Origin of the sequence: Lentzea sp. NEAU-D7 (genome assembly GCF_026242055.1) — a bacterium.
GTDB lineage: Bacteria > Actinomycetota > Actinomycetes > Mycobacteriales > Pseudonocardiaceae > Lentzea.
Genome location: NZ_JAPJDL010000010.1, coordinates 167,810 through 223,658, shown reverse-complemented (window position 1 = coordinate 223,658; position 55,849 = coordinate 167,810). Strand labels below are relative to the sequence as shown.

Here is a 55,849-nt window from a genome sequence, read left to right as displayed (position 1 = left end):
CCCCCACCCTGAGCCTGCTCGAAACCGCCGTCCACGCCGTCGGTGGCGCGGAGCGTCCTGGTCAGGTGGAGATGGCCGAGGCCGTCGACCACTCGATCCGCACGGGCGAGCACCTCGCGGTGCAGGCGGGCACGGGTACCGGCAAGTCGCTGGCGTACCTGGTGCCGTCGATCCGGCACGCGGTGGCCGAGGACGAGACGGTGGTGGTCTCGACGGCCACGATCGCGTTGCAGCGGCAGCTGGTGGACAGGGATCTGCCGCGGCTCGCCAAGGCGCTCAAGAAGGACCTGGGGCGTGAGCCCACGTTCGCGATCCTCAAGGGCCGCAGGAACTACCTGTGCATGCACCGCGTGCACAACGGCGCGCCGGACGAGCCGGAGGAGGACGCGCTGTTCGACCCGTTCGCGGTGTCGAAGCTCGGGCGCGAGGTGAAGCGGCTGCACGAGTGGTCGTCGGACACCGAGACCGGTGACCGCGACGAGCTCGTGCCCGGTGTCAGCGAGCAGGCGTGGCGGCAGGTCAGCGTCACGGCCCGGGAGTGCCTCGGGGTGTCGAAGTGCCCGATCGGGTCCGACTGCTTCGCGGAACGGGCCCGGGCCGAGGCGGGCAAGGCGGACGTGGTGGTCACGAACCACGCGATGCTCGCCATCGACGCGCTGGAGGGCTACCAGGTCCTGCCCGACCACGACGTGGTGGTGATCGACGAAGCGCACGACCTGGTCGACCGCATCACGTCGGTGGCCACGGAGGAGCTGAGCGGGGCGTCCGTGGGCATGGCCGCGCGGCGGTGCGGGCGGCTCATCGACCAGGACATCGCGGACCGGCTGGCCGAGGCGAGCGACGGGCTGGCGATGATCCTCGAGGACATGCCGTCCGGCCGGCTGGACGCGCTGCCCAGGGCTCTCGCGGGTGCGCTGGCGGCGACGCGCGACGCGGCGCACAACTGCATGTCGGCCATGGGGTCCGAGCGCAAGGAGGACCCGGACGGGGCGACGGCGCGCAAGCTCGCGCTCGCGTTGCTGGAGGAGGTCCACGACTGCGCGGTGCGGGTGCTGGAGGCCTTCGACGAGGAACGTGACGTCGTGTGGGTCTCGGGCGACTTCAACCAGAAGGCGCCCTCGCTGCGGGTGGCGCCGCTCGGTGTCGGCGGGCTGCTGCGCGAGCGGCTGTTCGCCAAGCGCACCACCGTTCTGACGTCCGCGACGCTGACCCTGGGCGGTGCCTTCGACGCGATGGCGCGCCAGTGGGGCCTGCCGCCGTCGGAGAAGGTCCGCAAGATCGAGGGCGCGGCGACCGACAAGGACATCGACGGTCCCAAGTGGAGCGGCCTCGACGTGGGCTCGCCGTTCCAGCACGGCACCAGCGGAATCCTCTACGTGGCAAGACATCTGCCGGCTCCGGGCCGTGACGGCCTGCCGCCGGAGTACCTCGACGAGATCGAGGGCCTGGTGAACGCGGCGGGCGGGCGCGCGCTCGGCCTGTTCTCCTCGACGCGGGCGGCCAAGGCCGCCACCGAGGCGCTGCGGGACAAGCTCGAGTACCCGATCCTGTGCCAGGGCGACGACGCGACGGGCCTGCTGGTCAAGAAGTTCTCCGAGGACGAGCGCTCGTGCCTGTTCGGCACGCTGTCGCTGTGGCAGGGCGTCGACGTGCCGGGGCCCAGCCTCCAGCTCGTGATCATGGACCGCATCCCGTTCCCGCGCCCGGACGACCCGCTGGCCTCCGCCCGTCAGAAGGCGGTGAGCTCACGCGGCGGCAACGGCTTCCTGACCGTCGCCGCCACGCACGCAGCCCTGCTGATGGCCCAGGGCGCCGGCCGGTTGCTGCGCTCGATGTCGGACAAGGGCGTGGTGGCCGTCCTCGATCCGCGCATCGCCACCGCCCGCTACGGCGGTTTCATCAGGGCCTCACTCCCCCCGTTCTGGACGACCTACGACCCGGAGGTCGTCCGCGGCGCCCTCAAGCGCCTGGACGAGGCCCAGACCCGCTGATCCGCTCGACGAGCTCGTCGCGGTAGGCCTGGGCCTCCGCCAGTTCCGGTTCGGAACCGTCGGCCTTCTTCAGCGCGCCCTCGAGGATCTTCAACCCCTGGCGCTCGTCCCCGTGCGCGTCCGCCTGCCGTGCCGCGTTCTCCATGGCACGAGCCAGTTTCGTGCGCGCCTCGGGTTCCTGCGTGGCCTTGTTGATCCGGATCCAGTTGCCACCCGGATCGACGACGGCGAACCCGGTGTAGCGGTCGTTGCGCAGCCGCGGCCGGGTCATCCGCGGAATTCCGGAGATCAGCACTTTCCCGTGCACGGCGCGCATTCCCGCCGCGAAAGCCTCGAACAACGGTCCGGTGTCCTCGACGATGATCACGCACGTGCTGTGCGACTGCTCCGGAACGTGCCCCTCCAACCCGTAGAAGTGCAGGTTGATGTCTTCACGCCGCACGCAGACGTACGGGTTGGGGCGCGTCTGCCGATAAGTGGTGGAAAAGCCGAGCATCTCGTAGAAGGCCGACATTTCATCGATGTCGACGCAAGGAAGGAGCGGGATTGTCAGTTCGTTTGCCACCGCCCGAAGCTAAGCCCGGTTCCGCCGAAACGACACGGAGCTATTTGCTCATGCGAACAGCAGCGCGAGTCCGCCGAGCAGGAACAACGCCGAAACCACGGCGATGGCGAGCACTCGCCCCCGCGACGTCCCCGCGTGCTTGAGGGCGATCCCCAACGGTCCGATACCAGCCACGACAGCCCCTTTCGAAGGTATGGCAACAGCGGCGCGCACGGCCCCGAACGCCACCCCGAACGGTGACATGCCGAGTTCGCGCGCCCCGACGACATCCGCTTCCCACTGCTCGCGACAGCGCTCGTCCCCCACCACCGCCGCCGCGAACCGCACCACCAGCAACGCGACTCTCATTGCGCCGCCCGCGGCACGAACCTCGGCGCCGGAGCAGCCCGCGCGACGACCTTGCGGGCCTCCGCGGCCCCGTCGGCGGTCAGCCGGTACATCCGCCGGCGCGGCCCACGCCGTTCCGCGTCGTCGTCCCAGGCAGAGGTGACCCACCCGGCCCGTTCCAGCCTGTCCAGCAACGGGTAGACGCTGCCGGACGGCCTGCCGGTGAGCTTGATGATCTCCAGGCCCCAGCGCGGCTCGTCGGCGCCGAGCAGCACTTCGAGAACGTCGACGGTGGCCTTGCCGATGCGCTGCAGTGGCTCCACGCCACTAAGACTACCTATGTAGATTAAGCCGTTCAAGCAGCTCTTCGCGGAACTTCAGCGCGGAGGCCCGCTCCTCCTCCGAAGCGTGCACCTCACGCTCCAGCGCCCCTTCGAGGATCCTCAGCGCCCGCCGCTCGGCCGCGTGCGAACTGGCCAGCGTCACCGCGCTGCTCAACGCCCGCGACAGCCCGTTCCGGCCGTTCTCCCGTTCGCGCACCGCGGGCACCACCCGGATCCAGTTGCCGCCGGGGTCGACGAGCAGGAACCCGTCCCGCCGGGGCCGCGTCATCCGCGGAATGCCCGTGATCAGCACCTGCCCGTACACCTCGCGCATCCCGGCCGCGAACGCGTCGTGCAGCTCACGCGGGTCCTCGACCTGGATCAGGCACGAGCTGTACGACTGGTCGGCCTGGTAGCCGGGGATGCCGAAGAAGTGGAGGTTGATTTCCTCCCGACGTACCGACAGGTACGCGTTCGGCCGGTACTGCCGGTACGTGACCGCGAAGCCGAGCATCACGTAGAACTCGGCCACCTCGTCGATGGAGGCGCACGGCAGCAGCGGGATCGTCACCTCGTTGGCCACGTCGCCAAACTAGACCCGGAGATCAGCCGTCGACCAGCAATCCGCGTAACGGTCCTTGCAGTCTTCCGGCACGGCGGGACACGCCGGGCAGCGACGTCACCCGCGCCGGACGTTCCAGGGCCGGCCGCCACATCGAGTCCACGACCTCGTGCACGGGACCGGACACGTCACCCTCGAGGCCGTCCAGGTGCTCCGCCCACAACTTCAGCCGAGTCGCCCGCACGACCTCGGCGTCGTCGGTCACCACGTTGACCTCGGTGTCGTTGAACAAGGAGTGCTCGTTGAGGTTCGCCGACCCGACGGACATCCACTTGTCGTCCACAATGCACAGTTTGGCGTGCACGTAGACCGGCGCGTCCCCGTGCGAGACGAGGGTTGCGGCGAGAACCCGCTTGCCGGGGTCGGCGTCGAGCATCCGGCCGAGCTGGCCGCGGGTGGTGTCGGCGCCGTTGCTGGGCTTCTGCGGCAGCAGCAGCACCAGCCGGAAGTCCGGTGACGGCGGGGTCTTCAGCTTCTCCAGCAGCACCTCGGTGATCTCCGGCGACCACAGGAACTGGTTCTCCACGTACACGAACGACTCCGCCGCCCGCAGCGCCCGCAGGTACGAGTCGAGCAGGCTGAAGTCGCCGTGCGGCGAGAAGTCGTAGGTCTTCTCCGGGACCGTGCGGACGAGCTGCACCGAAGACGACCCGGCCTCCGGCGGCACCTCGGGCGAGGGCAGGGTCTCCCCCGCGATCTCCAGCCAGCGCGCGGCGAAGTGCGCGGCCACCTCCGCGACGACCGGGCCCTCGAGCTTCGCGATGTGGTCGTGCCAGCCGAGGTCGCGCGGCGGGTGGTCCGGCGAGTCGTGGCGGTCGCCCTCCACCGCCGTCATGTCGAGGCCGCCGACGAACGCCACGTCGTCGACGATCACGATCTTCTCGTGGTGGCAGTGCAGGGTGCGTTCGCGCGCGTCGAGCTCGCAGCGGACCGCTCCGCACTCCAGGAAGGCCTTCTGCGCCGCGGCGGCCCGCTTCCGCGTCGGTTCGAAGAACGGCACGGGCGGGCCCGCCCACAGCAGGACGCGCACCGGCACCCGTTCCGCCGCCGCCGACAGCAGCTCGCGCAACTGCGGCGCGCCCGGTTCCCGGGTCAGCTGGAAGTCGGGTGACGCGTGCCAGTTCGCGATGTGGACGTACTTCTGCGCACCCTCGATCGCCTTCGCGATGACGGGGAACGCGTTGGCCCCGTCGACCAGGACCTCGATCTTGTTGCCGCGCTGCACGGGGCGGCGCGGGGTGAACCACCCCGCGCCGTCGCCTTCGAGCACGTCACCCCATCCCAGCTTCCGCAGTCTTCGCGTGTGATGGGAGCACAGCAGGTTCTCCAGCCCGTCTCCGAGCCGGGCGTCAAGAACGTCGAGTAAGCCCACGAAAGGCGGATTTACCCGTTTCACGCGCTTCTAAACGGCGAGCACCGTGGTCGTGCCCGGTTCGACCTCCGTGAAGCCCGCGTCCCGCACCGCCACGACGTCGCCGCGGTGGATCAGCGAGTCCCACTCCGCCACGGACGGCGTCCGCACGGCACACCGGTAGTCGAGCTCCGCCCACGCCTTCAGCTCGACCGCGGAGAGGTGCGGCGCCAGCAGCATCGACGCGTGGCCGACCTGGGCCGCGAGCTTGCCGGCGGACATCTCGACGCGCGGGTTCACGTACAGCAGCCGAGCGCCCTCCGGCACGGGGCCAGGCTCGTCGGCAGGCAGGTCGGAGCCGGAGATCTGCAGCTTGGCGACCTCCCGCGGCGTCTCCGACACCAGCACAGGCAGCAGCGAGCGGACCGACGCGCCGTCGACCGTCACGGTCACCCCCGGCAGCTCCTGCACGGCGTCCCACTGCACGCCGCGGGCCCGCCGCGACACCTTGCGGATCCGGCCGGCCACCCACGCCCGCACGGGCTCGTGCCACTCGCCGCCGACGTCGGCACGCGGGTCGAGGCACACCGCGACCGCCGAAGCGGCCGCGGCCTCCAGCAGCGCCGTCCGGGACGGCGGGTCGACGCGTTCGATGCGCAACACCATCGGCATCGCGCGCACCTCGCTCTCCTCGGCGTAGTTCCGGGAGGCGATGAGGTCGAGGATCATCACAGCCGGGTCAGCTCCAGGCCGTCCGCGGCGTCCGCGGCCTCCACCTCGGCCCGCGTCACGCCGAGGATGAACAGCACCGCGTCCAGGAACGGGTGCGACAGCGCCGTGTCGGCCACCTCGCGCAGCGCGGGCTTGGCGTTGAACGCGATGCCGAGGCCCGCCGCGTTCAGCATGTCGATGTCGTTCGCGCCGTCACCGACCGCCACGCACTGCGCCAGCGACACCCCGACCTCCTCGGCGAACCGGCGCAGCGCCACGGCCTTGCCAGGCCGGTCGACGATCTCCCCGACGACCCGCCCGGTCAGCTTGCCGTCCACGACCTCCAGCGTGTTCGCCGCGCAGAAGTCCAGCTGAAGCTCGTCCGCGAGTCCCGTGATCACCGAGGTGAACCCGCCGGACACCACACCGCAGTAGAAGCCGAGGCGCTTCAGCGTCCGGATCGTCGTGCGCGCGCCGGCCGTGAGCTCCAGCGTGGACCCGACCTCCCCCAGCACCTTCTCGTCGAGGCCCTCCAGCAACGCCACCCGGCGCCGCAGCGACTCCGCGAAGTCGAGTTCGCCGCGCATCGCGGCCTCGGTGATCTCGCGCACCTGCTCCTCGCACCCGACGTGCGCGGCCAGCATCTCGATCACCTCGCCCTGGATGAGCGTGGAGTCGACGTCGAACACCACCAGGCGCTTGGCCCTGCGGGTCAGCCCGGCGCGTTCGACCGCGATGTCGAGGCCCACCCGGACCGACACGTCCGCGAGCGCCGACCGCAGCGCCGCGTCGTTCTCCATCGTGTCGTCCGCGACCGAAACGCGCAGCTCAAGGCCCGTGACGGGGTAGTCGGCGACACCGCGGATCGCGTCGATGTTCACGCCGAGCGACGCCAGCCGGCGCGCGACCTCGGTGAACGCCTTCGCGGTGACCGGCCGGCCGAGCACGATCAGCACGTGCGAGGACTCCAGGCGGGCGGTGCGCTTCGAGTCCGCGCCGATCTCGATCTCCACGTGCATCGAGACGGTGGCCATGGCCTGCTCGACGGACTCCTGCAGGCCCTCGGGGTCGTGGTCGGTCGAGACCAGCGCGCCGAGCACCAGCCTGCCCCTGATCACGACCTGTTCCACGTCGAGCACCTCGACGCCGTGCCGGGTCAGCACGGCGAAGAGCACCGAGGAGACGCCAGGCTTGTCGGGTCCGGTCACGGTGATGAGCACGGGCGTTTTCACGTCGTCGTCTCCTCGTAGACGCGAAGAGCCCCGACCGCGTGGAAGCAGCCGGGGCTCGTCGTTGAACCTGTTACTCGCAGGTTACTTGTGGTCGTCGTCGTCCTTCTCGGAGGCCGTACCCGACTTGATCGCGGACGCCGCCATCTCGGACAGCGCCGGCTTGGCGTCCTTGTGCTGGATCGTCTTGCCGGTGAAGGTCACGTGACCCTCGTTCCGGATCCGCTCGATCATGTGCGGGTAGTGCAGCTCGAACGCCGGGCGCTCCGAACGGATCCGGGGCAGTTCGGTGAAGTTGTGCCGCGGCGGCGGGGACGAGGTGGCCCACTCGAGCGAGTTGCCGTAGCCCCACGGGTCGTCCACCGTGACGACCTCGCCGAAGCGGTAGCTCCGGAAGACGTTCCAGATGAACGGCAGCGTCGACGCGCCCAGGATGTAGGCGCCGATCGTCGAGATCATGTTCAGCGTCGTGAAGCCGTCGGACGCGAGGTAGTCGGCGTACCGGCGCGGCATGCCCTCGTTGCCCAGCCAGTGCTGGACGAGGAACGTCGCGTGGAAGCCGAGGAACGTCGTCCAGAAGTGCAGCTTGCCGAGCGGCTCGTCCATGAAGCGGCCGGTGATCTTCGGGAACCAGAAGTAGATGCCCGCGAAGGTCGCGAACACGATCGTGCCGTAGAGCACGTAGTGGAAGTGCGCGACGACGAAGTACGTGTCGGACACGTGGAAGTCGATCGCGGGCGCGGCCAGCAGGATGCCGGACAGACCACCGAAGAGGAACGTCACGATGAAGCCGATGCTGAACAGCATGGGCGTCTCGAACGTCAGCTGGCCCTTCCACATCGTGCCGATCCAGTTGAAGAACTTCACACCGGTCGGGACCGCGATGAGGAACGTCATGAAGGCGAAGAACGGCAGCAGCACGGCGCCGGTCGCGTACATGTGGTGCGCCCACACGGCGACGGACAGGGCCGCGATGCCGAGCGTCGCGTAGACCAGGCCGTTGTAGCCGAAGATCGGCTTGCGGCTGAACACCGGGAAGATCTCCGACACGATGCCGAAGAACGGCAAGGCGACGATGTAGACCTCCGGGTGCCCGAAGAACCAGAAGAGGTGCTGCCACAGGATCACGCCGCCGTTGGCGGGGTCGAACACGTGGGCACCGAGGTGGCGGTCGGCCAGCAGGCCGAGCAGCGCGGCGGTGAGGATCGGGAACGCGAGCAGCACCAGCACCGACGTCACCAGGATGTTCCAGGTGAAGATCGGCATCCGGAACATCGTCATGCCGGGCGCGCGCAGGCAGACCACGGTGGTGATCATGTTCACCGCGCCGAGGATGGTGCCGAGACCACCGACCACCAGGCCGGAGATCCACAGGTCGGCACCCGCGCCGGGCGAGTGGATGGCGCTCGACAGCGGCGTGTACGCGAACCAGCCGAAGTCAGCCGCGCCACCGGGGGTGACGAAGCCCGCCATCACGATCAGGCCACCGAAGAGGTACAGCCAGTACGAGAAGGCGTTGAGCCGCGGGAACGCCACGTCGGGCGAGCCGATCTGCAGCGGGAGCACGAAGTTCGCGAAGCCGAAGACGATCGGCGTCGCGTAGAGCAGCAGCATCACGGTGCCGTGCATCGTGAAGAGCTGGTTGAACTGCTCCTGGCTCAGGAACTGCATGCCGGGACGGGCCAGCTCGGTCCGCATCAGCATGGCCATCGCGCCGCCGACCATGAAGAAGGCGAACGAGGTGACCAGGTACATGATGCCGATTTGCTTGTGGTCCGTGGTGCGGAACATCCGCAGCAGGAAGGACCCCTTGACCGCAGTGCGCGTCGGGTAAGGACGCGTTGCGATCGGCTGCGGGGCTACGGCCGTCACGGTACCTCCAGGCCTTGGTGGGACCAGTAGTTCGGGAAACTCCCCGGATATTAGACGGAGCCGATCAGCTCCATTCGGGTGGGCCATGGCCGGTGGCCAGCGGCGTAGCGCACGTCACACGTATCCTGCCGCCGTGCTCCGATTGCTCGCTGTCGCTTCTGTCCTGTTGCTGGCCGCCTGTGGCTCCCCGGCCACGCACAACTCCGCAGACGTCGCGTTCGCCCAGGGAATGGTGCCGCACCACGAGCAGGCGCTGGAGATGTCCGGCCTCGTCGCGTCCCGCACGGAGAACCCCAGGGTGATCGACCTGGCCAAGCGCATCGCGGACGCCCAGAAGCCCGAGATCGACCGCATGAACGGCTGGCTGCGCGCCTGGAACGCACCGGTGCAGGCGTCGTCGCACACGTCACACGGCCACGCGGAGAACCACGGCATGGTCGAGCTGGGCAACCTCGCCGACCTCAACGACACCGAGTTCGACCGCCAGTGGCTGTCGCTGATGATCCAGCACCACCGCGGCGCCGTGGACATGGCGCAGAAGCACCTCTCGGCCGGCACCGACCCGGAGACGCGCAAGCTCGCCCAGGAGGTCGTGAACCACCAGGAGAAGGAGATCGCGGAAATGGAGTCGCTCCTCCCGCAGGGCTGATGCCAGCCTTCTCCGCGTGAGTGCAGCTGAGGCCGTGCGCGTCGCCGTGTCCGTCGCGGCCTCTCATGGCGTGACGTGCGCCGACCCCGTCGTGCTGAAGACCGGCAGCAACGTCCTCGTACACCTGAGCCCGGCCCCGGTCGTCGCCCGGATCGCCGCGCGCACCGCCCTGGTGCGGCCCTCGGTCGAGGACCACTTCGCCCGCGACCTGTCGGTGTCGTCGTTCCTGGCGGGACGCGGTGTGCCGGTCGTGACACCTTCGGCCGAACTCCCCGCCGGACCCCACGCCGTCGACGGCTTCGTGCTCTCGTTCAGCACGTACGTCCCCCACGAGCACGGCGCGCGGCTGCCCCGCGAGGACGTCCTGAAGCTCCTGCCGGACCTCCACGCCGAACTGAGGCACTACGAGGGCCCGTTGCCCACCCGCGGCCCGCTGGACGACGTGGACAACGTCCTGGCCCACCTGGACGGCCTGGGCGTGCCGGACCTGGACAGGTTCCGCACCTGGCGCGACTGCGCGTCGGCACAGTGGACCGAGCACCACAACGACGTCCAGCCCCTGCACGGCGACGCCCACCCGGCAAACCTGCTGCTCACGCCGTCCGGCCCGGTCTGGAACGACTTCGAGGACACCTGGCTCGGCCCGGTCGCCTGGGACATGGCCTGCTCCGCAGACGAAGGAGCCGCCCAACGCGCCGTGGAGATCTACGGCGGCGGGGCGGCTCCTTCGGACGTGGAGTTCCACGTGGAGACACGACGCATGTTCAGCACGCTCTGGGGCGTGCTCACGCAGTGGACTTAGGCGCGACGCCTGCGCATCACGAGCACCATCGCGGCACCAGCGGCCACGAGCGCGGCACCGAGGCCGAGCATCCACGCGGACCCGAAGCCGGTGGCGGCCAGGTCGTGCACCTCGGCGACCGGCACGGGCGCGGCGGTGGTCGTCGTGGTGGGCACGGCTTCAGCGGAAGAAGACGACGAGGCCGGTTCGGAGGTCGACGTGGAGGTCGGCGTCGACGAGTGGGTCACGGTCGACTCGGACGTGGTGGTGGTCGTCGTCGTAGTGGTGGTGGTCGTGGTGCTGGTGGGCGGCTGTTCGACAGCGACACCACATCCGAACCACTGACCGATCTCCGGGAGGTTTCCGCCGTCGACGACCGGGGCGCGCAGCTCGTTCCACGGCAGCGCGTCGCCGAGCTTGTCGGCCAGGTAGACGTTGAACACGTCCCCCGCCTTCACGAGCATGCCCGTGACCTGCACGTTCTTGGGCAACCCGGTGATGTTCAGGTGCTGCTGGTTGTCGCCGCCGGTGTAGCCGAACTCGCCGGGCAGGACCACGTTCCCGCTGAGCCCGCCCACGGTGCAGGCATCGGGGTGGTTGACGTCGACGAACTGGAAGAACGGCTGCGCGCGCGGGTCGTCCGTGGTCACCTCGTCGGCGAACGCACTGGTCGCCAGCACGAGCGAGGCCACAGCGGCCAGGGCGGCCGAGGCGAGCAGGCCGGAACGTCTCAGGGGCGTCGAACGCATCGGGTCACTCCGTGGGGGTCGGCGGATGCCGCGATCTAAGACGATCGACGTCCCCCGAACGGGTTAGGTGACGATCAACAGTGCACCTCGTGGCCGAGTTGTTATTGCTCCGTGAGGTGTAACCCCAAACGAAAAAGCCGCCCGGCACGCCGTGGAGATCGCGGCGGCGGGCGGCTTCTTCAAACGGAGCTGTCTTAGGCGCGACGCCTGCGCAGCACGAACAGCACAGCGGCACCACCGGCGACGAGCGCGGCACCGAGGCCGAGCAGCCAGGCGGACCCGAACCCGGTGGAGGCCAGGTCGTCCTCGTCGGCGACAGGCACGGGCGCGACCGTCGTGGTCGTGGTCGGCGCGACCTCACCAGAGGTGGTGGTCGTCGTCGTGGTGCTCGTGGTGGAGCTCGGGGACGACGAGTGCGTGATCGTCGTCGGGGAAGTCGTGGTGGTCGTCGTCGTGGTGGTGGTCGTGGTGGTCGTGCTCTTGACGCCGCAGGCATACCAGTGACTGATGTCCGCGACGTTGCCACCGTTGTTGACCGGCGCCTTCAGGTCGTTCCACGGCAGCGTGCCGAGGTCGTCCGCGAGGTAGACGTGGTAGGCGTTGCTGCCCTTGACGACCACTCCGGTGATCGTCACACCGGCCGGCTTGATGCCGGTGATGTCGAGGTCCTGCGTGTCCTTGCCGCCGGTGAACTCGAACTGGTCCTGCGTGTACGAGGTACCGGTGAGACCACCCACCGAGCAGGCGTTGTCCCAGTTCCACTCGATGTTGCCGTCGAATTTCTCCGGCTCACCCGCGAACGCGGTGGTCGCGAAGGCGAAGGTGACCGCAGCGGTGACGGACGCCACCGCGAGCAGACGGCTGGGTCTCGGGGAGGTCAGGCGCATCGGGTTTACTCCGTGAGGGTTGGCGGATGCGGCGATCTAAGACGATCGACGTCCCCCGAACGGTCTAGATGACGATCAACTACGTCCTTGTGGCCGAGTTGTTACACGTCCGTGAGGCGCACCGCCCAAACGACCAAACGCCGAAGGGGGCCTGCCCAAAGGCAGACCCCCTTGAAAGGCACACAGACGCGGAACGACTCTCAGTCGTTCTGCGTCACCTCGGCGGGCTTGAGGAACACCGTGCCACCGTTCGGCATGCGCCTGAACCAGTCAACGGGGGTGACGGGCTGGCCGAGCACCGGACCCACCCCAGTGGGGAGGTGGGGAACAGGAACGCCGGCACCAAGGGGGAGCTGGGGCCGACCGGGAGGCTGGTTCGGGGTGGTCATGGTTCCTTCTCGACGGATGGGTCGGGGCCTGCGCGTGAGGAACTCCGGATACCCGGGAAGCCCTGAACCACGACTTGTTCACAAGACGCGTCGAGCTGGTGATACCCGGTTCGCCTGAGTGTGACCTCGCGCGATATTCATCGCCTATCGTCGGATCGCGCACCGGAAAACGACTGGTGACGGCGTCGAACGCGTAGCGATTTGTGGCACACCGGGTGGACCGGATGCGGAAGTCTACAACGGCTTGCAAGGGGCCTCACCTGCACATTCGTGGCTTAGAACCCGAAGGTGTGAAGCCTGCCGTTCAAGCCGTGCGCACAGGACAACGGGCAGACCGCGATGGGCCGCATGGCGGAACAACTGCTCCCGGCGGCCATCCTAGGCGTGACCCGCTGAGGCGGAAATAGAAGAAATGAACACATTTCTCATTCGACGCGCGAATACCTGCGGCCGATGCCGACGCCACCAGCAAGATCAACGCGACGGGCGGAGGTGGACGGTGCCACCGTTCGGCATGCGCCGGAACCACTCGATCGGCACCACGGACCGCCCCTCCGGGATGTCCACCCCAGGAGACGACCGCGGGAGCCGTGCTTCGGGGGCCGGAGGGAACTGCTGCTGACGGACAACCCGGTTCGAGGTGGTCATGGTTCCTTCTCGAAGGATTTGAGTCACTCACTCGCTTCGACGATCGAGAACACGCGCAACGACCCCAGAGCGGCTGCCAGGCGCCGCCGCGTCTCGGGCAAGTCGGTCCGCCACTTCTCTGCGGCGTTTCCGAGCAGCAGCCGGAACGGTGCCGGTGCCCGGTGGCACTCTTTCAGCACCCAGCTGGCGTCGGGGTCGAGCCAGAAGATCTCCGGCAGTTCCTGCACGCGGCCCACCACGGCGCGACCACTCTTCGCGAGCCGGTAGACCACGTCCGGCAGCACCCGGAAACTCCCGTCCTCGCGGACGCCGGCGGCGAGGACGGACGCGTCCGCAGTGGGCACCCCTTCGACGGCATCGGCCACTTGGCCCGCCAGGGCGTGCAGCAGCCATCGCGCGTCCGACAGCAGGTCGTGCTCGTGCGCCATCAACCAGTCGCCGATCTCCGCGGCCCGTTCCCGAGCCTTGGGCAGCAGGGAGTGCGGACCCAGCTGTTCCGACTCGGACAACTGGGAGAACTGGCTGAGACAGGTGTAGGCGTGCCAGGCCGCGAAGGTCTGCTCCAGGGGCCATCGGGCGCGGGACCAGGAGGTCTCGAAGTACTCGGCTTCCTCGGCGTGCGCGTCGAGGAACTTCTGCGTGATGGCGAAGTCGAAGAACTTCTCGTGCGCACCCTCGTGCACGAGCGCCTCGGCCACTTCCATCGGGCACGCCGGCTCGTCGATCAGCACGATTCCCGGCACGTATCGCGACGACGCGGAAACCACTCCCCCGGACGTCTCCGCCTTGAGCACCACGAGCATCGACACGTGGGCCAGCAGGTCGCCGGCCATCGCAGGGGCGAGCCGCCTGAACAGGTCGACGCCCTCAGCCACGATCCTGATCGCCGTCTCGAACCGCTCACCGTCCGCCTCGGTGAGCGGCCGCGGTGCCTGACCGGGTGGGGCGATGATGCGCAACGGCGCTTCCAGCTGCTTGGCAGCCGCCGGATCGGACGCCACCGCGATGCCGGCGTCCCGCACCCCCGTCGCGGCGACCTCGCGCAGCGCCTCCGGGTCCACGCCGCCGTGCCCGGCCAGGGCACGACCGATCTCGTAGCGCACGATCGGATGGTCGAGGAGGTTGTCTGACATCTCCGCACCAGGTGCGAACAAATCGACGGCGAGGCGGTAGAGCGCGCGTCGCTCGTCGACCAGCACGTCCGCGGGCGCGAGCCGCGCGTGCAGTGCAGGTGCTGATGGAGAACCCAACATCGAAGACCCCGTGTTCACGTACCCGGCGGCGTGGAGCCGGCGCTTGACCACCGAAAGCTCCCTGTCGCGGGAAGATAGCGACCTGCGTCACCGACGCGAAACCGGGATCCCCCCAGAAGATCGATGCCCGGCCTGCGCCTGCGGGCGCTGACCGGGCACTGATCGGCTCTGTTCATCAGCCGAACATGATGCTGGTGACGTTCACGAAGCCGACCACGGCCAGTGCGACGACCGAGACCAGGATCATCGTGATCACGGTGCGCCATCCGATCGCGGTAACGGCGACGGCGACGGCGGCGGCTATTCCGAGTGCGCTCCCTGCGGACATCTCGCTCCTCCCGACTAGGCGAGCACGTGCTCCCAGGTGTGGGCGGTCCCGGGCGTCTCGCCTGGAACAAGGGTCCCGTGTTGTAGGTTGTCTGTCAACGGTCGCCAGGTTGCCAGACAAGTTGCAACCGACAGGCAACAGGCTTACGCTTGGACAATGCCCGCCGACGACGTTCATCTCGGCGAGAGCTGGTCGCTCTCGCCTGACTCGCGACGGCCCCTGCCGGAGCTCATCGAGCAGAAGCTCCGAGAGCAGATCATCGGCGGCACCCTCAAAGCCGGCGACCGCCTCCCCACCGAGCCGGAACTCGCGCGCAAACTGGACGTCGCGAGGTCGTCGCTGCGCACCGCACTGCAGCGGCTGCAACTCCAGGGCATCGTCGAGGTCCGCCGCGGACTGGGCTGGTACGTCCGCCGCACCGACCTCGCCGCCGTCGAAGAGCACATCGAGGGACGACTCGCCGCGAAGCAGTTCTCCCCGACCGACCTGCTGGAAGTGCGGATCGCGCTGGAGACCACCGCCGCGTCGCTGGCCGCGGTGCGCGCCGGCGACGGCGAACTGGACGAGCTCGCCAAGCTGAACCACCGCTACCAGCGCGCGCAGGTCGAGGACGCGCAGGAGGTGATCGAGTCGGACGAGGAGTTCCACTCGGCGCTGATCCGCGCGTCGCACAACGAACTGCTGGAGCACATGTACCAGGTGCTCGTGCCAGGCCTGCAGGACTGCAAGCGGCACGCGCACCCGTCCCGCGAGGTGCACAACCGCTCCGCGAACGAGCACGAGCAGGTCATCTGGTTCCTGCGTCGTCACGACGAGGTGGGCGCGAAGAGCGCGATGACCACCCATCTGCTCGGGCTGTACAACGACGTTGCGGCGGACGACACACAGCCCAAAGCGAACCTCAGCACGTACGTCGGGGTGTCGGACAACCCGATCTGGGGCAGGTCGCGCTGATACGGCAGTGACCGAAAGGGGCTGGCGCAGTTACCTCATCACTCCCACCATGTATGGACGGCCGGTGGAGTGAGGGGGCGGCGACCAGGTGGTGACGGCGCGCAGGCACAAACAAGCGCTGGCCGTCGCGATCCTGTTGATCGCCGTCGCGGCTGCGGATCTGACAGCCGTGCTGCTGTGGCAACCCACCTCGCGAAGCGTGCTGCACGACGTGTTGGTCGTGTTCTGGCCGTTGCCAGCGCTCGCGGGATTTCTGCTCGGCGCCTACGAACTGTTCCTGCACAAGCGTCTCGTCGTGGAGTTCGGCCGGATCTCCGGACCGGGCATCGTCGAACACCTGCTTCCTTCCGAGGTGCTGCGCACGTTCCTCTCGTCGGTGTACGGCCCGAACGACGCGAACGACGACGTGGTGGCTGGTGTGCTCGGTGGCGAGGGCATGCGCCCGCGCGGCGACGACCTGACGATCAGCACCAGCACCACCGTGAAGCTGGAGCTGCAAGGCATCGACACCAAGACGTACCACCTGATGACGACGCAGCGGTACCGCTTCCGCAACGACGTCCCCACCGAACGCTTCGTCATCTTCGCGACCTCGAACGCCACCCTGCGCGACAGCATCAGCGCCGCCTGCCGCTATCCGTTGTTCGAGCTGTACTTCATCCCGGACCCTTCGCTGTTCCTCGACTCCGTCGACGACCTGCGCCACTCCACCCAGATCGCGATCGACTACCTCGACCACGAAGGACTGCGCCGATCGGCAGAGCCCAGCCAGATCCCGCCGGTCGAGGTGAGATTCGACCAGTGGACCAACTACCTGACGTTCTTCCGCGAGTCGACGGGCCCGCTGGGCAAGCTCAGCCCGCTCGACCACATGAGCGATCTGCGGATCCTCGAGTGCGATCTCAGCCGCATCGCGGAGGACCACGTGGTGCGCTCGATCCGCGAGCTCACCGTCTGGTCACGCACGTTGCAGCGCACCAACGACGGCTTCTGCTACTGGCAGTCGCCCTACCCGTCCTTTGTGGACACCATCAGCTTCGACGCGACCGGACTGGCCGTCGAGCAGTCCCCCAGGCACGAGTTCCGGGTCATGCCGTTCACGTTCCGGTCGGCGACGGCGGCCGCGCGCTGGTTGGAGGCCGGCGAACTCGAGGACCTGGACGTGCGGTCGTGGCTTCTGCCGGGGCACGGGGTGGCCTTGCTGTGGCGCGAGGCGATGGGCTGAGTCACCAGATCGCTGTGACGCCATGTCCTTGAACGACCCACCGGTTGAGCCTCAACGAGAGGTAACCCTCGTCCGCGTCGAGCATCAACGAGTCGACGCCACCGAGATGGGCCTGCACCCACACTTCCCTGTACTGCTTCCGCATCGTTTCCCGCACGTCCACGGTGAGGCTGCTGATGAACATCGGCCTGTCGGCGTACCAGTAGATGAAGTGCTCGTCGAGCTTCTGCGTCCAGCGGAAGTGATGTCGCACGCGAACGAGGTCTGTCTTTTCCTGGCTCAGATCTGCGGCGAAGAGCGCGATGTCGGACGCGGCTATTCCGACCGGCGGCGAGAGATGCCGGTGCAACTCGTCGGTCGGCACCTTGCGGAAGCCGACTCTTCTGGCTCCGCCGCCCGGTGGCGTCACGTAGCACTCGAGTTGCCGGCCGAACGCCTCCACAGCCTCGTCGAACGGCGTTGACCTGGGTAGGGCGGTGACCTCGAACAGCTCAGGACAGGCTGCCGACAGAGCGGCAGATTGCGGCGGAGACCTCGTGGCGGCGATCAGGATCGGACCGCGTCGCATCGTCGCTTCGAAGCGGTTGCTGACGTGCACCGTCTCCCCGTCCACGCCGTCCACCCGCAGCGCGACCGAAACGTTGTCGTAAACAGGCCTTTGTGACAGAACCATCGCGATGAACGACGTCTTGTCGCCGGTGTTCGGCGCATGACGGTCCAGTGCCAGTGTCACGAGCTCTTCAGCTCCCGTGCTGTCGAGCACGAGCTTCCTCGTGGAGGGTGCGGTCGCCGACCTGGCGTCGTCACGAATCTCATCGATCTTCAGATCGACGCTGCGCAGCAGCTCGCCCTGACTCCTGTTGCGCGCCCACTCGAAGTAGATCGAGACCAGCAACACCAGAACGAGGTCCCTGGTGACAGGGCTGAGGCTCCGGGCGACCGCCTCACCCGCCTCCGGGTTCAGCACCGCGGACACGATGATCTTCGGCGCTGACGTGTTGATCAGTGCGATCACGGCGAGCACGCTGCCGAAGTAGATCAGCAAACGCGACCGCATCGCTGCTCTCAGTCCGTCGGCCGCGTGTACACGGTCGCGCCACCGTTCGGCATGCGACGAAACCAGTCGACCCCGGTCACCGGTTGGCTGGGCACGGGCGGCAGAGGTGGCGGCGGGTCGGGCACGGGCTGTTCGGGATGGGAGTTCATGGTGGTCTCCTCCCTTACCGGTCATCCGACTCTATCCAAGGAGCCGCCATCCGGGCGACGACCAGGTGGGTGGAGTGGCGTTGCAAGTGAGCGCAAGAAATTGCGTACACTTGCGCCATGACGCAACGGAGGCTGGCCGAGGTCGCGGCCAAGGTCGGGGTCAGTGAGGCCACCGTCAGCCGGGTGCTGAACGGCAAGCCGGGCGTCTCCGACGCCACGCGCAGTGCCGTGCTCACCGCGCTTGACGTGCTGGGTTACGAAAGGCCGACGCAGCTCAGGGGTGAACGTGCGCGGCTGGTCGGGCTGGTGTTGCCCGAGTTGCAGAACCCGATCTTCCCCGCGTTCGCGGACGTGGTCGGGAACGCGCTGGCGCAGCGGGGGTTCACGCCTGTTCTGTGCACGCGGACGGCCGGCGGGGTGACTGAGGCCGAGTACCTGGAGCTGCTGCTGGAGCAGCACGTCAGCGGGATCGTGTTCGCCGGTGGGCTGTACGCGCAGAAGGACGCCAGTCACGGTCACTACCAGCAGATGATGTCGCGCAAGTTGCCCACGGTGCTGGTCAACGCGGCTATCGACGACCTGGCGTTCCCGCGGGTGTCGTGTGACGACGCGGTGGCGGTCGAGCAGGCGTACGGGCATCTGACGTCGCTGGGGCACAAGCGGATCGGGGCCGTGCTCGGGCCGCCGGACCACGTGCCCAGTCAGCGCAAGCTGCAGGCGATCGACAAGTGCGGCGGGGCCGACGTCGAGCACGCGATGTTCAGTCTCGAGGGCGGGCAGGCGGCGGCTACCAAGCTCGTGCAGCGCGGGGTCACGGCGATCATCTGTGCGAGCGACCCCCTGGCGCTCGGTGCGATCCGGGCCGTGCGCAGGGCCGGGCTCGACGTGCCCAAGGACGTGTCGATCATCGGGTACGACGATTCGGCCTTCATGACCTGCACTGATCCGCCGCTGACCACGGTTCGGCAGCCGATCGAGGCGATGGGGCGGGCCGCCGTCGAGCTGCTGGCCAACCAGATCTCCGGCAACGCGGTGGCGCCCGACGAGTTGCTCTTCGAGCCGGAGTTGGTGGTGCGGGCGTCCAGTGCGCCGGTGAGGTAACAAGCGCAGTCGTCTTCTTGCGAGTTTTCGTCTGGATATTGCGTTCAGATGTAACGGCGCCTTATGGTCGCCGTCACATCGACGCGCTCGCGAGAAGGGCGGCCCCACCATGAAGAAGTCCGCTGCCGTGCTGATTGGCGGTGTCCTGGCCCTAAGCTCAGTCGGCTGTGGGAGCGGTTCCACGACCGAGCCCGGCGGCAAGGTCCAGATCAACATCAACGGTCAGCCGCCGCAGACCCAGGCGTTCGACCGCAAGGTCTTCGACGAGGACGTCGCGGAGTTCGAGACAGCGAACCCCGACATCGACCTCGTGCCGCACGAGGGGTTCATGGACCCGAAGACGTTCAGCGCCAAGCTCGCCGGCGGCCAGCTGGAGGACGTCTTCTACGTCTACTTCACCGATCCCGCGGCTCTCATCGCCCGCAAGCAGGCCGCCGACCTGACGAACTACGTCAAGGACGTCCCGCACTACGGCGACCTCAAGCAGGAGCTCAAGGACGTCTTCACGGCCGACGGCAAGGTCTACGGCCTGCCCACCGCGAACTACACGATGGGCCTGCTCTACAGCCGCACCAACTTCACCAAGGCGGGCCTGGACCCGGACTCGCCGCCGAAGACGTGGGACGAGGTCCGCGCCGCGGCCAAGAAGCTCAAGGACGCCGGCGTCACCGGGTTCGCCGAGTACAGCAAGAGCAACCAGGGCGGCTGGCACTTCACCACGTGGATGAAGTCCGTCGGCGGTGACGTCGCCCGCAAGGACGGCGACACCTACAAGGCCGACTTCAACAACGACAAGGGCAAGGAAGTCCTGCGCAGGCTCAAGGAGATGCGCTGGGACGACAACTCCATGGGCGACAAGCAGCTCCTGGAGATCGGCGACGTGCAGAACATGATGGGCGCCGGACAGCTCGGCATGTACCTGGCCGCACCGGACAACGTCGCCGCGATCGTCAACCAGTTCAAGGGCAAGTACGACGACTACGGCCTGGCCGCGATCCCGGAGCAGAAGGGCACCCTGCTCGGCGGCGAGGGCTACATGATCAACCCGAAGGCCACGCCGGAGAAGATCAAGGCCGGCCTGAAGTGGATCCAGTGGAAGTACCTGAACCCGGACCGGCTCGAGGGCAACCTGCAGAAGTACAAGGACCGCGGCCAGCCCGTCGGCCTGCCGATCCCGCCGATCGCCGACATCTGGACCGGTGAGCCGCGCAAGAAGCAGGAAGACCTCAAGGCCAAGTTCGCCACCATGCCGGTGAAGAACTTCCAGGCCTACGTGGACGGTTCCGAGAAGACCAAGGGCTCGCTCGAACCGCCGCAGGCGCAGCAGGTCTACGCGATCCTCGACAGCGTGGTGCAGGCGACCCTGACCAACGAAGACGCCGACCACTCGGCACTGCTGAAGGATGCGGAGACCAAGGTCAACGCCGTCCTGGCGCAGGTGAAGTAGGTGCGGCGCCACGTCACCGCGTACGGCTTCCTGAGTGCCGCGCTGGTTGTCTTCGCGGTGTTCTCCTGGTACCCCATCGTGCGCGGGGTGGTCCTGAGCTTCCAGCAGGTCAACTTCGTCACGAGTCCCGACTGGGTGGGCTGGGAGAACTTCGAGCGGCTCTTCGCGGACCCGCTGTTCGGGGTGGCGTGGCGCAACACCTTGTACTTCACGCTTCTGGCTCTGCTGCTCGGTTTCGGCGTCCCCTTCCTGACCGCCGTGGTGCTCAACGAGCTGCGGCACGCCAAGGGCTACTTCCGCCTGCTGGTCTACCTGCCGGTGATGTTGCCGCCGGTCGTGACGGCCCTGCTGTGGAAGTGGTTCTACGACCCGGGACCGGGCCTGTTCAACTCCGTCCTCAGAGGACTGGGGCTGCCCACGTCGCAATGGCTCGACTCCAGCAGCACCAGCATGATCAGCCTCGTGCTCGTGATCACGTGGGCGAACATGGGCTCGGCGACGCTGATCTACCTGGCCGCGCTGCAGACCATCCCCGGTGAGCTGTACGAGGCCGCCGACCTGGACGGCGCCGGGATCGTCAAGAAGGTCTGGCACGTCACGATCCCGCAGACCAAGTTCGTGATCCTCATGCTGTTGCTGCTGCAGGTCGTCGCGACCATGCAGATCTTCACCGAGCCGTTCATCATGACCGGCGGCGGCCCGGAGGAGTCCACGGTCACCGTGCTGCTCCTGCTGTACCGCTACGCCTTCTACTACAACGACTTCGGCACCGCGAGCGCGCTGAGCCTGATCCTCTTCGCGGTGCTGGGCGTCTTCTCCTTCCTCTACCTCAAGATCACGAAGAAGGCCGGCGCATGAGGACTCTCACCAGGGGAACGGGCCCGGTCTACTGGATCGTCCTGGCCGGCACGCTGGTCCTGTTCACGGCGGCGTTCCTGCTCCCGCTGGTCTGGGTGCTGCTCGGCGCGTTCAAACCGCCGGCGGAACTGGCGCAGCAACCGCCGACGATCCTGCCCCGGACCTGGGAACCGGGCGCGTACGTCGACGCCTGGAACTACATGGACCTGGGGCGGTTCTTCCTCAACACGTTCGTCGTCGCGATCGGCGCGTGGGCGGTGCAGATGGCCGTGATCGTCCCCGCGGCCTACGCGCTGTCCAAGCTCCGGCCGATCTTCGGCAACGTGGTCATGGGCCTGATGCTGGCGACGCTGATGTTGCCCTCGACGGCCGTGCTGGTCCCGGTCTACCTCACGCTCACCGACCTCGACCTGCTCAACAACCCGGCGGGCATCTGGTTGCCGGCCGCGGCGAACGCGCTGAACGTGTACCTGCTCAAGCGGTTCTTCGACCAGATCCCGGAAGAGCTCCTCGAAGCGGCCAGGATCGACGGCGCGAACACGTGGACGACCCTCGTCCGCATCGTGCTGCCGATCTCGCGCCCCATCCTCGCCGTCGTCTCGATCTTCGCGGTCGTGGCGGCGTGGAAGGACTTCATCTGGCCGCTGCTCGTGTTCCCCGATCCGGCGAAGCAGACGCTCAGTGTCGCGCTTCAGCGCTTCGCCCCGGACACCCCGATCAACCTCCTGCTCGCGGGCCTCGTGCTGGCGAGCCTGCCGATGGTGGCGCTGTTCCTGGCGTTCCAGCGGCACATCCTCGCGGGGCTCACCGCGGGCGGCGTAAAAGGCTGAAAGGACACCAGATGAGTTGGTGGCGCAACGCATCCATCTACCAGGTCTACCTGCGCAGCTTCGCGGACGGCAACGGTGACGGCATCGGCGACCTGGCCGGCCTCCGCGCCAAGCTCCAGCACATCGCGAGCCTCGGCTTCGATGCGATCTGGCTCAACCCGTGGTACCCGAGCCCGCTCGCGGACGGCGGCTACGACGTGGCGGACTACCGCGACATCGAGCCGGTCTTCGGGTCGCTCGCCGACGCCGAGAAGCTCATCGCGGACGCGCACGGACTGGGCATCCGGATCATCATCGACCTCGTCCCGAACCACTGCAGCGACCAGCACCCGTGGTTCAAGGACGGCCTGTGGGACCGCTTCCACATCCGCGACACCGAGGAGATCCCGAACGACTGGCAGTCGCGCTTCGGCGGCCCGGCCTGGAGCAGGCTCCCGGACGGCCGCTGGTACCTGCACCTCTACGCCGCCGAGCAGCCCGACTTCAACTGGGAGAACCAGGTCGTCCACGACGAGTTCGAGGACATCCTGCGGTTCTGGCTCGACCGCGGTGTCGACGGCTTCCGCATCGACGTGGCCGACGGCCTGGTCAAGGACTTCAGCAAGCCCGACGCCGACCTGCCCTACTCCGACCAGGACGGCGTGCACGAGATCTACCGCAGGTGGCGGCAGATCGTGGACTCCTACGACGGCGACCGCATCCTCGTCGGCGAGATGTGGCTGCCGGACCCGGTCAGGTTCGCCCGGTACCTCCGCCAGGACGAGATGCACAGCGCGTTCAACTTCGACTTCCTGTGCTGCCCGTGGAACGCGGGCGAGCTGCGCGAGGTCGTCGACAGCACGCTCGCCGCGCACGAACCCGTCGGCGCGCCGCCGACCTGGGTGCTCTCCAACCACGACGTCACCAGGCACGTCACCCGCTACGGCCGCGAGAAGACGGGGTTCTCCTTCGCGGACAGGCAGCACGGCGCCCCGACCGACTTCGAGCTGGGCACCCGCCGTGCCCGTGCGGCGATCATGCTCACCGCGGCGCTGCCCGGCGGCGTCTACGTCTACCAGGGCGAGGAGCTGGGCCTCTGGGAGGTCGAGGACCTGCCGGACGAGCTGCGCGAGGACCCGGTGTGGCACCGCTCCGGCTTCACCGACCGGGGACGCGACGGCTGCCGCGTGCCACTCCCCTGGTCCACGGAGGACGGTCCGAGCTGGCTGCCGCAACCGGAGAACTGGCAGGACTTCTCGGTCGCGGTCCAGTCGGAGGACCCCGGCTCGATGCTCTCGCTGTACCGCGAGGTGTTCGCGCGGCGCCGCGGCATCGACGGCGACCTGGAGTGGCTCGACCTGGGTGAGGACGTGCTCGCGTTCCGGCGCGGCGACACCACCTGCGTGGTCAACCTGTCCGGCGCGCCGGTCGCCCTGCCGGGCGTGCCGACGTTGTCCAGCGTCCCGCTGGAGGACGGCAAGCTTCCGAGGGACGCAGCGGCCTGGCTGAGCTAGTACCGGACCGGGTGGCGCTGAGCGGTTGTGGTCGAAACGTGACCACAACCGCTCAGTCGTTTCTGCCCACATGGCGGCGATACGGGCAGAACGGCACCGGAACTCGGGCATGCCCGCTCTGGCCGACCTGCGTCAACACGCCGTCACACACGGCGAACCGGGCATAATTCGGGCAGTATCTCACCCAGTTGTGGCACCCACCACAATGTTTCCAGGGTGTTTCATCTACGCACGGCCCGAACGGGCAACTCAAGAGCCGAATGGGCAGGTGACATGCGAGCCGAGGAACGCAAGCGGCGCATCCTGGCCAGGGCCCGCGCCGACGGCCGCGTCGACGTGGTGGAGATGGCGCAGGAACTGCGCGTGGCGCCCGAAACGGTCAGGCGCGACCTGCGCGTGCTCGACGAGCACGGCCTGGTGCGGCGGACGCACGGTGGCGGTGTACCGGTCGAGAGCGCCGGCTTCGAGACAGGACTCCGGTTCCGCGCCGGGTCGCACGTCCCGGAGAAGCGGCGCATCGCGAAGGCGGCCGCCGAGCGCCTCGACGACGCCGAGACCGTGTTCATCGACGAGGGCTACACGCCGCAGCTCGTCGCGGAGGCGCTGCCCACGACCAACCCGCTCACGATCATCACCGCGTCGCTGCCGACCGCGGCGGCGATGTCCGAGCACCCGTCGTGCACCGTCCTGCTGCTGGGCGGCCGCGTCAGGGGCCACACGCTGGCCACTGTGGACCACTGGACCACCAGGATGCTCGGCGAGATGGTCATCGACCTCGCCTACATCGGCGCGAACGGCATCTCCCGCGAGCACGGCCTGACCACGCCCGACCCGGCGGTCGGCGCGGTGAAGGCCAAGGCGCTCGGCGCGTCCCGGCGGAAGATCTTCGTCGGGACGCACACGAAGTTCGGCGTCTCCAGCTTCCACCGGTTCGCCGAGGTCTCCGACCTGGAGGCGATCGTCACCGACAGCGGCCTCTCCGCCCACGAGGCCCACCGCTACACCCTTCTAGGCCCCAAGGTCATCCGTGCTTGATCATCTTGTGCACTGACCGCCCTCACGATTTGGGTGCGACTTCCCCCTTCTTCAGCGCGCCCAAAAACCCTTGAAAGGAACCGACGATGTCGTCGATTCGCACACTCGGAGCCGCTACCGCCGTGTTGCTGCTCGCGTCCGCCTGCTCGGGTGCCGGCGGCGGGGGCGGCGGTGAGAACTCGGTGAACGTCCTGATGGTGAACAACCCGCAGATGCAGGACCTGCAGAAGCTCACCGCGGACAACTTCACGAAGGACACGGGCATCAAGGTGAACTTCACCGTGCTGCCGGAGAACGACGTCCGCGACAAGATCAGCCAGGACTTCTCCAGCCAGGCCGGGCAGTACGACGTCGCGACGATCTCCAACTACGAGACGCCGATGTACGCCAAGAACGGCTGGCTCGCGCCGATGGACGACTTCGTGTCCAAGGACAGCGGGTTCGACCAGGCCGACATCCTGGAGCCGATCAGGCAGTCGCTGACCGCGGCGGACGGCAAGGTCTACGCGCAGCCGTTCTACGGCGAGTCGTCGTTCCTCATGTACCGCAAGGACATCTTCGAGGCCAAGGGCGTCACGCTGCCGGAGAAGCCGACCTGGCAGCAGGTCGCGGAAGCGGCGCAGAAGGTCGCGACGCCCGAGGTGCGCGGCATCTGCCTGCGCGGCCAGCCGGGCTGGGGCCAGGTCATGGCGCCGCTCACGACGGTCGTGAACACCTTCGGCGGCACGTGGTTCACCAAGGACTGGCAGGCGCAGGTCAACGCGCCGGAGTTCAAGGAGGCCACCAAGTTCTACGTCGACCTCGTCCGCAACTACGGCGAGAACGGCGCTCCGCAGGCGGGCTTCGCCGAGTGCCTGAACAACATGACGCAGGGCAAGGTCGCGATGTGGTACGACGCCACGGTCGCCGCCGGTCTGCTCGAGGCCGACGACTCCCCCATCAAGGGCAAGCTCGGCTTCACCCAGGCGCCGGTCGTGAAGACCGACAGCTCCGGCTGGCTCTACACGTGGGCGTTCGGCATCCAGAAGGCGTCGAAGAAGCAGGACGCGGCCTGGAAGTTCATCTCGTGGGCGTCCGGCAAGGGCTACGAGGAGCTCGTCGGCAAGAACCTCGGCTGGTCGAAGCTCCCCGACGGCAAGCGCGCGTCGACCTACCAGCGCGCCGAGTACAAGCAGTCCTCCGGCAGCTTCTCCGCGATGGCCGAGGCCGCGATCAAGAGCGCGAAGCCGCTCAACCCCGGTGTGCAGGAGCGTCCGGCGCCCGGCATCCAGTTCGTCGGCATCCCCGAGTTCACCGACCTCGGCACCCAGGTGTCGCAGCAGATCAGCTCGGCGATCGCGGGCGCGGTGACGGTGGACGACGCGCTGAACAACGGTCAGGGGCTCGCCGAGAAGGTCGCCGCGAAGTACAAGGGACAGTGACATGGCTGTCATGACGCGGGAGCGGTCGGTCGTCGACCGGCCGCCTCCCGTCCCCCGCAAGGGCTACTCGAAGTGGGCGCGGCGGGCGCCTCTGCTGCCCGCCCTGATCTTCCTGATCATCGTGACGCAGCTGCCGTTCGTCGCGACGCTCGTCATCTCGTTCATGAAGTGGAACTCGCTCGACCCCACCAACCGCGGGTTCGCCGGGTTCGACAACTACGTCAACGTGTTCACCGACCCGGACCTGCGGTCGTCGGTCGTCAACACGATCGTGCTCACGGCCTCGGTCGTGATCATCAGCCTGCTCCTCGGGCTGGGTCTTGCGCTGCTGCTGGACAAGAAGTTCGCGGGCCGCGGGTTCGTGCGCACCATGCTCATCGCGCCGTTCCTCGTGGTCCCGGTGGCGGCGGCGCTGATCTGGAAGCACGTGCTCTACAACCCGGAGTACGGCCTGTTCAACGGCATCCTGAACTGGCTGGGCTTCGACGCCCAGCCGGACTGGATCTCCACCATGCCGATGAGCGCCGTGGTGCTGTCGCTGGTGTGGCAGTGGACGCCGTTCATGATGCTGATCCTGCTGGCGGGCCTGCAGTCCAAGCCGATCGAACCGGTCGAGGCCGCGACGATCGACGGCGCGTCGTCGTTCCAGATCTTCCGGTACCTGACGTTCCCGCACCTGCGCCAGTACCTGGAGCTCGGCGGGCTGCTCGGGTCGATCTACATCGTGCAGAACTTCGACGCGGTCTTCACGATCACGTCCGGCGGTCTGGGCACGGCGAACCTGCCGTACATGATCTACCAGACCTTCTACCAGGCCCACGAGTACGGCGAGGCCTCCGCGGCCGGCGTCATCGTGGTCGCGGGCTCGATGGTCATCGCGACGTTCGCGCTGCGCGTGGTGTCCTCGCTGTTCAAGGAGGAGAAGCGATGACGCCCCGATGGTTCAAACACGGCTGGGGTGTGCTCGCCTGGTTCGCCGGCATCGTGTTCTTCGCGCCGGTGGCCTGGATGTTCCTGACCTCGCTGCACAGCGAGTCCGACGCGGCGACGAACCCGCCCTCGCTGCTCGCGCCGATCACGTTCGACGGCTACGCGGAGTTCTTCGACTCCGGCGCGTGGCCGCCGCTGATCAACTCGTTCAGCGCCTCGATCGGGTCGACGATCATCGTGCTGCTGCTCGCGATCCCGGCCGCGTACGCGTTGTCGATCAAGCCGGTGGAGAAGTGGACGGACGTCCTGTTCTTCTTCCTGTCCACCAAGATGATGCCCGTCGTCGCGGCGCTGCTGCCGATCTACCTGATCGCGCAGTTCTCCGGGATGCTCGACAACATCTCGTTCCTCACGCTGCTGTACTGCTCGATGAACCTGCCGATCGCGGTGTGGCTCATGCGGTCGTTCCTTTCCGAGGTCCCGAAGGAGATCCTCGAGGCGGCCTCGATCGACGGCGCCGGGTTGCTCACGATCCTGCGCCGGGTGGTCGCCCCGATCGCCATGCCGGGCATCGCGGCGACGGCGCTGATCTGCTTCATCTTCAGCTGGAACGAGCTGCTCTTCGCACGGGTGCTCACCGGTGTCGTCGCCGGTACCGCCCCCGTGTACCTCACCGGGTTCGTCACCTCCCAGGGCCTGTTCCTGGCCAAGGTGTGCGCGGCCGCGGTCGTGGTGTCTCTGCCGGTGCTCATCGCCGGGTTCGCCGCCCAGGACAAGCTCGTCCAGGGCCTTTCGTTGGGAGCGGTCAAGTGAAAGCAGCAGTGATCACCGGCGTCGGGTCCGTCGAAGTGACCACTGTGGACGATCCCACCTGCGGTCCCCGCGAAGTGGTCGTCGACGTGGCGGCCTGCGGGTTGTGCGGCACGGACCTGCACATCCTGCAGGGCGAGTTCGCGCCCACCCTGCCGGTCGTGCCGGGCCACGAGTTCGCCGGCACGGTCGTCGAGATCGGTTCGCAGGTGAACGAGCTGAAGGTCGGTGACCGGGTCGCCGTCGACCCGTCGCTGTACTGCCACGAGTGCCGGATGTGCCGCTCGGGCAAGAACAACCTCTGCGAGCGCTGGGCGGCCATCGGCGTCACGACGTCCGGTGGCGCGGCGGAGTTCGCGGTGGCACCGGTGGCGAACTGCGTGAAGCTGCCGGACCACGTGCGCACCGAGGACGCGGCGCTGATCGAGCCGTTGTCGTGCGCGGTGCGCGGCTACGACGTGCTGCGGTCGCAGATGGCGTCCCGGGTGCTGATCTACGGCTCGGGCACGATGGGCCTGATGATGCTGCAGCTCGGCAAGCTGACGGGCGCGTCGTCGATCGAGGTCGTGGACCTCAACGAGGAGCGCCTGAAGACCGCCGTCCAGCTCGGTGTCACGGGCGTGGCGTCCTCGGCGGACGAACTGGACCGGCCGCAGGGCTGGGACGTCGTCATCGACGCCACCGGCAACGAGAAGGCCATCCAGGACGGTCTCGGCCGGGTCGCGAAGGGAGGCACGTTCCTCCAGTTCGGTGTCTCGGACTACTCGGCCCGCGTGACCATCGAGCCGTACCGGATCTACAACCAGGAGATCACCATCACCGGCTCGATGGCGGTGCTGCACTCGTTCGAACGGGCGGCTGACCTGTTCGCGACCGGGGTGCTGGACCCCGAGATCTTCATCAGTGACAGGGTGCCGCTGGACGACTACGCCAAGGCGTTGGACCAGTTCAAGGCCGGTGTCGGGCGCAAGATCCAGGTCCTGCCGTGAGCTGATCCGAGAAAGTTCTCAGAAGTTCGTGGGCACTCGTGTATCCAGACGAGTGCCCACGACTCCTTCCAGGCATGTCGAAGTCCGGGCAGAAAGTAACGCCGCCGTACTTTTCGCACATGTCCGACGAAGAGCTCCTCGCCTGGTACGCGGAGCTTCAGGTGCGCGCCATGAACGCGCCACCTGGGGACGTCGATTTCGATCACACCCACAAGCCCGCCCAGCCGCGGACCGTGGAAGAGCTCCGCCACCGGATCATGACCTTCCAGGGCTGGCCGGGAGGTCTCTCCACGCTGGACTCCGGTTCGCCGTTCCACAACCTGTGGCACTGGCTCAGCGACTGACCCGGCGCGAGGTCACCCTCGCCCGGGTCATCGGCGTTCTGGTGGCCGCCTGTGTGCTCTACGCCGTCGTGCACACAGCGGTCACCGGCGCCGTCTCACATCCGCGGAACTGGCTGGTCGCGTTCGCCTGCACCCTGCTCGGGGTGCGGGTGATCGGCCACGTCCGCAGGTCGTCCGTCGGGTGGTTGCTGCTGGCGATGGGCGTGTTCGGCGCCGTCGCCATCGCGGTCGCGGGTCAGCCCGCCGACCATCCCGCCCGATGGGTCGAGGCGTGGGTCTGGTGGCCCACGTACGCGCTGCTGCCCGCTGTGGCACTGGTCTTCCCGAACGGCAGGCCCCTGAGCAACCGCTGGTGGATCGCCATCGGCGCGTCGCTGTTCAGCGCCGTCGCCGGCACCATCGGGATCGCCTGGGCGTCGTGGGGCGATCCCGCCTCGTTCTGGCAGAGCAGTGGTGGCGGGGTCGCGAAGACGATCACGCTGGTCGCCGTCCTCGCGGCCGGGGTCTCCGTGCTCGCGGCCGTGGTGTCCCTGGCTCTGCGGTGGCGGAGGGCCGAGGGGGACGAACGCCGTTTGCTGGTGTGGGCGTTCGCGCTGCTGACGCTGGCCGGCGTGGCGACCGTGGTGGAGACGACGGACGGGCACATCGCGTGGATCGTCGGTGTGCTGGCGTTCCCGGCCGCCGCGGTCATCGCCATCCTGCGGTACGGCCTGTACGACATCAGCCTGCTCATCCACCGGTCGCTGCTCTACGGCTCGCTGACCGTGGTGCTGCTGCTGGTCTACCTCGGCGTGATGGTCGGGGCGGGCCAGCTGTTCGCGAAGGACGCCGAGGTGATCGGGGTCGTGGCCGCGGGACTGGTGTTCGCGCCGATCCGCAGCTGGGTGCAGCGCAGGCTCGACCGGTGGCTGTACGGCGAGCGCTCTGATCCTTATGCGACGTTGTCCACGTTGAGCGAGAAGCTCGAACAGTCGCAGGACGTGCTGGCGACCGTGGCCCAGACGGTCGCCGAGTCGTTGAAGCTGCCGTACGTGGCGATCCGCGGCGGGTCGGTGCTGGCCGAGCACGGACGCAGCCGCGGCTGGCCGCAGTTGCGCTTCCCCATGACGTACCGAGGCTCCTCGGTCGGTGATCTCGTGGTCGAGCCGCGTGCGCCCGACGAGCGGTTGAGCGATCGCGAACTGAGCCTGCTCGTCGACCTCGCCCGGTCCACGGCCCCCGCCGCGCAGTCGATCAAGCTGACCGCCGACCTGCAGCTCGCCCGCGAACGGCTGGTGCGCGCCCGCGAGGAGGAACGGCTGCGGCTGCGGCGCGACCTGCACGACGGCGTGGGACCGGCGCTGGTCGGGATCCGGTTGCAGCTCAAGGCGTTGCGCCGCTCGCTGGGCGACGTGCTGGACCCGGTGCTGGCCGACGTCGACACGACCGCCGTCGAGGTGCGCAGCCTCGTGGACGGGCTGCGGCCGCCGATCCTCGACCAGGGCCTGGCCCTGGCCGTGCGCGACGAGGCCGCCCGCTTCGGCGGTGACCTGCGCGTCGAGGTGCGGGCCGAGCAGATCGACGGGCTGTCCGCCGCCGTCGAGGTCGCGGCCTACCGGATCGTCGCGGAGGCGTTGACCAACACCGCGCGCCACTCCGGAGCGTCGACCTGCGTGATCACCGTGCGGACCGACGGCGACCTGGTCGTGGAGATCGTGGACGACGGACGCGGGGTCGCGGCCGGCGCCAAGCCGGGCGTGGGGCTCGATTCGATGCGGGAACGCTGCGCGGAGCTGGGTGGATCGTGCACAGTGGGACCCGCGGAACCACACGGCACGCGGGTGGTGGCGCGGATCCCGTTGGAGGCCCAGTGACGCGGGTTGTGATCGCAGACGACCACCCGGTGTTCCGGCGCGGCTTGAAGGCGTTGCTGGACGGCGAGGACGGTCTCGAGGTCGTCGGTGACGCCGCCGACGGGCAGGAGGCCGTGCAGGTCGTCCTGGACCTCGCGCCGGACGTCGTCGTGATGGACCTGCACATGCCCGTCCTGGGCGGTGTCGAGGCCGCGAAGCAGATCCAGGAGGCACTGCCGCACGTCGGCGTCCTCGTGCTGACGATGCACGAGGACGACGAGCTCGTGTTCGCGGCGATGAAGGCCGGGGCGCGCGGCTACCTCGTCAAGACGACGGACGACGACGAGATCGTGCGCGCGGTGCAGGCGATAGGAGCCGGCGAGGCGATCTTCAGCGCCACGATCGCCCAGCGGATGATGGGCTACTTCACCGCGATCTCGTCGTCCAAGGCCGTGCTGTTCCCGCAGCTCACGGACCGGGAGAGGGACGTGCTGGAGCTGATGGCGTCCGGCCTGGACAACCCGTCGATCGCGCACAGGCTGAGCCTGTCGGGCAAGACCGTCCGCAACCGGGTGTCCGCGATCTTCACCAAGCTGCAGGTGGCCGATCGCGCGCAGGCGATCGTCCGCGCCCGCGAGGCCGGGCTGGGAAGTCCCCGCTAGGTCGGGACAACGGTCACCTGACGACGGGACTCCGCCCCCGATTGGATCGGCGTATCCGCCGAAGGGGGCCCGATCGCATGGACATCACCTGGGACGTCGCACACGCGCGGCTCAGCCACGACCGAATGCTGCACATCGCACAGGCGCTCATCTCGATGCGCCCCGAGACCGTCACGCTGGGCGGCGGCGAGCCGCTGGGAGTGCCCGGCCTGTTCGAGATCGTCGAACTGTTCCGCGACGCCGGCATCGACGTCGTCCTGCGCACGTCCGGCAAGTCGCTGCACCCGTCGATGGTGCGGACGCTGCTGCTGTCGTGCTCGCGCATCGAGGTGTGCGCGATGGCGTTCACGCACGCCATGCACGCGTTGCACCTGCTCGACATCGGCGCGGGCAAGCTCGACCGGCACGCCGTGTTCGGCCTCGACGCCACCGGCATCCGGCGCGGCTTCGACCGCCTGGAGGACTTCTGCGCCACCACCGCGTTCGAACTGCCCCGGCTGGGGTTCATCGCGTTCAGCGACACGCTCGGCTCGGACCACGCGCAGTACCTGCAGTCGCTCGCCCCTCAGACCGTGCGGGTGACGGTCGAGACCGCGAACACGTCGGTGGTCAGAGCGAGTTGACCAGGGCGCGCCAGGCAGAGGTGGAGAACGCGAGCACCGCACCGCTCGCGTTCTTCGTGTCCCGGACGAGCGCGTCCTGGGCCAGCGACACCTCCACGCAGCTGCTTCCGCTACCACCGCTGCTGTAGCTGCTCTTATGCCAAGTCCGTTCCGCCGACATGAGGGTCCTCTCGAAGTCCGCTGACGTACTCCGCCAGCTTGCGCTTCGATTGTTCCGCATCCAGAGCGACACCATCCAGCCGCTGAAAGAGCCTCCTGGTGCGCGCGACGGCGATGCTGTCCTGCGCGTACACCTCGGCCGTGTCGCTGTCGCTGTACACGACCGGAGCCGCCTTCCCGAACTCGTACAACGTGACCGCGGAGCGGAAAGCGCAGACGTGCGCCGGCACGATCCTGAGGATGTGGGTGTTGAAGAGCAGGCGCAGGTATTGGTCTTCACGAAGAGCGGCGTCGCCCAGCCGCATCCGCAGAGCGAGTTCGTGCAGGTAGAAGACGCACTCCGGGCGGTTCGGCCGCCTCATGATCGCTTGCCGTTCCATACGCGCCTGGACGAACCTCTCGATGTCCTCCGGCGCCTCGATCTGGCTGTCCACGAACAGCTCTCGCGCGTACGACTCCGTCTGCAGCAGGCCGTGCACCGTCAGGATGTCGAAGGAGACGATCCTGGTGGCCATCGCCTCGGTCATCGCGAGCGTGCGCAGGTTGTCCGGCAGCTGGGCGAAGTACAGGTCGAAGGCGTTGTAGTAGCGGCTGCGGAACGCGTCGATGAAGTCGATGTCCTTGCCGCACGTCGCCAGGTACTGCACGACGTCGACGTCACTCGCGCGCACCTTGCCCAGCTCGATGTCGGACACCTTGCTCGGATCCCAGCCGAGCTGGACGGCCATCGCGCGGCCGTGGAACTGGGTGCAGGTCTCTCTCAGGCGGCGTAGCTCGTCACCGAGATCCCGGCTGTACGGGGTGGAGATGATCGCGGTCATGCTTTGCCACGGTATGGATTGGTTTTGATCCATGCCACGGGCTCGTTCGGGTGAAAACGGCAGGCCCTATGGCGTCGTGCGTCGCATACGGCGCCATAGGGTCTGACCTGCACGTTCACCCCATCGTGGAATGGAATTCGAACACCTGTTCATGCCACGATGAACGCATGCAGGCACTCGCGCTCTCCTCCCCGCTTGATCTCCTCGACGAGCTCAAGCGGAAGGTGCGCGCGCTGCAGAGGCTTCAGTTCCAGGTGCTGGAGATCATCGGTTCGCTCGACCAGCAGGGTGCGGCGGAAACGTTGGGGTACAAGGATCTCGTCGAGGTCTTCAAGCACACGCTGCGCTGGGATCCGAAGGTGTCACGCCGCAGGATCAAGCAGGCGCAGGCGTTGTGCCCCACGGTGACGCCGACCGGTTCCCCGATCGCGCCGGTGCTGCCCGGTGTCGCGGCCGCGATGGCCGAGGGAGAGCTGTCCGAGGACCACGTGGAGGTGCTGGCCGAAGCGATGGCCGCGCTGCCCTCCGTGGCGGAGGTGCACGTGGTCGAGTACGCGCGGCAGCACGAACCCCGGTCCGCCAAGGCGTTCTGCAAGGAGCTCGCCTACCGCCTGGACCAGGACGGTCCGGAGCCCAAGGACTCAGACCCGGTGGTGCGGAAGAACGTCCTGCGGCGTCAGTGGAGGGGCGGCCGGTACCTGCTGTCCGCCGACCTCGACGCCGAGACCGGAGCGAAGCTCGACGCGCTGATCGACCCGCTGGCCAAGCCGGAGCCCCACGACCAGCGGTGCGCGCCGGAACGAGAGGGCGACGCGCTGTGCGAGGTCGTCGACCTGGCTCTGCGCGCCGACAGCAGCAGGATCCACGGCGGCGAGCGCGTCCAGCTGACGGTCACGGTCGACTACGACAAGCTCCGCGAGGGCGTCGGCACCGCCCTGCTCGACAACGGCGAGCACCTGCCGATGAGCCAGGTCCGCAAGATGGCCTGCGACGCGGGCATCATCCCCACCCTGCTGGGCAGCCGCTCCCAGGTCCACGACGTGGGCCGCAAGACCAGGGCGATCAACGCGGGCCTGCGCCGAGTCCTGGTGGCCCGCGACAAGGGGTGCGCCTTCCCCGGCTGCACCCGCCCGCCGAAGCACTGCGAAGCCCACCACATCAGGTTCTGGTCGGAGGGCGGCAAGACCAACGCCGACAACCTGGTCCTGCTCTGCCGCCGCCACCACGACCTCGTCCACCACTCGGATTGGCAGATCGAGATGACCGAAGGCCTACCGACCTTCCGCCCACCGGCGTTCGTGGACCCGCACCGAAGACCGAGGACCAACCCGATCCACGCCGCCTGACGCGCAGCGCTCAGAAGACTCCCCCGCGGGCCGCGAACACGGCCTCGACGGGGGTCTCCGAGCCGAGCGCGAGCCGCAGCAGCACGCGGGCCTTGCGCGGGCACAACCAGCCCGCCATGACCGCGCCGCGCTCGATCAGGTCCGACTCGGAACCGGTGAAGCCGTAGGTGTTGCGGAACGTGGTGCCCGCGCCGGTTCGCGACGCCACCACCACCGGGAAGCGGGCGCGGGAGATCGCCTCGGCCATCCCCTGCGACACGTGCCCGGCACCGGTGGCCGCGACGACGACGCCCCGGACGTCGAGCCAGTCGAGGATCGCGCCGTCATCGTCCACTGTGGCCTCGACGAGCGGCACCGCCGGCGGGTCGAGAGGCCTCGGCAGTGCGGGCAGCCGGTGCGCCGGGTGGAAGTACTGCGGGGCGCCCTCGATCTGGAGTCCGAGCGGGCCGGGGAAGGAGGCGAAGGCGTTCGGCAGGCTGCTGTGGGCCTTGCGGACCCAGCGGGCGGCGTGGATCTCGTCGTTGAGGACGAGCAGCGCTCCGCGCCCGCGTGAGTTCGCCGCCGCCGCGACGGACACGGCGGCGGTGAGGTTGGCCGGGCCGTCCGCGCCGGGCAGGCCCGGGTGGCGCATGGCGCCGGTGACGACGAGCGGTTCTTCGTGCGGCCACAGGCAGTCGAAGAAGTACGCGGTCTCCTCCAGCGTGTCGGTGCCCTGGATGATCACCACGCCGGCGGCGCCCCGCGAGACCTGCTCGTGGGCCCAGTCGAAGGTCTCCAGCAGCGTCGCGAAGGTGAGCGAGGCGCCGGGGATCGTCGCCAGGGTGGCGATCTCGCCGACTTCGAGGCCTCCGACGAGGTCCTGCGCGCCGAGCGTCGGTGACACCGCGCCGGAGCCCGTCATCGTGATCGTGCCGCCGAGCGAGGCAACCGCCACCCGTGAGTCCATGGCTTCACTCTAGGTCGGCAGTCCCGCTTCCACGCGTCCCGCCGTGGCGAGTGGAAGCGGGACCAGATCAGGGGGTCACTGGCGCCAGTAGGTGATGTTGCGGAAACGGGCCTCCGCGCGGCCGCTGCCGTGGTGGTAGACGCCGTTCTTGAAATAGCGCGTCGCCGGGCCCTCGTCCTGGTGCGTGAGTTTGAGGGCGCCGTTGTAATAGGTCTTCACGGTGCCGCGGCCGCCCGCCACCGCGGTGTGTTCGACGCGAATCTTGAACCATTTGTTGTAAATGCCGGTGGCGACGACCTGGTTGCTGTCCTTGCGCAGGGTGCCGCCGTTGATGTTCGCGACGTTGAGCATCACGTCGGTGGCGCGGGTGCCGTCAGGTCGGCTGCCGCGCAGGATCTGCACAATGGTCGGGCCGCTGACGCCGGCCGGGATGTAGATCTCGCCTTCCCAGGCGCGGGAGCCGCTGGAGTACTCCTGGTTGAAGCGCATCTCGGTGCGCGGATCGGTCGGGCTGCCCTGGGTGTGCGGCTGGTCGTAGTCGTACACCCACATCGTGTGGACGCCGCCTTCGAACTTGTAGCGGCTGCTCAGCGCGAGGTTGTAGGGCTTCTGGACGGTGTAGGTGTACGGCGCTGACGCCCACTGCGCGGACGGCGGCTGAGCGAGGGCCTGAGCCGCCGGTGCCACGAGCAGGGGTGCGGTCAGCGCGAGGGCTAACAGGGAGCGGCGACTGTGGAGTGCAGGGGTTTCCACGGTGAATCCCTCCGACCTTCGACAAGTGGTCTGTACCACTGTGGAGGTCAGGGGCCGGAGGGATCAATAGCCGCACGAAATTCCGGCACAAGGTTCAGATGGCTGAACCTTTCACATTCCTGAACGCAGCTCGTCGAAAGTCGGGAACTTCGTCGCGATGTCGCTGCCGGTGAAGTTCCCGATCCAGCCGTCGTCGTCGTGGAAGAAGCGGATCGACACGTAGTCGGGCGTCGTGCCCATGTCGAACCAGTGCGTCGTGTTCGCCGGAACGCTCAGCAGGTCGCCCGCCTCGCAGAACACCGCGTACACCTTGTCGCCGATGTGCAGGTAGAAAACACCTGCGCCACGGGCGAAGTAGCGGTCCTCGTCGTCGTCGTGGGTGTGCTCGGCGAGGAACTTGTTCCGGAACTCGACGGCCTTCGCGCGGTACTCGTCCGTGTCGGCCGGGGTCATCTCCATCGCGTCGACGTAGCCGTAGCGCTCCGTCTCGCTGACACGGGCGACCTCGTCCTCGTAGATCTCCAGGGCGTTCTCGGCGGTCACACCGTCCACAACGGACCACCGGCTGAAGCGCACGCCGTGCTCCTTGAGCGCGGTGGTGATCTCCTCGGCGTCGGTGGTGCGCAGGACGGTCTCCTCGGGGCCGGTTTCCGGCCACACCGTCAGCAGCGTCATGAGTGCCTCCCCGTAAAGATGTCCCGCGTCTCCACCTTGAAGCGCAGCAGCCACTCCAGGCATTCCAGGCGGTGCCGTGCCTGCACGAGGTCGTCGCCCCACACGTACACGCCGTGCCGTGCGACGAGCAGCGCCGGCACCTTCGGGTCGAAGCCCTTCTCGAAGGCGTCGCCCAGTTCGAGCATGTCCTGCGAGTTGCGGACGACCGGGATCACGACCTCTTCGTGGTCGTAGCGACCGAAACCCTTGAGCATCTCGAGGTCCTTCAGCACCACACCGCCGGGCCAGTGCTCCGCAGCGACGACGGTGGCGAGCGCGTGGACGTGCACGACGGCGCCCGCTCCCGCGACCCTCGCGATCCTGGCGTGCAGGCCCGCTTCGGCGGACGGGACCTTCGGAGAGTCGACGGCGTCGCCGTTCTCGTCGACGACCACGCTGTCCTGCGCGGTGATCTCGCCCTTGTCGACGCCGCTGACCGTGACCGCGAGACGGAGCGGATCACGTTGCAGGACAACGGAGAGGTTGCCACTCGTGCCGCGCATCCAGCCCATCTGCGCGAACCGGACGCACTCGCGGGCGAGCTCGGCGGTCACGAAAGCTCCCAGACCGTCGGGTGGGGAGAGAAGTCGGCGTTGCCGTACGGCTCACCGGCGCGCGCGACGCCGACCGTCTTCCAGCCCGCCTCCTGCGCCGCGTGCAGCTCGGCCGGAACGTCGCTGTAGAAGGTGATGTCGTCGCTCTGCAGCACCGAGGCGATCTTGCGGTACGACTCGGCCTCGCGCTTCGGACCGGCGTTGACCGTGTCGAAGTGGTGCTCCAGCAACGGGGTCAGGTCGCCGTCGGTGGTGTGCTTGAAGAACGCGACCTGACCGGCGACCGAGCCGGAGCTGAAGATCGCGAGCTTCACGCCGTCGCCGTGCCACTTGCGGATCGCGGGGACGACGTCCGGGAAGAACTCCGCCACCAGGTCGCCCTGGGCGTAGCCCTGCTGCCAGATGAGGCCCTGCAACGTCTTGAGGGGCGTGACCTTCTGGTCGGCGTCCATCCAGTCGTGCAGCGCCTTGACAACGTCGTCGTGGCCGCTGAGCTCCTTGATCTGCTTCACGGCGTCGGCGACCACCGGGTCGTCACCGTGCTGCTCGATCCACGGACCCAGCCTGGGACGGGCGTAGTCGTAGAGGACGACCAGCACCTGGTCCGTCGCGCTCAGCGTGCCCTCGATGTCGAGCACGACCCACTTGCTCACCGCTGTTCTCCCTCGTAGTACTTGTCGAGCTCGCCGGCCTGGTAGACGCCCCGGTCGGTCACCACGGTCGTGACGAAGCGCGGCGGCGTCACGTCGAACGCCGGGTAGTGCCCTCTGACCCTCGGCGTGGCACTCGGCCTGCCCAGCACCTGCAGCACCTCGGCACCGTCGCGGTACTCGATCTCCACGTGGTCCGTCGTGGGCGCCAGCAGGTCGGGTGCCTGCACTTGGGCGTGGAACGGTACTCCGAACGCGTGCGCGGCCACGGCGAGACCCAGTGTGCCCACCTTGTTCACGACGTGCCCGTCCATGGTGACCCGGTCAGCCGCCGTCACGAGCGCGTCGACCTCACCGCTCTGCAGCACCGCGGCGCCCATGCCGTCCGTGATGAGCGTGGTGTCGACGCCCATCTCGATCAACGTCTCCGCGGTGAGCCTGGCTCCCTGCAGGTAGGGCCTCGTCTCGGTGCAGAAGAAGCGCAGCGTCTTCTGCTGCCTCTGGGCCGCCCTGACCGTCTCCGTCAGGTACAGGTCGGCCCAGCAGTGCGTCATGACGGTGGCGTTGTCGGGCAGCAGGTCGGCCGTGTGCTCGCCCAGCGCCTGGCTCTTCGCCCGGTACCGGCGGTCGCCTTCCTCGGCGCCCGCGAGCGCGTGCGTGACGTCCCGCGCGGCGTCCACGTGGTCGAGGACGACCTTGGTGGCCTTGCGCAGGGCGTTGTTGGTGCGCCTGGTGTTCTCGAACATCAGCGCGGTCTCCGCGAGCTGCGCGCGGGCCTGCTCGAACGGCAGCGCTTCGAGGGTGCGTGCCTTCAGCACCATGCCGAACAGCACCGCGAAGTACGGGCCGGAGGACTGGGTGACCATGTCCTCGATGGCCTGCGCGACGTCTTCGGCCGTGCGGCAGAGCACCCAGTCGCGTTCGAACGGGAACTGCCGGCGGTCGAGGATCAGCACGCCGTCATCGGTGAGCCGCACCGAGTCGGCGAGGACCGGCTGCATCAGCTGTACCCGGTGTGAGCGGGGCGCGCGCCGGTCAGGAAGTGCTCGCCGACCTCGCGGGCCTTGTAGACGACCGGGTCGTGCAGCGTGAGCGTGCGGGCGTTGCGCCAGAAGCGGTCGACGCCGTACTTGGCCGCGGTGCCGCGCGCACCGACCTGCTCGAAGATGCGGCTGGTGACCTCGTTGACGAGCTTGGTGCTGACGACCTTCGCCTCGGAGATCGTCACCGCGACCTCGCCGCGCTTGGCCGGCGTGAGGTTGCGGCCGAACTCGGACGCCTCCCAGAGCTGGCGGGCGGCCTCGTCCGCGAGCAGCCCGGCGGCCCTGGTCTGGGCCACCATCTCGCCGTAGGCGGCGACGATGTACGGGTCCTCGGTGGCGGACTCGACGCCGCTGACGAACCACGGGCGGGTCTTGGTGCGGGTGTAGTCGGCGGCCTCCGCGAGCGCGCCTTCCGCGATGGCCACGTAGAGCTGGGCGAGCACGAGCTGGAAGCCGATCGCGGCGAGGCTGACGCGCGGGTCCTCGGTGGCCGGCTGGACCCCGAGCACCTCCGTCACCTGGACGTTCTCGAAGTTCACCCCGCCGGACGCCGTGAGGCGCTGACCGATGTTGTCCCAGTCGTCCAAGTAGGTGATTCCGGGTGCTTTCCCGTCGAGCAGGAACGTGAGCTTCTCGCCGTTGTCCGTGCGGGTCGCGCTGACCACGAGGCGGTCGGCGACGGCGGCTCCGGTGGCGAAGGTCTTGCGGCCGTTCAGGACGAAACCGTTCTCGGCGGGCGTCAGCTCGAGCGCCGCGTCGAGCGGGTTGCTGACACCGGCCCAGAACTGGTCGGGCTGGACGCTGAACTGGGTGTCGAACAGGCCGCTGCGCCAGATCTGCAGGTAGTGGTACCCGAGGAGGTGCCCGACGTTGGCGTCGGCGGCGCCGACGATCCGGCCGATCCGCTGCTGCTGCGTCCAGTCGCGGACGTTCAGCAGACCGCTCTGCCGGAGCAGTTCCACCTCTTTGGCGGGCGGCTGGTTGGCCCGGTCCCTGTCCGCCGCGTCGGACCTGAGCGTCGCCGCAACCTCGTGCGCGACGTCCAGCCAGTTCGACATCCCTGCTCCTCTCGGTGGTACCCGGTTCAACTTACTTCGTCACACCACCGGGCTAACCACGATGTGAGAGAGACCGTCGCCTGGCAGACTGCCCCGCGAACCTCGCTCTGGCGGGGGTCCAACATCTAGGGAGCAATCGGTATGGCGCAGGGCACCGTGAAGTGGTTCAACGGCGAGAAGGGCTTCGGATTCATCGCGCAGGACGGCGGCGGTCCGGACGTGTTCGTGCACTACTCGCAGATCTCCGGCTCGGGCTTCAAGTCGCTGGAAGAGCAGCAGCGCGTGGAGTTCGAGATCGGTCAGGGTCAGAAGGGCCCGCAGGCGCAGGACGTCCGCGCCATCTGATTGAGCTCTTCGAGAGCCCGCCCAGCCGCGTGCCGGGCGGGCTTTCTGCTGCACGGGGACGGATTTGTGGCAACCGAGGGAGTCGAACCCTGCGCGGCTTGTGAAGGCGGCGCCCGAGTACCGGCCCTAACCCTTCGGTTGGGCGACGGCTGCCTTGGAGTTGTGCTGACCTCTAAGAGGGCTCTACGACACGTGGGATACCCACAGTGTTAAACGTCCAAACGCTTGAAGGCTTTTCATGTTTCACTCCGGTAGGTGACCCTGGTCACCGTGCGACTCCTCCCTGCCATCGCGGCCCTGCTCCTGCTGCCTCTGGTACCCGCCACCGCTGAAGCGGCTCCCGCGGGCACGTTCTACGTCACCAGTGTCCGGACCGGCCTCAACGTCGCCCAGAGCGGCGGTGGACTGGCACTGCACCGTCCGAAGGGAAACGAGGACCACCAGCAGTGGCGGCTGAGCGACGGGAGGTTCGAGAACACCGACTCGCCGGGCCAGTGCATCACCCGCCAGCTCACCATGGGTTCGTGCTCACAAGGGGATACGGCTCACGAGCTGCGTCAGTTCGGTGATCAGTGGGAGTTCTTCGTCCTCGGCGGTGAGTCGCGCTGGTACCTGACCCCGGTCGTCGCCCAGACCAGCCCGATGCCGGCGGATCCGCGGCTCGACCAGATGACGTTCCTGACCGCCCACAACGCCTATGCCAACGGGGTGGACGGCGGGTTCGCGCCGCCGTTCGTCAATCTCGCGAAGAACCAGACGCGCGGGATCGTGCAGCAGCTCAGCGACGGCGTTCGCGGGTTCATGCTGGACATCCACCAGACCCCGGACGGCGCGATCCTGTGCCACAACAGCTGCACCCTCGTCAGCAAGCCGGTGGCGCTCAACGTCGACGTCCAGCGGATCGTGGACTTCCTGCGCGCCAACCGCAGCGAGATCGTCACGGTCTTCCTGGAGGACTACGTCGACGCGAACACGCTGCGCGCCGAGCTCCGCAAGGTGCAGGGGCTGAACGACGTCCTGTACCGGGCCGAAGGCGTGCAGCAGAACGGCTGGCCCACGCGCAGCCAGATGCTGAGCAGCAACAAGCGGCTGCTCATCTTCACCGATCACGGCAAGGACGGGCGCGAGGACTCGGGCGTGCTGTACCAGAAGGACTGGACCGTCGAGAACTACTGGTCGATGGGCTCGGGGCTCGGCGGTTCCGACTGGTCCTGTTACAGCCGATGGGATGAAAAACCGCTCACCGCGACGGGCACCTTCCAGCCCTTGTTCGTCATGAACCACTTCCGCGACGTTCCGTTCACGAGCACCGCGACGACGGACAACGGCAAGCTCGCGAACCGGGCGCAGCACTTCTGCCAGCCCGCCGCCAGGAAGAAGCCCAACTTCCTCGCGGTCGACCTCTACCACCTCGGAAACGCGCAGGCCGCGGTCAGCCTGCTGAACTCATACGCATATGGGCCGTAGCCCAAATCGTGGGAGTTGTACGCTCCGCGCATGGCCTCGATCCTGTTCACGCGCGGAGCGCCCTCTCTCGACATCATCGACCAGGAAGGCCTGCGCGAAGCGGCGCAGAAAGCCTTCACGGACGACCCCGGCGGCACCTTCGCGTACGGCACGAGCGTCGGCTACGTCCCGCTGCGCACCTGGCTCGCGGAGCAGCACGGCGTCGCGCCGGAGCAGGTGCTCGTCACCAACGGCTCGATGCAGGCCGACGCGTTCCTGTTCGAGCTGCTCGTCGGGCAGGGCGACGACGTGGTGGTCGAGGCGCCGACCTACGACCGCACGCTGCTGAACCTGCGCCAGCGCGGCGCCAAGATCCACGCGATCGAGCTGGAGACCGACGGCATCAACGTCGACGCGCTCGAGGAGCTGCTGGAGAGCGGGGTGCGCCCGAAGCTCGCGCACATCATCCCGAACTTCCACAACCCGGCCGGCTACACGCTGTCCGAGGCGAAGCGCGCGCGTCTGCTCGACCTCGCGGCGAAGTACGACTTCGTGCTGTTCGAGGACGACCCGTACGTCAAGGTGCGGTTCGAGGGCGAGACGCTGCCGACGATGCTGTCGCAGGACAAGAACGAGAAGGTCGTCTACGCGTCGTCGTTCTCGAAGACCATGGCGCCCGGCATCCGCTGCGGTTACCTGGTGGGCCCGAAGGCCGTCATCAAGTCCATCCAGGACATCGCCACCACCACGTACATCTCGCCGAACATGGTGGCGCAGTCGATCGTGAACTCGTACTGCCGCTCCGGCCGTCTCGAGGAGTCGGTCGCGAACGTCCGCACCGCGCTGCGCGCCCGCAAGGACGCCCTGGTCGCCGCGCTCCAGCGCGAGCTGCCGGAGGCGGTCTTCACCGCGCCGCAGGGCGGCTACTTCATGTGGGTCGAGCTGCCGGGCGTCTCGATCGACAAGCTCGTGCCGGTCGCGAAGGAGCACGGCGTCGAGTTCGTGAAGGGCTCCGACTTCCTGCTGGAGGGCGGCGACAACGCCATCCGCCTCGCGTTCTCGGGCGTCACGCCGGAGCAGATCGACGAGGGCATCACGCGCCTCGCGGCTGCCGTGCGATCGCTCTGATCTGCGCCTCCAGGTGGTCCGGCAGCGCACGCCGCTGCCGGAGCGCCTGACGCAGCCGGGGCAAGGCCGCCCGGAACGCCTTCGGGTCCTTCAGCGACGCCGCCAGGGCGCTGGCCAGCGGCCGTCGCATCCACGCGGCCAGCAGTGCGTTGCGCCGCTCGACGACGTCCTCGCCCGGCGCCCGGCCTGCCGCGGGGTGGTGGTGCGCCACCACGTCGTCGACGTAGCAGAGCGCCCACCCCGCCGCCGCGAGGTCCCACGACAGCAACGTCTCCTCGCCGCGGAAGAACAGCACCGGGCTGAAGCCGCCCACGTCCAGGAACGCCTGCCGCCGCACGATGGCCGAGCAGGCCAGGAACCCGAGCACCGCGGGCCCCGCGACCCCCTCGCCCAGCGGGCTGTCGCGCAGCAGCGGCGTGATCGGGTCGGGTCTTTCCTCCGGCCCCACCAGCGTGCGCGCGGCGATCACCGCCAGGTCCGGGTGCTCGTCGAAGATCAGCTCGGCTCGTTCGAGCGCGTCGGGCGCCCACCACGAGTCGTCGTCGGCGAAGGCGACGAACGGTGTCCGCGCCGCCTGCACGCCGAGGTTGCGGGCCACCGCGCCGCGGTTCACCGCCGACTCGAGCAGCAGGACGCTCGGGAACTCGTCGCGCACGCGGGACACCGTGTCGTCCGCGGAGGCGTTGTCGACCAGGATCACCGGCACCGCGAGCTCGCTGAGGCGTGACAGCGTGCGCAGCAGGCTGTCGGCGCGGTTCCGCGAGGCGATGACGACGGTGGTTCTGGCCATGCCAGTCGTCTACCCCGTCGTCCGGCATCGACACTTTGACACCAGCTGACGCGAAATCTGGCAGTTGCTGACATTCTGGGCTAGGTTGACGGCGTGGAGACGCTCACCGCCCGTGCCGCGAAGGACCTGCGCACCCGCCTCGCGATCCAGGAGGCGGCCATCGCGCTGTGTCTCGACCAGGGCTTCGCCGCCACGTCGACCAAGGCCATCGCCGACCGCGCGGGCGTCTCCGAACGCACGCTGTTCCGCACGTTCGGCACCAAGGCCGCGATCTTCTGGTACGACGCGTTCCTCAGCCGCGTCGTCCGCGCGCTCGTCGCGGACCCCGATCCCGTTGCGGCGCTGACGAAAGCAGTGCGCACGGCCATCGACACGATCACACCCGAGCAGTGGGCGCTGGAGCTCGGCCGCCGCGCCGTGATCGTCACGGAGCCCGACCTGATCGCGACCGGCACCCAGGAGCTCAACACGGGTGCCGCGAAGATCGCCGCGGTCCTGACCCCGCCGCTCGCCTCCCCCGCCCAGGCCTTCGACCTGGTGCTCTTCGCGCGGTTCGCGGTGGCGGGCATGGGCGCGGTGCCGATCCACACGGACACCACACCGGCGGCGTGGGGCGCGGAACTGGAACGAGTTGTGCACAAGGCGGCCCACGGCGCGTTGGAGCGGTCATGAACCTCATCACGGACCCGAACACGCTGGCCGGCCTCAGCCACGACGAGGCAGAGTGGGCCCCGGCGGGAACGCCGTACGCCGCACTGCGACCTCAGTCCACAGAGGACGTTCAAGAAGCCGTGCGGCACTGCGCGGCGCACAACATCCCGATCGTGCCGCGAGGCGCGGGCACGGGTCTGTCCGGCGGCGCCAACGCGGTCGACGGCTGCCTGGTCCTCGACCTCAGCCGCATGGACGAGATCCTGGAGATCGACCGGGACAACCTGCTCGCCGTCGTGCAGCCGGGTGTCGTGAACGACGACCTGAAGAAAGCCGTTGCCGCGCAAGGGCTCTGGTACCCGCCGGACCCGGCCAGTTCGCCGTGGTCGACGATCGGCGGCAACGTCGCCACGAACGCGGGCGGCCTGTGCTGCCTCAAGTACGGCGTGACGCGGGACTACGTGCTCGGCCTGGAGGCCGTGATGGGCGGCCCCGTCGCGTACGGGACGGCGGTGCGGCTCGGCAGGCGCACCACCAAGGGCGTCGCCGGCTACGACCTGACCAGCCTGCTGGTCGGCTCCGAGGGCACGCTCGGCGTCGTCACCGAGGTCACCGTCCGCCTGCGCCCGGCCCCGCGTCCGTCCGCCACCGTCGTCGGCGCGTTCTCCAGCCTCGTCGCCGCAGGTCAGGCCGTCGCGCTGAGCACCAGCCGGGGCCTGCAGCCCGCCGCGCTGGAACTGGTCGACCGCGCCTGCCTGCAGGCCGTGGAGGACTGGAAGCACCTGGGCATCGAGCCGGACACCGAGGCCATGCTGCTGGCCCGCGCCGAGACACCGGACGACGCCGACGGCCTGGTCGCGGCCTTCACCGACGCGGGCGCCGTCTGGACGGAGCGTTCCACCGACTCGACCGAGGCCGAAGCGCTCTTCGCCGCCCGCCGCCTGACCTACCCGGCACTGGAACGCCTCGGCCCGCTGCTGACCGAGGACGTGTGCGTGCCCAGGTCGGCGGTGCCCGCGTTGCTCGCGCACATCGAGGAGATCGGCGCGCGCCACCAGGTCCGGATCGCGACCATCGCCCACGCCGGCGACGGCAACCTGCACCCGTTGCTGATCACCCCGCCCGGCGACGACAACGCGAGGATCGCCGCGCAGGCGGCGTTCGAGGACATCATCGACCAGGCGTTGCGGCTGGGCGGCACCGTCACCGGCGAGCACGGCGTGGGCCTGCTCAAGCGGGACGGCATGATCCGCGAACTGGGCCCGGACGCGTGGTCGGTCCACCGGGCGGTCAAACAGGCGCTCGACCCCCTGAACCTCTTCAACCCCGGCAAAGCCTGAGGAGTCCGCATGCGCGTTCCGGTAGACGGCGGCGATCTCGCCGTCGAGATCCACGACGGCGACACCCCGCCCGTGCTGGCGATCCACGGCGTCAGCGGCAGCCGCAGGCTGTGGAACTGGGTGGCGGCGCACGGTTTCTCGCTCATCGCCCCGGACCTGCGCGGCCGCGGCGACAGCTGCGAGGTGCCCGGCTCGTCCATCGGGCAGCACGCCGACGACATGGTCCGCGTGCTCGACGCCTTGAACCTCCAGACCGTGACGGTGTGCGGCATGTCCATGGGCGCCTACGTGGCCGTCGACCTGGCCGTGCGCCACCCGGACCGAGTGCGCGCGCTCGTGCTCGTGGACGGCGGCTTCCCCATGCCCGCCCACGCCCACATGACCGAGGAGATGCTCTCGGCGGCGTTCGCCCCGCAGGTGGCCGCCCGTGAACGCACCTGGACCGTCGACGAGTACGTGGCCGTCCAGGCGGCGGTCAACTCGACGGTCGACGCCACCGACCCGTTGATCCGCGAGTACTTCGCCCACGACCTGACCCCGGACGGCCAGCTGAGGTTGCCGGCCGACACCCTGGTCGCCGACGCCACCGACGTCGTCTTCGGCACCTCGCGCTGGCGGGAGCTGACCGTCCCGACGTGGTTCGTGCACGCCGAGTGGAGCACCGGCCCGGACTCCCCACCGGCCTACACCGCCGACCAGGCCCAGGCGTTCCGCGCCGAACTGCCCGTCCTGCGCGACCCCGTGCTGATCAACGAGGTCGACCACGGCGGCACCGTGATGACCCGGACGGGCGCGGCCGTCACCGCCGAGGTGCTCGCGGAGGCGTTGAAGAGCTGAGCACTGCGCCACACCTCTTGGATCCGAGCGTTCCCGGCAGTTAGTGTGTACACCAATGATTAGTACACCAAGTGTTCCGGAGAACCCGCTCGAACTGGAGCGGCAGGTCTGCTTCGCGCTGGCCGTGGCCAGCCGGACGGTGATCGCGGTCTACCGCCCGATCCTGGAGCCGCTGAACCTCACGCATCCCCAGTACCTGGTGATGCTGGCGCTCTGGGAGCGGTCACCGCGCACCGTCAAGGACCTGAGCAGCGTCCTGCAGCTCGACCCCGGCACCCTCAGCCCGCTGCTCAAGCGGCTGGAGGCGATCGGGTACGTCGAGCGGCAACGGGACAAAGCGGACGAACGCGCGCTCGCGCTGACCCTCACCGAGAAGGGCACCGAGCTGCGCCAGGAAGCGCTCAAGATCCCCTTCAAGGTCGTGGAGCAGCTCGACATGACGTTCGAAGAGCTCGCGCAGCTGAACCAGGTGCTGCACAAGGTGATCGCCAAGGCGACCCGGTGAACCCCGCGCTGAAGGCCTGGTACTACGCGGGCGGGCGGGTGCCCCAGAAGTACCGGGAGTTCGTCTACGACGACGTGACCGGTCCAAAGTGGTTGCTGCGGTTCACGGTGCGCAGCCTCGTGCAGGTCACGCCGCTGACGACGGCCATCACGCTCGCGCTCGTCTTCGGACTCGGTTCGCCGTGGCCGCTGGCGATCGCGTGCGGTGCGCTCGGATTCGTTGTAGGACTGTACTTCGCGCTCTCCTACGCACCGGAAAGTGTGGATTACCGCCTCACGAAGTACGGGTATCCACGAGGGACGGCGACTCAGGGGCGCCGAGAACGCAATGCTGTGAAGGATCGCGAACGACAGGCGAAGTACGACGCGGTCTGGCGGCGATCCGAGGGGTGAAGACCTGTGGCCTTGTCGACCGATCAGTTCCAGTTCACGAGGCCGCAGGCGATCACACTCACGGCGGGCGTGGTGCAGCTCGCCTTCGGATGGCTGGATCTCTTCGGCCTGGATCCGAACTACCGCGTCGTCCAGCTCGGCGTCGGGGTGATGGGCATCTTGATGGCGTGGCGGCTCGGCCACGCGCGGATGTACGGACTCCTCCTGCTGCTGGGGTTCGGGATGCTGGCGTTCTCGCTCGACGACGTCACGACCGAGGGCTTCCTCGGGGTGCGGACAGCGCTGCTCGGGCTCGTGATCACGCTGGCCAGGCCGGCAAAGCGGGCTCCGAGCTGACGTCGCGGTCGACCGAGCGCAGCGCCGTCACGGTCGCGAAACCGTCCGCCAGCAACGCCGTGTCCGTACCCGGCACGAGCGACTCCTCGTTGTAGACGTGCACGAGCTCGACCTCGTTGTCGCCCACGTCGTCCACCCGGCTCTGCACGGTGCCGAACCGCGCCAGCTCCGCCCAGCGAAGTCCCCGCACGTCGACGACGTTCGGCACGTTCACCGACAGCACCGTGGCCGCGGGCATCTCCAGCAACGCGGGCAGCACGACGCGCACCACCTCGCCCGCCTTGTCCCACAACGGTTCGGGCGCGTCCAGTCCCACGTCGAGCGACACCGCCATCGCCGTGACGTCGTTCAGGTGCGCGGTCAGCGCCGCGCCGACGGTGCCGGAGTGCAGGATGGCGCGGCCCACGTTCGCGCCCAGGTTCACGCCGGACAGCACGACGTCGGGCTTGCCGCCGAAGCCGCCCCTGCACGCGATCAGCGAGATCAGGCCCGGATGCGCCGCGACGGCGTAGGCCTCGACGTCGAGTCCCGGCAGGGTGCGGCGCTCGCTCGCCACCCTGCCGTTCCCTCCCACCGCCGCGACCGAGGCGCTGGTGCCGCTGGCCTGGGCCGACGGCGCCGCCACCACCACTTCGAGGCCGCACTCGGCAGCGGCGGACGCCAGGGTCCACAGGCCGGGAGAGTCGATTCCGTCGTCATTCGTGATCAGCGCGCGCATCCGCTCATTCCTCGATCGGCTCCAGTTCCACGCGTTTGCTCAGCTCGCGCACGGCTTCTCCCCCGCCACTGCCGAGGCCGTGCCGCGTCACGTTGACCGCTCCCGCGGCCGCGCCGAGCTTCACCGCGTCCGTCAACGACATACCCAGCGCGAGGCCCGCCGAAATCCCCGCGGTCATGGAGTCGCCGGCGCCACGCGTGTCGACGGGCTGAAGCTGCGGCATCCGCACGAGGTAGAGCTGGTCTTCCAGCAGGGCCAACGCCGGTTCGTCGGCGCGCGACACCACCACTCCGTGCACGCACGAGGCAGCGATCTCGCGTGCCTTCTCGATGAGCTTGGGCAGGTCTTCCTCGCCCAGTTCCTCGTGCGACACCTTGACGACGTGCGGGCCGCCGCGCACGGCTTCGGCGAGCCGGTCGCCCGCCAGGTCGACGATCACGCGGCAACCGTTGCCGGTCAGGTCCGAGGTGAGGCGGAAGTACGTGTCGTGGGGCAGCACCCGGTCGTCGGACGGCCCGCTCAGCACGGCCGTGCCCGCGCGGATGCCCTCCACCAGTGCCGACTCGTAGACGTCGTCGAGCTCGTGGCGGGACAGCGCATCCGGGAGCATCTCGACCATCTCGTCCCGGCTGCCGTCGCGGCGGTCGTGCACGTAGGCGCCGTTGCGGGCGGCGACGTCGCGCGCCTTGAGGTCGACGTGCTCGCCTTCGAGCAAAGTGCGCAGCACACGACCGGTCTCACCGCCGAACGTCGCGCACACGACGGCTTCGACGCCTAAAGCGGCGATCATCCTGGACTGCCAGAAACCCTGGCCGCCGGCGTGCAGGTGCACGTCCGGCTCACCGTCGAGGTCCTCGACGGTGATGGTCAGTTGAGGGGACGGGGCAAATACGGCAACTCGGGCATCCACGACGCTCTGTTACCCGGTGCGGACGCTCGATAAGCGCCCGCACCGGATGAATCAGACATCACGCGCCGGAACCGCCGGTCGGGTCCTCCCCGTCCTGCGGTGCGGGCGCGCCGTCCGCTCCCATCTCGTCGTCGGCGCGCCACTCACCCGGCTGCGTCATGTCGCGGTACTGGTCGACCTCCTGCGGTGTCGGGTCGACGCCGGCCTCTTCGGCGAACTCCTCGGCAACTTCCGGATCCGTCATGGCCGACGAGTACCCACTGGAAGTCAGCAAACGCCTCCGTCGCGCCAGACACCCCACTGACCGGTGGTGCCGGGCTCCTCACCTCGCGTCCACCACTGCGCGGTCCACTTGTGGCCGTTGTGCGAGACCACGTTGCCGCCGTTGTAGACCTTGTCGCGCTCCCACGCCGGCTGCGTGCACGGACCGGGGCCGGGGCCACCGGTGTCCCACGGCACCTGGGCCGACTTGTAGAAGTTGATGCCCATGGTCGTCCAGCGCGGGCCCTGGTTGCCCAGGCGCGCCTTGAACTGGTCCCAGTTGTGCGTGGACCACGGCGACCACGCCAGCTCGGCGATCGCGGCGAGCCTGGGGAACGCCATGAACTCGATGTCGCGGCCGGTCACCAGCGTCTCGCTCCACAGTGGAGCCTCCACGCCGTGGACCGCGGACTCCGGGACGCCGCTCAGGTGCGTGCCGGGATTCCACTCGTAGGCGGTCTGGACCTCGATCAGACCGGCCCACGACAGGCCCAAAGGCGTGCTGGAGTTGTACTTCATGTCCAGGTACGCCTTGTTCGCGGGCGACATGATGACCTTCTGGCCGCGTGCCGCCGCTGCCTGCACCGTGGCGTTGGACGTCGTGGTGCCCCAGTACTGCGGCATGGCCGTGGTGTCGGTCGTGGTCTTCACGAACTCGTGCCAGCCGAGCACGGTCTTGCCGTACTTCTTCACGATCGGCAGGGCCCGGTCCATGAACGCCTGGTAGTCGGCGTCGGAGGTCGCGTGCGCCTCGTCACCGCCGATGTGGAAGTACGGGCCGGGCGTGAGCGCCGCGATCTCGCGCACCACGTCGTCGACGAACTGGTAGGTGATGTCCTTGTTCACGCACAGCGAGGAGTAGCCGACCTCGATGTCCGTGCGCAGCGGCGGGGCCTGGCCGTTGCAGTTGAGCTCCGCGTACGAGGCCTGCGCTGCGTTGGTGTGGCCCGGCATGTCGATCTCGGGGATCACCGTGATCTTGCGCGACGCCGCGTACTGCACGATCTCGCTGTACTGCGCCTTGGTGTAGTACCCGCCGGGGCCGCCGCCGACCTGCGTGCTGCCGCCGTACGTGGCGAGGCGCGGCCAGCTGTCGATGACGATCCGCCAGCCCTGGTCGTCGGTCAGGTGCAGGTGGAAGTAATTGATCTTGTAGAGCGCGAGCTGGTCGATGTAGCGCTTGACCGTGGACACCGGGTGGAAGTGGCGGGCCACGTCGAGCATCGCGCCCCGGTAGGAGAACCGCGGGTGGTCGACGATCAGCGCGCCCGGCACGGTCCACGGACCGGCCTGCGCGGTCGTGCTCTCGACCTTGGCCGGCAACAGCTGCCGCAGCGTCTGCACGCCGGCGAACAGGCCTTCGGAGGTGGCGGCGCGCAGAACGATGGAGCTCGCCGCCACGTCGAGCTGGTAGCCCTGCTGGCCGACCGTGCCCGGCGCGCCCGTGAGCAGCAGCGAGATGCCGTCGGACGGGGTCCCGGTCGAGTCGGACACCGGGAACGCGTACCCGGTCGAGGGCCGCAGGACGCCGGCGAGGAAGTCGCCGACGTCACGCGCGGCAGGGGCGGTGTAGATCTTCGTGGCTGCCGTCAGCGTGTGCGTGACACCGCTTCTGGCCTGCACCGAGACAGGGACCGGCACGAGGCTCTGCAGTGGTTCCGCGGCTTGCGACTGCGCGCTCACGGACAGCGCTGCGGTGACAGCGACGACCGCGGCGAGAACGCGAGTTCTCACGACTCCTCCTCACGAGTCGGGGGCGGCGACCCTGCTCCAGCGTGCTCAAACATCCCTTTTGTCGTCAATGGTCTGAGCCAATTCTTTGTTCGAGACCTTCTGGAAGCGGCCTTCCGGCTCAGTACCGGGGCAGGCTGAGGCTGTTCACGATCTCGGCGAAGTCCTCGCCGGGCGCCCCGCCCGTCTCCACGTTCCGCAGCGCCATGTCCTGGTTGGCGGTCACGTACGGCCGCAGGACCTCCTCGTAGCGCCCGAAGGCGGCCGACGGGTCCTTCGCGAGCTCACCGGCCAGCACGTACGCGCCGACCAGTGCCAGGCTCGTGCCCTGCCCGGACATCGGCGAACCGCAGTAGCCGGCGTCACCGAGCAGCACGACGTTGCCGCGCGACCACGAGTCCATCCTGACCTGGCTCATCGAGTCGAAGTGGAAGTCGGGCGCCTCCCACATGTGCTTCAGCGCCGTCGGCCACACCCAGCCCGCGCCGTCGAACTTCTCGGCGACCAGCCGCCGCTGGGCGTCGACGTCGCGGTGGTCGAACGGCACCTCGCCGTAGAAACCCATGTAGACGCGGCATTCCGCGTTGGCGCAGGCGCTCATGATGCCACCGCCGACGGTCCCGCCCTGCTGGAACGTCTGCCAGTGGTCGAGGCCGAGGAAGTTCGGCGCGGTGAAGACGGCGAGGTTCGTGCCGAGGTGGGTGGTGAACCGCGACTCGGGCCCGAACACGAGCCGGCGGACGTGGGAGTGCAGGCCGTCCGCGCCGACGACGACGTCGAAGTCGCGCGGGGCGGCCTTCTCGAACGTGACGCGGGTGCCGTCGATCGAGGTGATGGTGTCGTCGAAGAGGTGCTCGACGCCTTCCGCCGCGTCGAACAGCATGTGGGCGAGGTCGTCGCGCAGCAGTTCGACGTCGGGGCTCGACAGGTCGCCACCGCTCAGGCTGTGCGTGGTGGAGCGGAACAGCTCGTTGCCGTCGGCGTCGACCATGGTCATGCCGCGCATGCCGGTGCTGGACGACCGCAGCCGTTCGCCGAGACCCATGCGCTCCACGACTTCGAGCGCCGGGCCGCGCACGTCGATGGCCTGGCCGCCGGGCCGCAGGCCGCGCGCCCGTTCGACGACGGTGACGCTGAAACCGTGGTGGCGCAACCAGTACGCGAGCGCGGGCCCGGCGATGCTGGCGCCGGAGATCAGAACGTTCTGCACGGTGTTCCCCCTGTGGATCGGTGTTGCCCACAAGGTGCCGACCGGCGCTGACCACTCGCTGACCGAACGCGGTCAGGGTTTGACGGCGACCCCGGCGAACGGAACCTCGTTGATCGCCGGGTTGGCCGCGAAGTCGCCCTCGCCTTCGGGCCGCCACGACGGGCAGCCGACGAGCCCCGGCTCGAGGAGGTCGAACCCGTCGAAGAACGCGAGCACGTCGTCGTGCGTGCGCGGGAACGCCTGGTTCGCCGAGCTCCTGACGTTGTAGGTCCGCACGGCCTCGTCCATTCCGGAGGGCTTCGCCTCGGCGGAGGCGTGCGTCAACGCGAGGAAGCTGCCGGGCGCGAGCCTGTCCCGGTACTGCCCGACGATCGCCGCCGGGTCCCACTCGTCCGGGACGAAGTGCAGCACCAGCAACATGAACAGGCCGACGGGCCGGTCGAAGTCGATCAGCCGGCCGGCCGCGCCGAAGATCTGGTCCAGGTCGCGCAGGTCGGCCTGCACCACGGCGGTGTCGTGGTCTCCCGCGAGGATCAGCTCGCTGTGCGCGACCGCGACCGGGTCCCTGTCGACGTAGACGACCCTGCAGCCGGGCGCCTCCGCCCGCACGATCTCGTGCAGGTTGCCGACGGTCGGGATGCCGGAGCCGATGTCGAGGAACTGCCGCACGCCCCGTTCCGCCACGTGCACCGCGGCCCTGCGCAGGAACGACCTGTTCAGCCGTGCCGCGTCACGCACGCCGGGCATGATCTGCAGGATCTTCTCCCCCAGCGCGCGGTCCGGCGCGAAGTTGTGGCCACCACCGAGCCAGTAGTCGTACACCCGGGCAGGTGACGGCACCGTCGTGTCCACACCTGGTGGAACCCAGCCGAGGTCGCTGCTCACCGGCCGAGCGTACTTGTGCACACCGGTCCGGCTGAACGGATGAGCATCCGATCGTGTGCATCTGCTCGCCACCACTGGACGGATGACCCTAGGTTGTTCGGGGTCGCACGAAAGGGTGATGGCGATGCCGCGGCACGTCGGTGCCGGGGCCGGGCCACGAGAAGAAAGCCTTCAGCGTGAAACTGCTGCCCGTACTGGCCGCTGTGCTGGCGATGACATCGCTGACGCCCGCCGCGCACGCCTCCGGTGCCGACTGCCGGCTCACCACCTTGCCGGTGTCAGGTCCGAGCGGCACCGCGACGATCTCCGGTCAGCTCTGCGAGCCGGTCGGCGCGAACCCGGACTCCGTCCAGCTGCTGGTGCACGGCGGCACGTACAACCGCGCGTACTGGGACCTGCCGGGCGTGCCGGAGTCCTATTCGTACCAGCGCGACATGGCCCGCCGAGGCCGTGCGACGTTCGCCGTCGACCGGCTCGGCACGGGTGCCTCGACGCACCCGCCCAGCCTGCCGCTGCTGATCTCCCTCGAGGCGCGGACGATGCACGAGGTGGTGCAGCACCTGCGCGCCGGACGCGTCGGGGGCACCGCCTACCGCAAGGTCGTCATCGTCGGGCACTCCGTGGGGTCGGGCATCGTGGCGCTGGAGGCCGCGACCTACCACGACGTCGACGGCGTGGTGCTGTCCGGCATGACGCACATGCCGGCCGTCCCGGTGCTGGCTCTCGGTGCGGCGCTGGGACTTCAGCCCGTGTTCCTCGACGACGTGCTGGCGAAGCTCGGCAGCGACCCGTTGTACTTCACGACGCGGCCCGGCGCGCGGGCCGGGCTGTTCTACGCGATGGGCGACGCCGAGCAGGCCGTGGTGGACGCGGACGAGGCGACGAAGGACCAGGTTTCCGTGCCGGGCATGGGAACCGTGGCCGTGTTCGGCATCGTGCTGCCCACGACGCAGGGCATCGACGTGCCGGTGTTCCAGGCGGTCGGCAGCGAGGACGTGCTGTTCTGCGGCCTGCTCGCGTTGCGCGACTGCTCGGACGCCACGCACCTGCGCGCCCAGGAAGCCCCGTACTACCGCCCGGAGGCCCAGCTGCAGACCTACGTGCTGCCGGGCGCGGGTCACTCGCTCGGACTGCACCGCAACGCGGAGGACTACCGCGACGCGACCCGCGCCTGGCTCAGCTCGAAGTTCGGGATGTGAGCCGGGCGGCCGCCGTGCCGATGCCCGAGGGGCCCTGGCTGAACGCTCCCGCGTTCACCGGCGTCCGGATCTCGTCCTCGCCGTAGCGACTGGTCTCCTCGTGCCAGTTGACGATCGCGACGATCCAGTCCTTCAGCTCGTCGGCGTAGCGGGTCAGCGACGCCCGCGTGGCCGAGTCCAGGGAGAGGTCCTCGAACATCTGCGGCAGATGCGTCTCGACCGAGGAGATGAACTGCCCGAGACGGGCGTCCATCAACGCGTAGGTCACTTCGAACGCCCGGGACTGCGAAACTCCGAGGAAGTTCTCGATCACCCTCACCATGTTGTGCACTTCGCCCTCGTACTGGATCTCCTTCAGGTACGAGAAGACGTCGTTGGTCATGCAGGCGTAGTCCATGGCCGACCGCTCCATGGTCTGGACGACGCGGGTCCCCCAGATCTCCGGCGGCACCGTCGTCGAATGGGAGAACCGCGACAGCGAGGTCGTCAGCTCGGAACCGAACGTCGACCGCCGCATCTCCAGGTAGTCGATCGGGTCGGGAATGCGGTTCTGCTGGATGTTCACGACCTCCCACACCCACGCGTCGACCATGTCGTCCACGGTCTGCCGGAACGTCGCGCGGAACTCGGCGGACATCGGACCGGCGGTCTTCTGCCACAGGTCGGCGAGGCTGCGTTCCATCGCG

At 68.6% G+C, this 55,849-nt stretch carries 61 protein-coding genes (2 of these 61 cut by a window edge); 30 read left to right on the top strand and 31 right to left on the bottom strand.

Annotated features, from left to right (window positions below; translation table 11 throughout):
• Nucleotides 1–1,991, top strand: partial view of an ATP-dependent DNA helicase gene (locus tag ORI60_RS22070; RefSeq protein ID WP_266039706.1) — the 3' portion only. 13 nt of this gene lie to the left of the window's left edge; 1,991 of the gene's 2,004 nt are visible here — the last part of the coding sequence; its start codon lies beyond the left edge, outside the window; the stop codon is at nt 1,989–1,991.
• Here ORI60_RS22070 and ORI60_RS22065 read toward each other — a convergent pair.
• From ORI60_RS22065 to ctaD, 8 genes are all read right to left on the bottom strand, one after another.
• On the bottom strand, nt 1,960–2,505 hold the full coding sequence (locus tag ORI60_RS22065; RefSeq protein WP_266039704.1) for a hypothetical protein: 546 nt from the start codon (nt 2,503–2,505) through the stop codon (nt 1,960–1,962). The two genes, ORI60_RS22070 and ORI60_RS22065, sit on opposite strands and share 32 nt — an antisense overlap.
• A 99-nt stretch (nt 2,506–2,604) precedes the next feature.
• On the bottom strand, nt 2,605–2,892 hold the full coding sequence (locus tag ORI60_RS22060; RefSeq protein WP_266039702.1) for a hypothetical protein: 288 nt from the start codon (nt 2,890–2,892) through the stop codon (nt 2,605–2,607).
• Between the two features lie 8 nt (nt 2,893–2,900).
• On the bottom strand, nt 2,901–3,206 hold the full coding sequence (locus ORI60_RS22055) for a helix-turn-helix transcriptional regulator (protein WP_266039700.1): 306 nt from the start codon (nt 3,204–3,206) through the stop codon (nt 2,901–2,903).
• Between the two features lie 10 nt (nt 3,207–3,216).
• On the bottom strand, nt 3,217–3,789 hold the full coding sequence (locus ORI60_RS22050; protein WP_266039699.1) for a hypothetical protein: 573 nt from the start codon (nt 3,787–3,789) through the stop codon (nt 3,217–3,219).
• Nucleotides 3,790–3,811: 22 nt separating this feature from the next.
• Nucleotides 3,812–5,200: a phospholipase D-like domain-containing protein gene (locus ORI60_RS22045; RefSeq protein WP_266039697.1), complete on the bottom strand. Its 1,389-nt coding sequence runs from the start codon at nt 5,198–5,200 to the stop codon at nt 3,812–3,814.
• Between the two features lie 30 nt (nt 5,201–5,230).
• Nucleotides 5,231–5,908 (bottom strand): peptidyl-tRNA hydrolase, encoded by a 678-nt coding sequence (locus tag ORI60_RS22040; RefSeq protein WP_266039695.1) that lies wholly within the window; start codon nt 5,906–5,908, stop codon nt 5,231–5,233.
• Complete coding sequence (gene serB / locus ORI60_RS22035; protein WP_266039693.1) at nt 5,908–7,122, bottom strand: phosphoserine phosphatase SerB; 1,215 nt, start codon at nt 7,120–7,122, stop codon at nt 5,908–5,910. The genes ORI60_RS22040 and serB overlap by 1 nt, the downstream gene beginning before the upstream one ends.
• Before the next feature lie 81 nt (nt 7,123–7,203).
• The gene (gene ctaD / locus ORI60_RS22030) at nt 7,204–8,991 is read right to left on the bottom strand and encodes a cytochrome c oxidase subunit I (protein WP_266039691.1); all 1,788 of its coding nucleotides are present in this window, start codon (nt 8,989–8,991) and stop codon (nt 7,204–7,206) included.
• Between the two features lie 133 nt (nt 8,992–9,124).
• Here ctaD and ORI60_RS22025 point away from each other — a divergent pair, with 133 nt between their 5' ends.
• Entirely contained in the window at nt 9,125–9,640 is a 516-nt protein-coding gene (locus tag ORI60_RS22025) for a DUF305 domain-containing protein (RefSeq protein WP_266039690.1), read from the top strand.
• A gap of 16 nt (nt 9,641–9,656) precedes the next feature.
• On the top strand, nt 9,657–10,442 hold the full coding sequence (locus ORI60_RS22020) for a phosphotransferase (protein WP_266039688.1): 786 nt from the start codon (nt 9,657–9,659) through the stop codon (nt 10,440–10,442).
• On the opposite strand, the gene ORI60_RS22015 is transcribed toward ORI60_RS22020, so the two are convergent.
• From ORI60_RS22015 to ORI60_RS22000, 4 genes are all read right to left on the bottom strand, one after another.
• Nucleotides 10,439–11,170, bottom strand: coding sequence for an LPXTG cell wall anchor domain-containing protein (locus ORI60_RS22015; RefSeq protein WP_266039686.1), 732 nt, complete (start codon nt 11,168–11,170; stop codon nt 10,439–10,441). The two genes, ORI60_RS22020 and ORI60_RS22015, sit on opposite strands and share 4 nt — an antisense overlap.
• 194 nt (nt 11,171–11,364) lie before the next feature.
• Nucleotides 11,365–12,057 (bottom strand): LPXTG cell wall anchor domain-containing protein, encoded by a 693-nt coding sequence (locus ORI60_RS22010; RefSeq protein ID WP_266039684.1) that lies wholly within the window; start codon nt 12,055–12,057, stop codon nt 11,365–11,367.
• A 1,060-nt stretch (nt 12,058–13,117) separates the two neighbouring features.
• Nucleotides 13,118–14,398, bottom strand: coding sequence for an aKG-HExxH-type peptide beta-hydroxylase (locus ORI60_RS22005; protein ID WP_266039682.1), 1,281 nt, complete (start codon nt 14,396–14,398; stop codon nt 13,118–13,120).
• 124 nt (nt 14,399–14,522) lie between these two features.
• A complete protein-coding gene (locus tag ORI60_RS22000) occupies nt 14,523–14,675 on the bottom strand; it encodes a hypothetical protein (protein WP_266039681.1) in 153 nt (50 codons plus the stop codon).
• A 156-nt stretch (nt 14,676–14,831) separates the two neighbouring features.
• On the opposite strand from ORI60_RS22000, the gene ORI60_RS21995 reads away from it, so the two are divergent.
• Both ORI60_RS21995 and ORI60_RS21990 read left to right on the top strand, forming a co-directional pair.
• Nucleotides 14,832–15,629, top strand: coding sequence for a FadR/GntR family transcriptional regulator (locus ORI60_RS21995; RefSeq protein ID WP_266039680.1), 798 nt, complete (start codon nt 14,832–14,834; stop codon nt 15,627–15,629).
• Nucleotides 15,630–15,720: 91 nt separating this feature from the next.
• Nucleotides 15,721–16,854 carry a hypothetical protein gene (locus tag ORI60_RS21990; RefSeq protein WP_266039678.1) on the top strand — a complete coding sequence of 378 codons (1,134 nt, stop codon included), beginning with the start codon at nt 15,721–15,723 and terminating at the stop codon, nt 16,852–16,854.
• 1 nt (nt 16,855) lies between these two features.
• On the opposite strand, the gene ORI60_RS21985 is transcribed toward ORI60_RS21990, so the two are convergent.
• On the bottom strand, nt 16,856–17,911 hold the full coding sequence (locus tag ORI60_RS21985) for a hypothetical protein (protein ID WP_266039677.1): 1,056 nt from the start codon (nt 17,909–17,911) through the stop codon (nt 16,856–16,858).
• Nucleotides 17,912–17,919: 8 nt separating this feature from the next.
• The gene (locus tag ORI60_RS21980; RefSeq protein ID WP_266039676.1) at nt 17,920–18,060 is read right to left on the bottom strand and encodes a hypothetical protein; all 141 of its coding nucleotides are present in this window, start codon (nt 18,058–18,060) and stop codon (nt 17,920–17,922) included.
• 117 nt (nt 18,061–18,177) lie between these two features.
• Between ORI60_RS21980 and ORI60_RS21975 the strand changes: the two genes are divergently transcribed.
• The 14 genes from ORI60_RS21975 to ORI60_RS21910 all read left to right on the top strand — a co-directional run bounded on the left by ORI60_RS21975 (nt 18,178) and on the right by ORI60_RS21910 (nt 32,435).
• Nucleotides 18,178–19,161: a LacI family DNA-binding transcriptional regulator gene (locus ORI60_RS21975; RefSeq protein ID WP_266039674.1), complete on the top strand. Its 984-nt coding sequence runs from the start codon at nt 18,178–18,180 to the stop codon at nt 19,159–19,161.
• Between the two features lie 109 nt (nt 19,162–19,270).
• Complete coding sequence (locus ORI60_RS21970; protein ID WP_266039672.1) at nt 19,271–20,608, top strand: ABC transporter substrate-binding protein; 1,338 nt, start codon at nt 19,271–19,273, stop codon at nt 20,606–20,608.
• Nucleotides 20,609–21,466 carry a carbohydrate ABC transporter permease gene (locus tag ORI60_RS21965; RefSeq protein ID WP_266039670.1) on the top strand — a complete coding sequence of 286 codons (858 nt, stop codon included), beginning with the start codon at nt 20,609–20,611 and terminating at the stop codon, nt 21,464–21,466.
• Nucleotides 21,463–22,296 (top strand): carbohydrate ABC transporter permease, encoded by an 834-nt coding sequence (locus ORI60_RS21960; RefSeq protein ID WP_266039669.1) that lies wholly within the window; start codon nt 21,463–21,465, stop codon nt 22,294–22,296. Before ORI60_RS21965 ends, ORI60_RS21960 begins: the two co-directional genes overlap by 4 nt.
• An 11-nt stretch (nt 22,297–22,307) precedes the next feature.
• Nucleotides 22,308–23,789: a glycoside hydrolase family 13 protein gene (locus ORI60_RS21955; RefSeq protein ID WP_266039667.1), complete on the top strand. Its 1,482-nt coding sequence runs from the start codon at nt 22,308–22,310 to the stop codon at nt 23,787–23,789.
• A 273-nt stretch (nt 23,790–24,062) separates the two neighbouring features.
• Nucleotides 24,063–24,824, top strand: coding sequence for a DeoR/GlpR family DNA-binding transcription regulator (locus tag ORI60_RS21950; protein WP_266039666.1), 762 nt, complete (start codon nt 24,063–24,065; stop codon nt 24,822–24,824).
• 86 nt (nt 24,825–24,910) lie between these two features.
• Nucleotides 24,911–26,245, top strand: coding sequence for an ABC transporter substrate-binding protein (locus ORI60_RS21945; protein WP_266039665.1), 1,335 nt, complete (start codon nt 24,911–24,913; stop codon nt 26,243–26,245).
• A 1-nt stretch (nt 26,246) separates the two neighbouring features.
• A complete protein-coding gene (locus ORI60_RS21940) occupies nt 26,247–27,176 on the top strand; it encodes a carbohydrate ABC transporter permease (RefSeq protein WP_266039664.1) in 930 nt (309 codons plus the stop codon).
• Complete coding sequence (locus tag ORI60_RS21935; RefSeq protein WP_266039662.1) at nt 27,173–27,988, top strand: carbohydrate ABC transporter permease; 816 nt, start codon at nt 27,173–27,175, stop codon at nt 27,986–27,988. The genes ORI60_RS21940 and ORI60_RS21935 overlap by 4 nt, the downstream gene beginning before the upstream one ends.
• Nucleotides 27,985–28,974, top strand: coding sequence for a zinc-dependent alcohol dehydrogenase family protein (locus tag ORI60_RS21930; RefSeq protein ID WP_266039660.1), 990 nt, complete (start codon nt 27,985–27,987; stop codon nt 28,972–28,974). The genes ORI60_RS21935 and ORI60_RS21930 overlap by 4 nt, the downstream gene beginning before the upstream one ends.
• Nucleotides 28,975–29,093: 119 nt before the next feature.
• On the top strand, nt 29,094–29,318 hold the full coding sequence (locus ORI60_RS21925; protein ID WP_266039659.1) for a hypothetical protein: 225 nt from the start codon (nt 29,094–29,096) through the stop codon (nt 29,316–29,318).
• Entirely contained in the window at nt 29,297–31,171 is a 1,875-nt protein-coding gene (locus ORI60_RS21920; protein ID WP_266039657.1) for a sensor histidine kinase, read from the top strand. The genes ORI60_RS21925 and ORI60_RS21920 overlap by 22 nt, the downstream gene beginning before the upstream one ends.
• Nucleotides 31,168–31,812, top strand: a complete 645-nt coding sequence (locus ORI60_RS21915) for a response regulator transcription factor (protein WP_266039655.1) — start codon at nt 31,168–31,170, stop codon at nt 31,810–31,812. The genes ORI60_RS21920 and ORI60_RS21915 overlap by 4 nt, the downstream gene beginning before the upstream one ends.
• Nucleotides 31,813–31,889: 77 nt before the next feature.
• Nucleotides 31,890–32,435, top strand: coding sequence for a radical SAM protein (locus ORI60_RS21910; RefSeq protein ID WP_266039654.1), 546 nt, complete (start codon nt 31,890–31,892; stop codon nt 32,433–32,435).
• Here ORI60_RS21910 and ORI60_RS21905 read toward each other — a convergent pair.
• The gene (locus ORI60_RS21905; RefSeq protein ID WP_266039653.1) at nt 32,422–32,532 is read right to left on the bottom strand and encodes a DUF397 domain-containing protein; all 111 of its coding nucleotides are present in this window, start codon (nt 32,530–32,532) and stop codon (nt 32,422–32,424) included. The two genes, ORI60_RS21910 and ORI60_RS21905, sit on opposite strands and share 14 nt — an antisense overlap.
• 37 nt (nt 32,533–32,569) lie before the next feature.
• Entirely contained in the window at nt 32,570–33,415 is an 846-nt protein-coding gene (locus ORI60_RS21900) for a helix-turn-helix domain-containing protein (protein ID WP_266039652.1), read from the bottom strand.
• Nucleotides 33,416–33,582: 167 nt separating this feature from the next.
• Here ORI60_RS21900 and ORI60_RS21895 point away from each other — a divergent pair, with 167 nt between their 5' ends.
• A complete protein-coding gene (locus tag ORI60_RS21895; RefSeq protein WP_266039651.1) occupies nt 33,583–34,761 on the top strand; it encodes an HNH endonuclease signature motif containing protein in 1,179 nt (392 codons plus the stop codon).
• Nucleotides 34,762–34,771: 10 nt separating this feature from the next.
• Here ORI60_RS21895 and ORI60_RS21890 read toward each other — a convergent pair whose 3' ends face one another.
• From ORI60_RS21890 to ORI60_RS21860, 7 genes are all read right to left on the bottom strand, one after another.
• On the bottom strand, nt 34,772–35,707 hold the full coding sequence (locus ORI60_RS21890; protein WP_266039650.1) for an asparaginase: 936 nt from the start codon (nt 35,705–35,707) through the stop codon (nt 34,772–34,774).
• Between the two features lie 75 nt (nt 35,708–35,782).
• Complete coding sequence (locus tag ORI60_RS21885) at nt 35,783–36,460, bottom strand: polysaccharide lyase family 7 protein (protein ID WP_266039648.1); 678 nt, start codon at nt 36,458–36,460, stop codon at nt 35,783–35,785.
• 111 nt (nt 36,461–36,571) lie between these two features.
• Complete coding sequence (locus ORI60_RS21880; RefSeq protein ID WP_266039647.1) at nt 36,572–37,135, bottom strand: 1,2-dihydroxy-3-keto-5-methylthiopentene dioxygenase; 564 nt, start codon at nt 37,133–37,135, stop codon at nt 36,572–36,574.
• Nucleotides 37,132–37,728 carry a methylthioribulose 1-phosphate dehydratase gene (mtnB, locus tag ORI60_RS21875; protein WP_266039645.1) on the bottom strand — a complete coding sequence of 199 codons (597 nt, stop codon included), beginning with the start codon at nt 37,726–37,728 and terminating at the stop codon, nt 37,132–37,134. The genes ORI60_RS21880 and mtnB overlap by 4 nt, the downstream gene beginning before the upstream one ends.
• Nucleotides 37,725–38,381, bottom strand: coding sequence for an acireductone synthase (gene mtnC, locus ORI60_RS21870; protein WP_266039644.1), 657 nt, complete (start codon nt 38,379–38,381; stop codon nt 37,725–37,727). The genes mtnB and mtnC overlap by 4 nt, the downstream gene beginning before the upstream one ends.
• Nucleotides 38,378–39,379: a s-methyl-5-thioribose-1-phosphate isomerase gene (locus ORI60_RS21865; protein WP_266039643.1), complete on the bottom strand. Its 1,002-nt coding sequence runs from the start codon at nt 39,377–39,379 to the stop codon at nt 38,378–38,380. The genes mtnC and ORI60_RS21865 overlap by 4 nt, the downstream gene beginning before the upstream one ends.
• A complete protein-coding gene (locus tag ORI60_RS21860; protein ID WP_266039641.1) occupies nt 39,379–40,479 on the bottom strand; it encodes an acyl-CoA dehydrogenase family protein in 1,101 nt (366 codons plus the stop codon). The genes ORI60_RS21865 and ORI60_RS21860 overlap by 1 nt, the downstream gene beginning before the upstream one ends.
• Nucleotides 40,480–40,620: 141 nt before the next feature.
• Here ORI60_RS21860 and ORI60_RS21855 point away from each other — a divergent pair, with 141 nt between their 5' ends.
• The 3 genes from ORI60_RS21855 (at nt 40,621) to ORI60_RS21845 (ending at nt 43,398) form a co-directional block, all read left to right on the top strand.
• Nucleotides 40,621–40,824, top strand: a complete 204-nt coding sequence (locus ORI60_RS21855; protein ID WP_030479286.1) for a cold-shock protein — start codon at nt 40,621–40,623, stop codon at nt 40,822–40,824.
• 270 nt (nt 40,825–41,094) lie between these two features.
• The gene (locus ORI60_RS21850) at nt 41,095–42,291 is read left to right on the top strand and encodes a PI-PLC domain-containing protein (protein ID WP_266039639.1); all 1,197 of its coding nucleotides are present in this window, start codon (nt 41,095–41,097) and stop codon (nt 42,289–42,291) included.
• Nucleotides 42,292–42,321: 30 nt separating this feature from the next.
• Entirely contained in the window at nt 42,322–43,398 is a 1,077-nt protein-coding gene (locus tag ORI60_RS21845; protein ID WP_266039638.1) for a PLP-dependent aminotransferase family protein, read from the top strand.
• Here ORI60_RS21845 and ORI60_RS21840 read toward each other — a convergent pair.
• Nucleotides 43,364–44,188 carry a glycosyltransferase family 2 protein gene (locus tag ORI60_RS21840; RefSeq protein WP_266039637.1) on the bottom strand — a complete coding sequence of 275 codons (825 nt, stop codon included), beginning with the start codon at nt 44,186–44,188 and terminating at the stop codon, nt 43,364–43,366. The two genes, ORI60_RS21845 and ORI60_RS21840, sit on opposite strands and share 35 nt — an antisense overlap.
• A gap of 93 nt (nt 44,189–44,281) precedes the next feature.
• Between ORI60_RS21840 and ORI60_RS21835 the strand changes: the two genes are divergently transcribed.
• The 6 genes from ORI60_RS21835 to ORI60_RS21810 are packed head-to-tail and all read left to right on the top strand — an operon-like array spanning nt 44,282 to nt 48,249.
• On the top strand, nt 44,282–44,860 hold the full coding sequence (locus ORI60_RS21835) for a TetR/AcrR family transcriptional regulator (RefSeq protein ID WP_266039636.1): 579 nt from the start codon (nt 44,282–44,284) through the stop codon (nt 44,858–44,860).
• Entirely contained in the window at nt 44,857–46,179 is a 1,323-nt protein-coding gene (locus tag ORI60_RS21830) for an FAD-binding oxidoreductase (protein WP_266039635.1), read from the top strand. The genes ORI60_RS21835 and ORI60_RS21830 overlap by 4 nt, the downstream gene beginning before the upstream one ends.
• Before the next feature lie 9 nt (nt 46,180–46,188).
• Complete coding sequence (locus tag ORI60_RS21825) at nt 46,189–47,016, top strand: alpha/beta fold hydrolase (RefSeq protein ID WP_266039634.1); 828 nt, start codon at nt 46,189–46,191, stop codon at nt 47,014–47,016.
• A 55-nt stretch (nt 47,017–47,071) separates the two neighbouring features.
• Nucleotides 47,072–47,521, top strand: coding sequence for a MarR family winged helix-turn-helix transcriptional regulator (locus ORI60_RS21820; protein WP_266039633.1), 450 nt, complete (start codon nt 47,072–47,074; stop codon nt 47,519–47,521).
• Complete coding sequence (locus tag ORI60_RS21815; RefSeq protein WP_266039631.1) at nt 47,518–47,913, top strand: DUF5313 family protein; 396 nt, start codon at nt 47,518–47,520, stop codon at nt 47,911–47,913. The genes ORI60_RS21820 and ORI60_RS21815 overlap by 4 nt, the downstream gene beginning before the upstream one ends.
• A gap of 6 nt (nt 47,914–47,919) precedes the next feature.
• Nucleotides 47,920–48,249, top strand: coding sequence for a hypothetical protein (locus ORI60_RS21810; protein ID WP_266039630.1), 330 nt, complete (start codon nt 47,920–47,922; stop codon nt 48,247–48,249).
• Here ORI60_RS21810 and surE read toward each other — a convergent pair.
• From surE to ORI60_RS21780, 6 genes are all read right to left on the bottom strand, one after another.
• Nucleotides 48,212–48,967: a 5'/3'-nucleotidase SurE gene (gene surE, locus ORI60_RS21805; RefSeq protein WP_266039629.1), complete on the bottom strand. Its 756-nt coding sequence runs from the start codon at nt 48,965–48,967 to the stop codon at nt 48,212–48,214. The two genes, ORI60_RS21810 and surE, sit on opposite strands and share 38 nt — an antisense overlap.
• Before the next feature lie 4 nt (nt 48,968–48,971).
• Nucleotides 48,972–49,877: a 1-phosphofructokinase family hexose kinase gene (locus ORI60_RS21800; RefSeq protein WP_266039628.1), complete on the bottom strand. Its 906-nt coding sequence runs from the start codon at nt 49,875–49,877 to the stop codon at nt 48,972–48,974.
• Between the two features lie 58 nt (nt 49,878–49,935).
• On the bottom strand, nt 49,936–50,121 hold the full coding sequence (locus ORI60_RS21795) for a hypothetical protein (RefSeq protein ID WP_266039627.1): 186 nt from the start codon (nt 50,119–50,121) through the stop codon (nt 49,936–49,938).
• Nucleotides 50,122–50,144: 23 nt separating this feature from the next.
• The gene (locus tag ORI60_RS21790) at nt 50,145–51,872 is read right to left on the bottom strand and encodes a family 20 glycosylhydrolase (protein ID WP_266039626.1); all 1,728 of its coding nucleotides are present in this window, start codon (nt 51,870–51,872) and stop codon (nt 50,145–50,147) included.
• Nucleotides 51,873–51,990: 118 nt separating this feature from the next.
• Entirely contained in the window at nt 51,991–53,079 is a 1,089-nt protein-coding gene (locus tag ORI60_RS21785) for an FAD-dependent monooxygenase (protein WP_266039625.1), read from the bottom strand.
• 72 nt (nt 53,080–53,151) lie between these two features.
• Nucleotides 53,152–53,964 carry an SAM-dependent methyltransferase gene (locus ORI60_RS21780; RefSeq protein ID WP_266039624.1) on the bottom strand — a complete coding sequence of 271 codons (813 nt, stop codon included), beginning with the start codon at nt 53,962–53,964 and terminating at the stop codon, nt 53,152–53,154.
• A 212-nt stretch (nt 53,965–54,176) separates the two neighbouring features.
• On the opposite strand from ORI60_RS21780, the gene ORI60_RS21775 reads away from it, so the two are divergent.
• Nucleotides 54,177–55,163 carry an alpha/beta hydrolase gene (locus tag ORI60_RS21775; protein WP_266039791.1) on the top strand — a complete coding sequence of 329 codons (987 nt, stop codon included), beginning with the start codon at nt 54,177–54,179 and terminating at the stop codon, nt 55,161–55,163.
• On the opposite strand, the gene ORI60_RS21770 is transcribed toward ORI60_RS21775, so the two are convergent.
• Nucleotides 55,141–55,849, bottom strand: partial view of a terpene synthase family protein gene (locus tag ORI60_RS21770; RefSeq protein WP_266039623.1) — the 3' portion only. Its footprint extends 1,445 nt past the window's final position; the window shows 709 of its 2,154 coding nt (coding positions 1,446–2,154); its start codon lies beyond the right edge, outside the window; it ends in the stop codon at nt 55,141–55,143. The two genes, ORI60_RS21775 and ORI60_RS21770, sit on opposite strands and share 23 nt — an antisense overlap.

Excerpts from the sequence above, each read along its gene's own strand:
- ORI60_RS22065 (WP_266039704.1), bottom strand. The coding sequence starts at position 2,505 with ATGTCGGCCTTCTACGAGATGCTCGGCTTTTCCACCACTTATCGGCAG.
- ORI60_RS22040 (WP_266039695.1), bottom strand. The coding sequence starts at position 5,908 with ATGATCCTCGACCTCATCGCCTCCCGGAACTACGCCGAGGAGAGCGAG.
- ORI60_RS22015 (WP_266039686.1), bottom strand. The coding sequence starts at position 11,170 with ATGCGTTCGACGCCCCTGAGACGTTCCGGCCTGCTCGCCTCGGCCGCC.
- ORI60_RS22010 (WP_266039684.1), bottom strand. The coding sequence starts at position 12,057 with ATGCGCCTGACCTCCCCGAGACCCAGCCGTCTGCTCGCGGTGGCGTCC.
- ORI60_RS22000 (WP_266039681.1), bottom strand. The coding sequence starts at position 14,675 with ATGTCCGCAGGGAGCGCACTCGGAATAGCCGCCGCCGTCGCCGTCGCC.
- ORI60_RS21995 (WP_266039680.1), top strand. The coding sequence starts at position 14,832 with ATGCCCGCCGACGACGTTCATCTCGGCGAGAGCTGGTCGCTCTCGCCT.
- ORI60_RS21985 (WP_266039677.1), bottom strand. The coding sequence starts at position 17,911 with ATGCGGTCGCGTTTGCTGATCTACTTCGGCAGCGTGCTCGCCGTGATC.
- ORI60_RS21980 (WP_266039676.1), bottom strand. The coding sequence starts at position 18,060 with ATGAACTCCCATCCCGAACAGCCCGTGCCCGACCCGCCGCCACCTCTG.
- ORI60_RS21975 (WP_266039674.1), top strand. The coding sequence starts at position 18,178 with ATGACGCAACGGAGGCTGGCCGAGGTCGCGGCCAAGGTCGGGGTCAGT.
- ORI60_RS21970 (WP_266039672.1), top strand. The coding sequence starts at position 19,271 with ATGAAGAAGTCCGCTGCCGTGCTGATTGGCGGTGTCCTGGCCCTAAGC.
- ORI60_RS21960 (WP_266039669.1), top strand. The coding sequence starts at position 21,463 with ATGAGGACTCTCACCAGGGGAACGGGCCCGGTCTACTGGATCGTCCTG.
- ORI60_RS21955 (WP_266039667.1), top strand. The coding sequence starts at position 22,308 with ATGAGTTGGTGGCGCAACGCATCCATCTACCAGGTCTACCTGCGCAGC.
- ORI60_RS21950 (WP_266039666.1), top strand. The coding sequence starts at position 24,063 with ATGCGAGCCGAGGAACGCAAGCGGCGCATCCTGGCCAGGGCCCGCGCC.
- ORI60_RS21945 (WP_266039665.1), top strand. The coding sequence starts at position 24,911 with ATGTCGTCGATTCGCACACTCGGAGCCGCTACCGCCGTGTTGCTGCTC.
- ORI60_RS21940 (WP_266039664.1), top strand. The coding sequence starts at position 26,247 with ATGGCTGTCATGACGCGGGAGCGGTCGGTCGTCGACCGGCCGCCTCCC.
- ORI60_RS21935 (WP_266039662.1), top strand. The coding sequence starts at position 27,173 with ATGACGCCCCGATGGTTCAAACACGGCTGGGGTGTGCTCGCCTGGTTC.
- ORI60_RS21925 (WP_266039659.1), top strand. The coding sequence starts at position 29,094 with ATGTCCGACGAAGAGCTCCTCGCCTGGTACGCGGAGCTTCAGGTGCGC.
- ORI60_RS21910 (WP_266039654.1), top strand. The coding sequence starts at position 31,890 with ATGGACATCACCTGGGACGTCGCACACGCGCGGCTCAGCCACGACCGA.
- ORI60_RS21900 (WP_266039652.1), bottom strand. The coding sequence starts at position 33,415 with ATGACCGCGATCATCTCCACCCCGTACAGCCGGGATCTCGGTGACGAG.
- ORI60_RS21895 (WP_266039651.1), top strand. The coding sequence starts at position 33,583 with ATGCAGGCACTCGCGCTCTCCTCCCCGCTTGATCTCCTCGACGAGCTC.
- ORI60_RS21890 (WP_266039650.1), bottom strand. The coding sequence starts at position 35,707 with ATGGACTCACGGGTGGCGGTTGCCTCGCTCGGCGGCACGATCACGATG.
- ORI60_RS21880 (WP_266039647.1), bottom strand. The coding sequence starts at position 37,135 with ATGACGCTGCTGACGGTGTGGCCGGAAACCGGCCCCGAGGAGACCGTC.
- ORI60_RS21865 (WP_266039643.1), bottom strand. The coding sequence starts at position 39,379 with ATGCAGCCGGTCCTCGCCGACTCGGTGCGGCTCACCGATGACGGCGTG.
- ORI60_RS21860 (WP_266039641.1), bottom strand. The coding sequence starts at position 40,479 with ATGTCGAACTGGCTGGACGTCGCGCACGAGGTTGCGGCGACGCTCAGG.
- ORI60_RS21855 (WP_030479286.1), top strand. The coding sequence starts at position 40,621 with ATGGCGCAGGGCACCGTGAAGTGGTTCAACGGCGAGAAGGGCTTCGGA.
- ORI60_RS21845 (WP_266039638.1), top strand. The coding sequence starts at position 42,322 with ATGGCCTCGATCCTGTTCACGCGCGGAGCGCCCTCTCTCGACATCATC.
- ORI60_RS21840 (WP_266039637.1), bottom strand. The coding sequence starts at position 44,188 with ATGGCCAGAACCACCGTCGTCATCGCCTCGCGGAACCGCGCCGACAGC.
- ORI60_RS21830 (WP_266039635.1), top strand. The coding sequence starts at position 44,857 with ATGAACCTCATCACGGACCCGAACACGCTGGCCGGCCTCAGCCACGAC.
- ORI60_RS21825 (WP_266039634.1), top strand. The coding sequence starts at position 46,189 with ATGCGCGTTCCGGTAGACGGCGGCGATCTCGCCGTCGAGATCCACGAC.
- ORI60_RS21820 (WP_266039633.1), top strand. The coding sequence starts at position 47,072 with ATGATTAGTACACCAAGTGTTCCGGAGAACCCGCTCGAACTGGAGCGG.
- surE (WP_266039629.1), bottom strand. The coding sequence starts at position 48,967 with ATGCGCGCGCTGATCACGAATGACGACGGAATCGACTCTCCCGGCCTG.
- ORI60_RS21795 (WP_266039627.1), bottom strand. The coding sequence starts at position 50,121 with ATGACGGATCCGGAAGTTGCCGAGGAGTTCGCCGAAGAGGCCGGCGTC.
- ORI60_RS21775 (WP_266039791.1), top strand. The coding sequence starts at position 54,177 with ATGACATCGCTGACGCCCGCCGCGCACGCCTCCGGTGCCGACTGCCGG.